The 57,671-nt window shown below is 51.6% G+C and carries 53 protein-coding genes (1 of these 53 running past the window's edge); 16 read left to right on the top strand and 37 right to left on the bottom strand.

Going from position 1 to position 57,671, the window contains the following annotated elements:
• The 3 genes from JW499_RS09690 to JW499_RS09680 all read right to left on the bottom strand — a co-directional run.
• A protein-coding gene (locus tag JW499_RS09690) for a bifunctional alpha/beta hydrolase/OsmC family protein (RefSeq protein ID WP_205210408.1) crosses the window boundary here: on the bottom strand, positions 1-1,012 show its 5' portion. Its footprint begins 218 nt before the window's first position; 1,012 of the gene's 1,230 nt are visible here — the first part of the coding sequence; the start codon lies at positions 1,010-1,012; its stop codon lies beyond the left edge, outside the window.
• Between the two features lie 289 nt (positions 1,013-1,301).
• Entirely contained in the window at positions 1,302-1,784 is a 483-nt protein-coding gene (locus JW499_RS09685; protein WP_205210407.1) for an FKBP-type peptidyl-prolyl cis-trans isomerase, read from the bottom strand.
• A 67-nt stretch (positions 1,785-1,851) separates the two neighbouring features.
• Positions 1,852-2,322: a GreA/GreB family elongation factor gene (locus JW499_RS09680; protein WP_205210406.1), complete on the bottom strand. Its 471-nt coding sequence runs from the start codon at positions 2,320-2,322 to the stop codon at positions 1,852-1,854.
• Between the two features lie 142 nt (positions 2,323-2,464).
• Between JW499_RS09680 and JW499_RS09675 the strand changes: the two genes are divergently transcribed.
• From JW499_RS09675 to JW499_RS09665, 3 genes are all read left to right on the top strand, one after another.
• Positions 2,465-4,060: an ABC-F family ATPase gene (locus JW499_RS09675; RefSeq protein WP_205210405.1), complete on the top strand. Its 1,596-nt coding sequence runs from the start codon at positions 2,465-2,467 to the stop codon at positions 4,058-4,060.
• Positions 4,061-4,323: 263 nt separating this feature from the next.
• Positions 4,324-4,731 (top strand): PA2779 family protein, encoded by a 408-nt coding sequence (locus JW499_RS09670; RefSeq protein WP_205210404.1) that lies wholly within the window; start codon positions 4,324-4,326, stop codon positions 4,729-4,731.
• 34 nt (positions 4,732-4,765) lie between these two features.
• Entirely contained in the window at positions 4,766-5,761 is a 996-nt protein-coding gene (locus JW499_RS09665) for a PA2778 family cysteine peptidase (protein WP_205210403.1), read from the top strand.
• Positions 5,762-5,991: 230 nt separating this feature from the next.
• Here the strand turns inward: JW499_RS09665 and JW499_RS09660 are convergent, their stop codons facing one another.
• The 4 genes from JW499_RS09660 to rapA form a co-directional block, all read right to left on the bottom strand.
• The gene (locus JW499_RS09660; RefSeq protein ID WP_205210402.1) at positions 5,992-9,024 is read right to left on the bottom strand and encodes an EAL domain-containing protein; all 3,033 of its coding nucleotides are present in this window, start codon (positions 9,022-9,024) and stop codon (positions 5,992-5,994) included.
• 309 nt (positions 9,025-9,333) lie between these two features.
• Positions 9,334-9,639, bottom strand: coding sequence for a c-type cytochrome (locus JW499_RS09655; RefSeq protein ID WP_205210401.1), 306 nt, complete (start codon positions 9,637-9,639; stop codon positions 9,334-9,336).
• A 239-nt stretch (positions 9,640-9,878) separates the two neighbouring features.
• On the bottom strand, positions 9,879-11,210 hold the full coding sequence (locus JW499_RS09650) for a DEAD/DEAH box helicase (protein WP_205210400.1): 1,332 nt from the start codon (positions 11,208-11,210) through the stop codon (positions 9,879-9,881).
• A 56-nt stretch (positions 11,211-11,266) separates the two neighbouring features.
• Positions 11,267-14,140: an RNA polymerase-associated protein RapA gene (gene rapA, locus JW499_RS09645; protein ID WP_205210399.1), complete on the bottom strand. Its 2,874-nt coding sequence runs from the start codon at positions 14,138-14,140 to the stop codon at positions 11,267-11,269.
• A 264-nt stretch (positions 14,141-14,404) separates the two neighbouring features.
• Between rapA and JW499_RS09640 the strand changes: the two genes are divergently transcribed.
• A complete protein-coding gene (locus JW499_RS09640) occupies positions 14,405-15,721 on the top strand; it encodes a DEAD/DEAH box helicase (protein ID WP_205210398.1) in 1,317 nt (438 codons plus the stop codon).
• A gap of 91 nt (positions 15,722-15,812) precedes the next feature.
• On the opposite strand, the gene JW499_RS09635 is transcribed toward JW499_RS09640, so the two are convergent.
• Positions 15,813-17,429, bottom strand: coding sequence for an MFS transporter (locus tag JW499_RS09635; RefSeq protein ID WP_205210397.1), 1,617 nt, complete (start codon positions 17,427-17,429; stop codon positions 15,813-15,815).
• Positions 17,430-17,809: 380 nt separating this feature from the next.
• Here JW499_RS09635 and JW499_RS09630 point away from each other — a divergent pair, with 380 nt between their 5' ends.
• A complete protein-coding gene (locus tag JW499_RS09630) occupies positions 17,810-18,757 on the top strand; it encodes a carbon-nitrogen hydrolase family protein (RefSeq protein WP_205210396.1) in 948 nt (315 codons plus the stop codon).
• Positions 18,758-18,823: 66 nt separating this feature from the next.
• Here the strand turns inward: JW499_RS09630 and leuA are convergent, their stop codons facing one another.
• Complete coding sequence (gene leuA, locus JW499_RS09625; RefSeq protein WP_205210395.1) at positions 18,824-20,482, bottom strand: 2-isopropylmalate synthase; 1,659 nt, start codon at positions 20,480-20,482, stop codon at positions 18,824-18,826.
• Between the two features lie 371 nt (positions 20,483-20,853).
• Between leuA and JW499_RS09620 the strand changes: the two genes are divergently transcribed.
• The 3 genes from JW499_RS09620 to JW499_RS09610 all read left to right on the top strand — a co-directional run bounded on the left by JW499_RS09620 (position 20,854) and on the right by JW499_RS09610 (position 22,590).
• Positions 20,854-21,342: an Lrp/AsnC family transcriptional regulator gene (locus JW499_RS09620; protein WP_205210394.1), complete on the top strand. Its 489-nt coding sequence runs from the start codon at positions 20,854-20,856 to the stop codon at positions 21,340-21,342.
• A gap of 142 nt (positions 21,343-21,484) precedes the next feature.
• Positions 21,485-21,955: a hypothetical protein gene (locus JW499_RS09615; protein WP_205210393.1), complete on the top strand. Its 471-nt coding sequence runs from the start codon at positions 21,485-21,487 to the stop codon at positions 21,953-21,955.
• 170 nt (positions 21,956-22,125) lie between these two features.
• Positions 22,126-22,590 (top strand): hypothetical protein, encoded by a 465-nt coding sequence (locus tag JW499_RS09610; RefSeq protein WP_205210392.1) that lies wholly within the window; start codon positions 22,126-22,128, stop codon positions 22,588-22,590.
• A gap of 109 nt (positions 22,591-22,699) precedes the next feature.
• On the opposite strand, the gene JW499_RS09605 is transcribed toward JW499_RS09610, so the two are convergent.
• The 9 genes from JW499_RS09605 to trmH all read right to left on the bottom strand — a co-directional run bounded on the left by JW499_RS09605 (position 22,700) and on the right by trmH (position 36,493).
• Positions 22,700-23,791, bottom strand: a complete 1,092-nt coding sequence (locus JW499_RS09605) for a tRNA-queuosine alpha-mannosyltransferase domain-containing protein (RefSeq protein ID WP_205210391.1) — start codon at positions 23,789-23,791, stop codon at positions 22,700-22,702.
• A gap of 6 nt (positions 23,792-23,797) precedes the next feature.
• A complete protein-coding gene (locus JW499_RS09600) occupies positions 23,798-25,054 on the bottom strand; it encodes a tetratricopeptide repeat protein (protein ID WP_205210390.1) in 1,257 nt (418 codons plus the stop codon).
• 81 nt (positions 25,055-25,135) lie between these two features.
• Complete coding sequence (locus tag JW499_RS09595) at positions 25,136-26,734, bottom strand: SEL1-like repeat protein (RefSeq protein WP_205210389.1); 1,599 nt, start codon at positions 26,732-26,734, stop codon at positions 25,136-25,138.
• Positions 26,735-26,823: 89 nt separating this feature from the next.
• Positions 26,824-28,332 carry an SPOR domain-containing protein gene (locus JW499_RS09590; protein WP_205210388.1) on the bottom strand — a complete coding sequence of 503 codons (1,509 nt, stop codon included), beginning with the start codon at positions 28,330-28,332 and terminating at the stop codon, positions 26,824-26,826.
• 381 nt (positions 28,333-28,713) lie between these two features.
• Complete coding sequence (locus tag JW499_RS09585; protein ID WP_205210387.1) at positions 28,714-30,855, bottom strand: TRAP transporter permease; 2,142 nt, start codon at positions 30,853-30,855, stop codon at positions 28,714-28,716.
• A 91-nt stretch (positions 30,856-30,946) separates the two neighbouring features.
• Positions 30,947-31,975 carry a TAXI family TRAP transporter solute-binding subunit gene (locus JW499_RS09580; RefSeq protein WP_205210386.1) on the bottom strand — a complete coding sequence of 343 codons (1,029 nt, stop codon included), beginning with the start codon at positions 31,973-31,975 and terminating at the stop codon, positions 30,947-30,949.
• Positions 31,976-32,274: 299 nt separating this feature from the next.
• Complete coding sequence (locus tag JW499_RS09575; protein WP_205210385.1) at positions 32,275-33,651, bottom strand: sigma-54-dependent transcriptional regulator; 1,377 nt, start codon at positions 33,649-33,651, stop codon at positions 32,275-32,277.
• A 2-nt stretch (positions 33,652-33,653) separates the two neighbouring features.
• Positions 33,654-35,726 (bottom strand): sensor histidine kinase, encoded by a 2,073-nt coding sequence (locus tag JW499_RS22430; RefSeq protein WP_205210384.1) that lies wholly within the window; start codon positions 35,724-35,726, stop codon positions 33,654-33,656.
• Between the two features lie 68 nt (positions 35,727-35,794).
• A complete protein-coding gene (trmH, locus tag JW499_RS09565; protein WP_205210383.1) occupies positions 35,795-36,493 on the bottom strand; it encodes a tRNA (guanosine(18)-2'-O)-methyltransferase TrmH in 699 nt (232 codons plus the stop codon).
• Positions 36,494-36,620: 127 nt separating this feature from the next.
• Here trmH and JW499_RS09560 point away from each other — a divergent pair, with 127 nt between their 5' ends.
• A complete protein-coding gene (locus JW499_RS09560) occupies positions 36,621-37,487 on the top strand; it encodes a prephenate dehydratase (protein WP_205210382.1) in 867 nt (288 codons plus the stop codon).
• 52 nt (positions 37,488-37,539) lie between these two features.
• Here the strand turns inward: JW499_RS09560 and JW499_RS09555 are convergent, their stop codons facing one another.
• The 3 genes from JW499_RS09555 to putP all read right to left on the bottom strand — a co-directional run bounded on the left by JW499_RS09555 (position 37,540) and on the right by putP (position 40,692).
• Positions 37,540-38,457 (bottom strand): PDC sensor domain-containing protein, encoded by a 918-nt coding sequence (locus tag JW499_RS09555; protein WP_205210381.1) that lies wholly within the window; start codon positions 38,455-38,457, stop codon positions 37,540-37,542.
• A 122-nt stretch (positions 38,458-38,579) separates the two neighbouring features.
• Complete coding sequence (locus JW499_RS09550; RefSeq protein WP_205210380.1) at positions 38,580-38,756, bottom strand: hypothetical protein; 177 nt, start codon at positions 38,754-38,756, stop codon at positions 38,580-38,582.
• Between the two features lie 445 nt (positions 38,757-39,201).
• Entirely contained in the window at positions 39,202-40,692 is a 1,491-nt protein-coding gene (gene putP / locus JW499_RS09545; protein ID WP_205210379.1) for a sodium/proline symporter PutP, read from the bottom strand.
• 112 nt (positions 40,693-40,804) lie between these two features.
• Between putP and JW499_RS09540 the strand changes: the two genes are divergently transcribed.
• Positions 40,805-41,140: a hypothetical protein gene (locus JW499_RS09540; RefSeq protein ID WP_205210378.1), complete on the top strand. Its 336-nt coding sequence runs from the start codon at positions 40,805-40,807 to the stop codon at positions 41,138-41,140.
• A 118-nt stretch (positions 41,141-41,258) separates the two neighbouring features.
• Here the strand turns inward: JW499_RS09540 and JW499_RS09535 are convergent, their stop codons facing one another.
• Both JW499_RS09535 and JW499_RS09530 read right to left on the bottom strand, forming a co-directional pair.
• On the bottom strand, positions 41,259-41,885 hold the full coding sequence (locus tag JW499_RS09535; protein WP_205210377.1) for a DsbA family protein: 627 nt from the start codon (positions 41,883-41,885) through the stop codon (positions 41,259-41,261).
• Entirely contained in the window at positions 41,879-42,745 is an 867-nt protein-coding gene (locus tag JW499_RS09530) for an MBL fold metallo-hydrolase (protein WP_205210376.1), read from the bottom strand. Before JW499_RS09530 ends, JW499_RS09535 begins: the two co-directional genes overlap by 7 nt.
• 121 nt (positions 42,746-42,866) lie before the next feature.
• Between JW499_RS09530 and JW499_RS09525 the strand changes: the two genes are divergently transcribed.
• On the top strand, positions 42,867-43,766 hold the full coding sequence (locus JW499_RS09525; protein WP_205210375.1) for a LysR family transcriptional regulator: 900 nt from the start codon (positions 42,867-42,869) through the stop codon (positions 43,764-43,766).
• Positions 43,767-43,903: 137 nt separating this feature from the next.
• Here the strand turns inward: JW499_RS09525 and JW499_RS09520 are convergent, their stop codons facing one another.
• Positions 43,904-44,371 carry a nuclear transport factor 2 family protein gene (locus JW499_RS09520; RefSeq protein ID WP_205210374.1) on the bottom strand — a complete coding sequence of 156 codons (468 nt, stop codon included), beginning with the start codon at positions 44,369-44,371 and terminating at the stop codon, positions 43,904-43,906.
• 109 nt (positions 44,372-44,480) lie between these two features.
• Here JW499_RS09520 and JW499_RS09515 point away from each other — a divergent pair, with 109 nt between their 5' ends.
• A complete protein-coding gene (locus JW499_RS09515) occupies positions 44,481-45,029 on the top strand; it encodes a TetR/AcrR family transcriptional regulator (RefSeq protein ID WP_232846320.1) in 549 nt (182 codons plus the stop codon).
• A gap of 8 nt (positions 45,030-45,037) precedes the next feature.
• On the opposite strand, the gene JW499_RS09510 is transcribed toward JW499_RS09515, so the two are convergent.
• The 10 genes from JW499_RS09510 to JW499_RS09470 all read right to left on the bottom strand — a co-directional run bounded on the left by JW499_RS09510 (position 45,038) and on the right by JW499_RS09470 (position 52,171).
• The gene (locus JW499_RS09510; RefSeq protein ID WP_232846319.1) at positions 45,038-46,096 is read right to left on the bottom strand and encodes a GNAT family N-acetyltransferase; all 1,059 of its coding nucleotides are present in this window, start codon (positions 46,094-46,096) and stop codon (positions 45,038-45,040) included.
• 170 nt (positions 46,097-46,266) lie between these two features.
• Positions 46,267-47,406 (bottom strand): metallophosphoesterase, encoded by a 1,140-nt coding sequence (locus JW499_RS09505; RefSeq protein WP_205210372.1) that lies wholly within the window; start codon positions 47,404-47,406, stop codon positions 46,267-46,269.
• Between the two features lie 337 nt (positions 47,407-47,743).
• Positions 47,744-47,884 carry a DUF3224 domain-containing protein gene (locus tag JW499_RS23035; RefSeq protein WP_416135405.1) on the bottom strand — a complete coding sequence of 47 codons (141 nt, stop codon included), beginning with the start codon at positions 47,882-47,884 and terminating at the stop codon, positions 47,744-47,746.
• 76 nt (positions 47,885-47,960) lie between these two features.
• The gene (locus JW499_RS09500; protein ID WP_205210371.1) at positions 47,961-48,296 is read right to left on the bottom strand and encodes a hypothetical protein; all 336 of its coding nucleotides are present in this window, start codon (positions 48,294-48,296) and stop codon (positions 47,961-47,963) included.
• Between the two features lie 99 nt (positions 48,297-48,395).
• Positions 48,396-48,746 (bottom strand): DUF2007 domain-containing protein, encoded by a 351-nt coding sequence (locus tag JW499_RS09495; protein ID WP_205210370.1) that lies wholly within the window; start codon positions 48,744-48,746, stop codon positions 48,396-48,398.
• Between the two features lie 136 nt (positions 48,747-48,882).
• The gene (locus JW499_RS09490) at positions 48,883-49,284 is read right to left on the bottom strand and encodes a GFA family protein (protein WP_205210369.1); all 402 of its coding nucleotides are present in this window, start codon (positions 49,282-49,284) and stop codon (positions 48,883-48,885) included.
• A 595-nt stretch (positions 49,285-49,879) separates the two neighbouring features.
• Positions 49,880-50,368 carry an exonuclease domain-containing protein gene (locus tag JW499_RS09485; RefSeq protein ID WP_205210367.1) on the bottom strand — a complete coding sequence of 163 codons (489 nt, stop codon included), beginning with the start codon at positions 50,366-50,368 and terminating at the stop codon, positions 49,880-49,882.
• Complete coding sequence (locus JW499_RS09480; RefSeq protein ID WP_205210366.1) at positions 50,361-51,008, bottom strand: pyridoxamine 5'-phosphate oxidase family protein; 648 nt, start codon at positions 51,006-51,008, stop codon at positions 50,361-50,363. The genes JW499_RS09485 and JW499_RS09480 overlap by 8 nt, the downstream gene beginning before the upstream one ends.
• Positions 51,009-51,104: 96 nt before the next feature.
• Positions 51,105-51,569: a nuclear transport factor 2 family protein gene (locus JW499_RS09475; protein ID WP_205210365.1), complete on the bottom strand. Its 465-nt coding sequence runs from the start codon at positions 51,567-51,569 to the stop codon at positions 51,105-51,107.
• Positions 51,570-51,622: 53 nt separating this feature from the next.
• Positions 51,623-52,171: a carboxymuconolactone decarboxylase family protein gene (locus JW499_RS09470; RefSeq protein WP_205210364.1), complete on the bottom strand. Its 549-nt coding sequence runs from the start codon at positions 52,169-52,171 to the stop codon at positions 51,623-51,625.
• A gap of 132 nt (positions 52,172-52,303) precedes the next feature.
• On the opposite strand from JW499_RS09470, the gene JW499_RS09465 reads away from it, so the two are divergent.
• Positions 52,304-53,206, top strand: coding sequence for a LysR family transcriptional regulator (locus JW499_RS09465; protein ID WP_205210363.1), 903 nt, complete (start codon positions 52,304-52,306; stop codon positions 53,204-53,206).
• A gap of 213 nt (positions 53,207-53,419) precedes the next feature.
• On the opposite strand, the gene JW499_RS09460 is transcribed toward JW499_RS09465, so the two are convergent.
• From JW499_RS09460 to JW499_RS09450, 3 genes are all read right to left on the bottom strand, one after another.
• Positions 53,420-53,836: a hypothetical protein gene (locus JW499_RS09460; protein ID WP_205210362.1), complete on the bottom strand. Its 417-nt coding sequence runs from the start codon at positions 53,834-53,836 to the stop codon at positions 53,420-53,422.
• A gap of 15 nt (positions 53,837-53,851) precedes the next feature.
• Positions 53,852-54,367 carry a hypothetical protein gene (locus JW499_RS09455; RefSeq protein ID WP_205210361.1) on the bottom strand — a complete coding sequence of 172 codons (516 nt, stop codon included), beginning with the start codon at positions 54,365-54,367 and terminating at the stop codon, positions 53,852-53,854.
• 406 nt (positions 54,368-54,773) lie between these two features.
• Positions 54,774-55,661, bottom strand: a complete 888-nt coding sequence (locus JW499_RS09450) for an NmrA family NAD(P)-binding protein (protein WP_232846318.1) — start codon at positions 55,659-55,661, stop codon at positions 54,774-54,776.
• A 95-nt stretch (positions 55,662-55,756) separates the two neighbouring features.
• On the opposite strand from JW499_RS09450, the gene JW499_RS09445 reads away from it, so the two are divergent.
• The 3 genes from JW499_RS09445 (at position 55,757) to JW499_RS09435 (ending at position 57,555) form a co-directional block, all read left to right on the top strand.
• The gene (locus tag JW499_RS09445; RefSeq protein ID WP_205210360.1) at positions 55,757-56,665 is read left to right on the top strand and encodes a LysR family transcriptional regulator; all 909 of its coding nucleotides are present in this window, start codon (positions 55,757-55,759) and stop codon (positions 56,663-56,665) included.
• Between the two features lie 305 nt (positions 56,666-56,970).
• Complete coding sequence (locus JW499_RS09440; RefSeq protein WP_205210359.1) at positions 56,971-57,189, top strand: hypothetical protein; 219 nt, start codon at positions 56,971-56,973, stop codon at positions 57,187-57,189.
• Positions 57,190-57,555, top strand: coding sequence for a hypothetical protein (locus JW499_RS09435; RefSeq protein ID WP_205210358.1), 366 nt, complete (start codon positions 57,190-57,192; stop codon positions 57,553-57,555).
• The last annotated feature ends 116 nt before the right edge of the window (positions 57,556-57,671 follow it).

Genomic DNA, 57,671 nt, shown 5'->3' with positions numbered 1-57,671 from the left:
CCACCTGAACGTGTTGCAGCGGAATCTTTTTTTGCCGGGCGTACATTCTGATCGTCATAGAGGTACAGGCACCCAGACCGGCAGCCACCAGTTGATAGGGACTCGGGCCCAGATAGTTGCCGCCATAGCTGACCGGTTCATCCGCAACCAGATGATGACCGGCTACGCTGATATCCTGAGTAAAACCATCAGAATCAGCCTCGCTTACCCGGATAATGCCTTCCGGTGCATTAATATACTTAGGTAAGATCTGAATATCGATATAGCGCTGCGCCCAGGTGGATATCAGCTCAGCCGCATAATCAGCATCTTTCTGCTCGCTCAACAGATGATCAGCAGAATCCAGTGTAACAAAGCTTTTCGGATGCTTAGCCATCTGGAAGATCCGTGCAGCATTATCCAATCCGACCACCGTATCCAGCGGCGCATGCATCACCAGCAACGCCTTACGTAAACCTTTAACAGCCTGTTCCAGAGAAACCGAGGCGATATCATCTACAAACCGCCGTTTGATAGTAAACTCCCGTCCAGCCAGATTAACCAGGGCCTCCCCTTCAGTGCAGATCTCACCCAGTTGATCCCCCAGGTTGTGCAGCACATGCTGCGGATCGGCAGGTGTACCGATAGTGACGACCGCTTTAGCCTCAGGAACCTCAGCAGCAATAGCGAGAATGGCCGCCCCTCCCAGAGAGTGACCTATCAGTAACTGGGGCGCAGTATAGTGCTCCCGGAGAAAATCAACCGCCAACAACAGATCCTGCATATTTGAGCTAAAGCCAGTATTGGCAAACTCCCCCTGAGAGTGGCCCAATCCGGTAAAATCAAATCGCAACACCGCAATCCCTAACGACGCCAGCCGCTGAGCAATACGCCGCGAAGCCTGCAAATCTTTGGAACAGGTAAAACAGTGGGCAAACAGCGCGTAAGCACTGGGCTTACCCACCGGCAGATCAAGACTTGCCGCCAGTATTGAGCCATCATGGCCGGTAAATTCCAAACGTTCAGTTTTCATAGTTCCCCCTGATCTGATTTACCAACGAGTATTAATCAGATTTCAGAAGGGAGCCATTAGAATTTCTCTATCGGGAAGATTGTGCGGCTAAATCAAAAAACAGACGCGACCTCGTCGCTTTCCAGAACGGGGCCTGCGGCCCCTGCTAGATGGAAAACTGCGTTTTCCTTGTTAGAAAAAGATCAAAACAGATAAAAATCTTGAAATAAATTTGCTTTTTCCAGCTACGAGCAAGTCGCGAAGCGACGTCTAGCTAGCGGCGAAGCCGCGATCTGCTCTTAACGGCGTTTTAGTGATGATGGCCGCCATCCCCATGGGCGTGACCATGAGCGATCTCCTCGGCTGAAGCATCACGGACATCAACAATTTCGATATCGAAAGTCAGGATTTTACCCGCCAGTGGGTGGTTATTATCCACAGTCACCATAAATTTGCCGACCTTAACCACTTTAACCTGCCGCAGTCCCTCCTCAGTATGCACAGTACCCACCATCCCCGGACGCCACTTTTTTGCGCCCTGCAGATGTTTTACCGGAATACGCTGTTCACAGTCTGGCAGAAACTCACCATAGGCTTCCTGAGGTGTAAGAGTGACGGAAAAAGTATCCCCTACCGCTTTACCCTCCATCACCTTCTCGAGACCACTGATCATATTGTTATGACCATGCAGGTAAGCCATGGGGGAGCCTCCCCGTGTGGTTTCTTCAACACTGTTGTCTGCGTCAGTCAGGTGGTAATGAAACTGCACAACTTTATCTTTGGTAACACTCATGAGGATTCCTTAATCTGCTGCCGGGCTGACAATCACCCAGCGAAACGGTTGCCGGGATTATACGTCATCAACTGATCGCAGTAATCTCAAATTCACCCTGCGGAAGAGTAACAATATCCCCCCGATAGCGACCGGTTAACGCCTGACCTATAGGTGATTGCGGCGTAATAACCGTGACGGTTTCGGCCATCTCAGTCACCTGAACACCCCCGCCTGCGGGGCCTAAAAACAAGCGTTTCACCGCTCCCGCCTCATTTTCAAGGGTCACTAATGTCCCCAGCGCGATGGCTGAATTTTCAGTCACTTCCCGCTGCGGCATAGCCCGGCAGGCGGTCAGATCGATCTCCAGCGCCTGCACCCGTTTAGACTGCCCGTGGGCAAGATAGGACGCCTCCAGCCCCAGAGTATCATACTGATTTTCTGCCACACTCTCTTCATGGGTGGCCGCCTCCCGGGCTTCATGTGCAGCGGCAATATTCATATCCAGATCAGCCTGAAGCTGGCTGATGATCTGTGCTATAAGCTGTTTTTTATCCATATATCCAACCCGCTATACAATCACTGCAGTATCCACATTAAATTATGAAAAAGAAACTCGCTATTCACACACTTTAAAGCGGATCTGTGGGACAATACCGCGCATATTTTTACCTCAACGTTTAAACTGATGGACTCCTGTTTTGCTGACTACCGCTAATATCACTATGCAGTTTGGCGCTAAGCCTCTGTTCGAAAATATCTCTGTTAAATTTGGCGAGGGCAACCGTTACGGCCTGATTGGCGCCAACGGTTGCGGAAAATCGACCCTGATGAAGATTCTCGGTGGTGATCTGGAGCCCTCTTCCGGCAATGTCAGCAAAGACCCGAATGAACGTATCGGTAAACTGCGTCAGGACCAGTTTGCTTTCGAAGAGTTCACAGTTATCGATACGGTGATCATGGGGCATGCGGAGTTATGGGAGATTAAACAGGAGCGGGATCGTATCTACGCCCTGCCCGATATGACCGAAGAGGAAGGCATCAAAGTCGCCGAGCTGGAAGTAGAGTTCGCCGAACTGGACGGCTATACCGCAGAATCCCGCGCCGGAGAGCTGCTGCTGGGGCTGGATATTCCTACAGAACAGCATTTCGGTCCGATGAGTGAAGTGGCACCCGGCTGGAAACTGCGGGTATTACTGGCTCAGGCACTGTTTGCCGACCCGGATATCATGCTGCTGGACGAACCAACCAACAACCTGGATATCAACACTATTCGCTGGCTGGAAGGGGTGCTCAACGAACGAAACAGCACCATGATCATCATCTCCCACGACCGTCACTTCCTCAACTCGGTCTGCACCCATATGGCGGACCTGGATTACGGTGAACTGCGGGTTTATCCGGGCAATTATGACGACTATATGATCGCGTCTACAGCCCTGCAGGAGCGTCTGCAGTCAGACAATGCCAAGAAAAAAGCCCAGATTGCCGAGCTGCGCAGCTTCGTCAGCCGCTTCTCAGCTAACGCATCCAAAGCGAAACAGGCCACCTCCCGGGCTCGACAGATTGAGAAAATCGAGCTCAACGATATTAAACCATCCAGCCGTCAAAGCCCCTATATCCGCTTTGATCAGGAGAAAAAACTGCACCGCCTGGCACTGGAAGTTGAAGGACTGGCCAAAGGCTATGGTGAAGCACCGCTGTTTAAAGATCTCAGCATGATGGTGGAAGTGGGTGAGCGGATAGCCATTATCGGCCCCAACGGCATCGGTAAAACAACCCTGCTGAAAACGCTGCATGGCGACCTCGACCCGGATAGTGGTCTGGTAAAATGGTCCGAAAACAGCAATATCGGCTATTACGCGCAGGATCACGCCCACGAGTTTGCTGAAGAGATCAACCTGTTTGACTGGATGTCCCAGTGGACCAAGTCCGGCTCTGATGAGCAGGTAATCCGCGCCTCTCTGGGACGGATGCTGTTCTCACAGAATGAAATTAAGAAATCGGTGAAAGTCTTATCCGGGGGCGAAAAAGGTCGTATGCTGCTGGGTAAACTGATTCTGCAGCAACCCAATATTCTGCTGATGGACGAACCGACCAACCATATGGATATGGAATCGATTGAAGCCCTGAACCTGGCACTGGAAAACTTTGACGGCACACTGATCTTTGTCAGCCACGACCGGGAGTTTGTCTCCTCTCTGGCCACCCGGATCATCGATATGCGTGAAGATGGACTGGCAGACTTCCGCGGTGGCTACGAAGAGTATCTGAAAAAGCAGGGGATTGCAGGCTAAGCACGCCCCAGCCATCAATAAAGCCAGCAGCCGCTCTGCTGGCTTTTTTATGCCTGCGCCCGGGGTTACCAGCCGCATTACCACTGCGGGTTGTTGTCTTAACCTGGGGTGTATTACACTCACCGCGTTACTTGTTACAAACTGAGCTACACTGGTAGGGTCAACTGTTTGTAAATTCAGGTGATTTAGCTAAACGGCTGGATCAGTTTAATTATAAAGCCGCTGTGCCGGGGGGAATAGCTGCCCATAAAAGGATATAGATCATGATGCTACACAACACTCTCAGACGTACCTGGATCGGCCGGATGGTTATCGCATTCATGCTGGTGATGAGTTTTCAAAGCGTAACCGCGAATGCCGCAATGGTTTCAACCGAGACCATTATCCAGTCAGAACACCAGCAGTACACTAAAAGTGATCTGATACAGAAGCTGGAATCGGCCGAACTGCAACAACAGCTTATCGATATGGGAGTTGATCCACAGGAACTTCAGCAACGGGTCGCCAGCCTGACACCGGATGAGATCAGTCAGTTAAACGCAAACCTGGCCTCGCAACCTGCCGGTGAAGGTATTCTGGGGTTAGTCGGTCTGGTGTTTGTCGTTTTTGTCATCACCGATATGCTCTGTGCCACCGACCTGTTCAGCTTTGTTCACTGCATCAATCGCTAACAGGGCTGACACACTGCTTTACCGGTTATCCACTGTGCTGTTTGCAGCACTGTTGCTGACCGCAACAGTGCTGATAACCGGCTGTAGCAGCAATCAGAGACTAATCGACTCATTAACAGCTGACCCTGCTATCCAGGGAGTCGCAGAGATCGATGGTCTTGCCTATTTCCCACAGCAGGATGACCAGTGCGGCCCCGCTTCACTGGCAACCATGCTGGCCTATAACCAGATCACAACCACTCCGGAACAACTGCGCCCTTCCCTTTATATTCCCAAAAAAGGGGGGACTCTGGCGGTTGAGATGGAAGCCAGGGCACGGCAGTTTAACCTGATCGTCTATCCTCTGAAGCCCGATGTCAGCGATATATTACGGGAGCTGGATGCCGGACACCCGGTGCTGGTGATGCAAAACCTGGGGTTCAGCTGGCTACCCCAGTGGCATTTCGCGGTGGCTATCGGTTATGACCTGAATGCGCAACAGATCCTGCTGCGCTCAGGCCCCGACAAACGCTATCCGACCGACCTCTCACTGTTTGAAAAAACCTGGTCACGGGCAGACCACTGGGCCAGAGTGATACTGTCCCCCGACCAACTACCCGCAACCGCCACCCCGCTACGTTATACCGCCGCCGTCAATAAACTTGAGCAACTGGGTTCGCACACCCCGGCGCTGCAGCAAGCGGCAGAACAGGCCTACCGGACCGCCTTAAAGCAGTGGCCCGACAACGCTACCGCACTGATGGGGCTGGGCAATATCCACTATGCCCGGCAGCATTACCGTTCAGCCGCCGATTATTTCGTCCGCTATATTAACCACAGCAATACGCCCGCGGCGGGCTGGAATAATCTGGCTTACACGCTGATGCAAACAGGTTGCACAGCGGCCGCGATCGAATCGATCCGCTGTGCCGTCGCCATCGCACCGGAGCAGCCTGCCTACCGCGACAGCCTGAATGAACTCAGCAATGTCAGCGCTACAAAAAATAGTAAGGCCAACTGCTCACTCCCCGCCTGTATCGTTTTGAAGTAAAAATTCGCACATACCCCCTGCCGCCAAAATTAGTAACAATAGTTAACAGTGAATCACTTGATAGTTATCCATCGGGAAAATAAAGTGAAGAATATGAACAAAATCACCTGTAGCACGCAGGATATAAAGCCTGAATGAGAGGGCAGGACGACGGGATTAAAGCAGGCGATACTTGAATGAACTAACGGAATAACACGCCGGAGCGGCAACGTTGGTAAACTTCTTCCCCCTCACTCAACCTCATTGATCACCTGAGATTCTAGCCATCGGGCTGAAAACTCACTGGCAGGCACGGGTCGGCCAAACAGATATCCCTGGCCAAAATCACAGCCAATATCCAGTAACATCTGTTTCTGTTCTGGCGTTTCCACACCTTCAGCAATAACTTTAATACCCAGGGTATGCGCCATAACGATAATCGCTTCACACAGCACCAGATCCTGAGACCCTGGGGTCAGATGAGAGACAAAACTCTGATCAATTTTCAGATAGTCGATATGAAACTGCTTCAGGTAGGAGAGTGAGGAATACCCGGTACCGAAATCATCAAGCGCCACTTCGATCCCCTGATCACGAAACTGCAGCAGCTTATCTGCCACACCACTGCCCGCCTCCATCAGCAAACTTTCGGTAATCTCGACACACAGATTGGCCGCACCATTGTGCGTGAGGATATGACCAAACCAGTTGGGTTTGCTGCAATTGTCATCCTGATATTGCACCGGTGAAGTATTCACACTCACCTGCAGCTCGGTATTGAACCGCGCCTGCCAGATCGTCAGTTGACGCACCACTTCAGCAAACACCCAGTTGCCAATATCCACAATCAGACCGGTCTCTTCCGCTAACGGAATAAAGTCCAGCGGTGAAACCTGTCCCCTGGGATGATTCCATCTCAGCAACGCTTCCGCCTTGACGACACGGCCATTTTGCAGATCGATGACCGGCTGGTAATAGACCGCGAACTGCTGCCGGTCGATCGCTTCACGCAACTCATTCAACAAACGCCGGCGCCGCTGGGCCGCCGCCTCCATTTCGGGGGTGAAATAGTGGAATCGATTGCGCCCCTCCTCCTTGGCAGCATACATCGCCTGGTCAGCATTTTTCATCAGTGCTTCCAGGGTCATCGCATCACTGGGGTAAAGCGCAATACCGATACTCGCCGACACAAAAGAGCGACTATCCTTAAGAATAAAAGGCTCACCCAACTGCCGTAATATATTTCCGGCTACCCGCTCAATCACAGACAGATCATCAATATTGCCCAGAATCACCAGAAACTCATCGCCCCCTAAACGGGCAACCGTATCGGTTTCCCGCACACAGGAGAGCAGCCGTTTGGCAGCCCCCTGCAATAAAAGGTCACCATAGTCGTGTCCGAGGGTGTCATTCACCTCTTTGAAGCGGTCCAGATCGATCATCATCACGGCGACCTGCTCGCCGTCACGGTCAGCTTTTTTCATCATCTGTAACAGGCGATCTGTAAACGTACGCCGGTTGGGAAGATGGGTCAGAGAATCGTAATGCGCCATACGGGTCAGTTCTGCCCGGGCACGTTTCTGTTCGATCAGATTGACATCGATACAGTACATCTCCTGCCTGTCATTTTCAGAGCGTAGCATGACATGGCTGGAGAACACCGGTACCAGACTGCCATCTTTATGTTGCAACTCCAATTCAGAAGCGGGGATCTCCTGCCCCTTTTCCAGCCAGTCATGATGTAGCTGAATCACCGTCTCACGCATCGCCTGAGGGATAATTAACGACTCAAGAGGCTGACCCAGCGCCTCTTCCCGGGTATAACCATAAAGCGTTTCACTGGCATCATTCCAGTAGATCACCCTGCGGTTTTCGTCATACCCCTGTACTGCGATGGCCGGGAGGCTCTCAATCAGTTCGCGGAAACGACTTTCACTCTGACGTATCAGCATATCGGCCATCTTCTGATCGGTGATATCCAGCATCAACCCGCGAAGCCAGCGGGGTTTTCCATCTTCAGCCACCACATTGACCATATCCCGTAGCCAGACAATGGCGCCACTTGCGGTCAAAAAACGATACTCCAGCTCATGATCCCGCTGATCAGCGACCGCTTCGTCGCAGAAGCGAATCGCCCACGCCCGATCATCAGGATGGATATGGTCTTTCCAGAAATTGGGTTTAAACCAGGTGTCGATTGGATAACCTAACACCCTGGCAACATTGTCACTGATATAGGTGTAGGTATAGGTATCATAATCCGCTTCCCAGACAATACCGTTGGTCGTATCGACGAGGTTTTTAAACCGTTTTTCACTCTTGCGATGGGCCTCTTCAGAGCGATACAAACGGAAGTTCCAGTAGAGAATAAACAGCAATACCAACAAAACCAGGCCGCTGACTTTGAGTATTTTTTCCACCGCAATGCCATTCTGGGATACTGTCAGACCTGCCCAGTGCTCAAAGATCTGATTGCGTTCGCTCTCAGTAATGCTATTCAGCGCTTTCTCAATAATCCCTGACAGGATTGGATTGCCACGATAGACCCCGATGCGGAAATCACTCTGATAGTCCGTGTGGCCAGAAAAGCTCAGATTAAGTATCCCCTCCTGCTTCATCACAAACCCGGCAGCTGTCGCATCCCCCACAAAAGCAACAGCCTCCCCCTCTGCAACCATTCTGAGCGCACCCTGAATAGTGGCCGGATTGATAATAGTGATCTCTGGGTAATCACGCCGCAGCAACTCATTGGTAAAGTGCCCCTTATGGATCGCAACCCGTTTACCCTTCAGCTTGTCCAGTGTTCCGATATACCCTTTAGATTGCTCACTGATAATCACGGCTGTGCTGGAAAGGTAGGGTTGGCTAAAATCAAGATATACCTCCCGCTCTGCCGTTTTTACCATACAGGACATCAGATCAAACTCCCCGTTGCGGGCGGCGTTTAACACCTCACTCCAGGAGTGTTTATCCGTGACGGGCACAAACGAAACACCAAGACGCTGTTCCAGCAGGGCAAAATAATCGGCTGATATGCCAGTATAGTGGCCGTTATTATCGACCCATTCGTAGGGGGCAAATGTGCGATCGATACCGAGTTTTAGCTGTGGGTGCTGCTGCAGCCAGGCGATCTCTGCGGCACTCAGGTTATCATCTCGCCAGGAAAAGTCCGGTGTAACTGATTGCTGAGAAGATTCAGCCGCGTACGCTGAACCCCATACGCTTTGAACCAGGCTCATAGCCAGACTGATAAATAACACTAGCCAGGGGGCTATTCTGAACATCCATATCTCCAACAGCAAAAGCGTTCCAACCTGTAACCTGACACTCTGTATGAGTCAGGTGAAGACCATCATTTAATACTCAATAGCTTAATACTCAACGGTTAAATTCCCGTTTAGCCACATCGGGATCAGGATAGATTTTATCGACTCTAATTGCTTCCCTTCGCTTTAGCATAGATCTATTTGCCGAATAGTGGGCATTTTCAGGAGGATATATACATTAAAAGCCAGCTTTCTGGCCGGCTTTTACAGGTTTTAAATATAAGCGCAAACACAAACCTTCAATCAGGTTATAAAACACCGCCGCACTTACAGCCCGGAAATATGCTCCGCAACATCCTGAATCGCGGCCGCATCGAGTTTATCAACCTGAACTTTCATCAACGCTTTCAGCGGACCGCCATAGGTCCCCGCTTTATAGCCATTCAGCGCATCAACAATCTGGCTTGAAGACCACCCCTGAATCACCTGAGATTTCCCCATAGCCGATTTTTCAGCGGATGCACCATGACACTCAACACAGGCCTGAAACACCTCGGCCCCGCCTGCATGAACGACAGGCACGGAGAATGCCATTGCACACAAAGCCAATACAATACCACCTGTTTTTTTCATCTGGGTCCCCTCCCACTAAGTTATAACTCTATAGTACTAAGGGTGTTCGACGTATTACAAAGCGCTCTGTCATCACTTTGAGAGGTACAGTTCGGGAACTGTAGTAGCAGAAAAGACGGTGTTCAGGTCAGGACATTCGCTGAAGCAGAAAAGCAGGCGGATTTTCAGGGTATTATTCCGGTTATTCCGGACGGAAAAAAACCAGCACTGAAGGGCTGGTTTTCTAAAGACCGCCTGGCTTAATCTGTTTTTCGTTTTTTCAGCGGCGCCATACCATCGTCGGAGACAATCTGTCGATTAGCAGCGCGGCGGTTTTTACGGTCCTGAGGCGCTTTAACAACCCGTTTGGGTCGTGCCGCAGCCGCTTTCTGTTGCTGCCTGGCAGGTTTTGCTGCAGCGGCCTCTTTTATCCCTTTAAAGCTTGCCGTTAAGCCCTCCAGCTCGCTGAAGTTAACCGACTGTTGCAGGAAACTTTCAACCCGCTTGAAAGCGTCCCAGTCTTTCGGACCGATCAGTGAGACAGCCAGACCTTTGGCTCCGGCCCGACCGGTACGGCCAATACGGTGCACATACTCTTCTGCCTGTTTAGGCATATCAAAGTTCACCACCAGCGACACCTGTAGCAGATCCAGCCCCCGGGACGCGACATCGGTGGTAATCAGCACCTGCTGCTGGCCGCGGCTGAAACTGTCCATGATCTTATTACGATCGCTCTGGCTCATCTCACCACTGAGAGCGGCAGTTTTCAGTCCCCTGCCCGACAGCAACAGAGACAGTCGCTCCGTATCAGCCCGGGTGGCGGTAAAGATAATCACCTGCTGGTAGGTTTCAGTGTCGAGAATTCGCTCCAACACTGCCTGTTTATGATCCAGATGGTCGGTGAGATAAAAGCGCTTTTCAATATCCGCGTGTTCTGCATTGGCCGCGCCGATCGCGATCCGTTTCGGCGCTTTCAGCAAAGTCTTAGCCATGCTGTTTACTTCAGCATGCTCAAGTGTTGCGGAAAACATCAGCGTCTGCCGCAGACGATGACTGGCAGTCTGATTAATCCGGTTCAGCTGATCGGCAAATCCCAGATCCAGCATCCGGTCCGCTTCATCGAGAATCAATAGCTCCAGACCATCAAGAAACAGAGAGCGTTCATCCAGATGGTTGACCAGTCGTCCGGGAGTTGCCACCACCACATGAGGATTTTTCGCCAGCGCTTTAGCCTGATCGTTGAAGTTTTCTCCCCCCAGCACCAGCGCCACCTTGAACGGGGAGCCGCTGATCAGACTACGCAATTGCCCGTAGACCTGCTTGGCCAGCTCCCGGGTCGGGGCCAGAATCAGTGCCCTGGGGTCCTTTTTACTAAGGGCCTTCTGGCGCATCAAACGTTGCATAGTTGGCAACAGATAGGCCAGGGTTTTACCGGAGCCGGTCTTGGATGACGCGATCAGGTCATGTCCGGTGATCGCCGTCGGCACAGCCTGGGCCTGGATCTCAGTCGGCTCGGTGATCCCCTGATGCGCAAGGATAGTGCTAAGCCGGGGGTCAAGCCCCAGATCGGTAAAGTTTTCCGCGTTAGACAAAGTCTGCTCCGGTTATACTGAATTCATCGGAATATAGCTGGCCATAATAACAGAGATCAGGTCGCGACAATGACCCGGATCGCATCCAGTTTCAGCGAAGCGCTCTGCAGGTGGTGTTCCAGTTCTGCCCGGGTATGCGCCAGAAAATCGATCTCTTCCTGACGAATATTCGGATTCACCGCAGCCAGTGCGCTAAGCCGTTCCTGCTCTGCGCCCAGCAACCGGGCAACATTCTCAGTGGCTTGCGTCAGCATTGCCGGTTGTTGAGTGTCAGCAATCGCTTCAACACGCTCCACCATCTGACCGATCTCACTGCGGGTATGCTTGACAATATCCACCGCCTGTCGCCGCCCCACCCGTTCTGCCAGGTTGTTGATATGGGTCTCGGTCAGTATCGCGCTGAGATCTGTGCCATTGGTATCAACAACGATACGGCTCAGGGTCTGGGGCAGATAGCGCTGTACCTGAAGCTGTTTCGGAGCAGCACAGTGCAGCGTAAAGATCGCTTCCAGCAACAGCGTACCGGGTTTCAGCGGCGGTAGCTTAATCGAGCAGACCGCCGTATTGCCAAAGTCACCATTCACAACAATATCCATTGTGCCCATCACCAGCGGGTGTTCCCAGGTAAGGAACTGGATATCCTCCCGCCCCAACGCCAGCGCCCGGCTGTAGGTGGCAGTCATACCATCGGCAGGCAGACCCGGCAGGCTTTCATGATGCATATGATCGCCCGGGCTGAGAATAATACTCTGGCTGCTATGCACCTGCTGTTCAACACCAAACTGATCAAACATCCGCTCCATATAGCTGCTCAGTTCGATACTGTTACCGGTCACCTCCATGCTTTCGGCAATAGCAGCGGCTTTCACCGGGTTACAGGAGTTCAGTTCCAGTAACTGGTCACGCCCCTGTTGCAGCTGTTCCAGCAAACGATCCGCTGCAACACGGGTACTGCTGATCAGTTGCTCGTTGTTAGCTTCGTCATACTCCTCAAACAGCGCCGGAATCAACTGATCCAGGAACTGATCGAACAATACCTGGCCTACCGGGCAGGCCCGTTCAAAGCAGTTCAGGCCGCGGTGGAACCAGTCCAGCAGAATAGCCTGTGCACTGAACTCATAATGGGGCACATGGATCTGAACATCATTGCGCTGACCAATCCGGTCAAGGCGGCCGATGCGCTGCTCCAGCAGATCGGGGTTCAGCGGCAGATCGAACAGAATCAGATGACTGGCAAACTGGAAGTTACGCCCCTCACTGCCAATCTCAGAGCAGATCAGCACCTGAGCGCTCTCATCTTCATCAGCAAAATAGGCGGCGGCACGGTCTCGGTTAACCAGGCTCATCCCCTCATGGAACACCGATGAACGAATCCCTTCATACAGGCGCAGATGTTCTTCCAGTGATTTCGCTGTGTCTGCATAGGCACAGATCACCAGCGCTTTCTGGTCACGATTCTGTTTCAGCCAGTCCACCAGCCACCCGACCCGGGGATCGGCTTCCAGCCAGCGGTCCGCCAGAATCAGCTCGGGATGCAGTCGCTCTTCCAGATCAGCCTGAGCCAGCAGTTGCTGTTCACTTTCAAGATAGAACTCGGGTTCCGGCAACGGATAACTATGCAATACCCGCTGGGGGAAACCACTGACACCATCACGGGTATTGCGGAACAGCACCCGACCGGTGCCGTGATGATCGAGCAGACTGGCCACCGCATCCTGAATTGCCTGATCAAGAGAGTCATTTTCCAGCTCATCCTGCAGCTGCTGAGCGACCTCGTCCCCCAGATAGCTGCCCAGTTGAGTAAACACCTCAGGGGCATCTTTCAGTTGCTCACGGGCATCTTCATCCAGCAACCGGGCCACCAGCTTACTCACCGGCTGATAGCCCTCCTCTTCTGCGCGGAACTGTTGCAGACTGTAATACCGATCCGGGTCCAGCAGACGCAACCGGGCAAAGTGACTATCAACCCCCAACTGTTCCGGCGTAGCGGTTAACAGCAGTAACCCTTTGACTTCACGGGCCAGCGCTTCAATACAGATATATTCCGGACTGGACTCCTCTTCGGACCAGACCAGATGGTGCGCTTCATCCACCACCAGCATATCCCAGCCAGCATCCAGCGCCTGTACCAGACGGTCCGGGCTGGACTTGAGGAAGGATAAGTTACACAGCACCAGCTGTGCGGTTTCGAACGGGTTAACGCCCTCGTCCGAAAGCTCCAATGCTTCACAGCGCAGCTCATCAAGAATAGTAAAACGCAGATTAAAGCGGCGCAGCATCTCCACCAGCCACTGATGTACCAGACTGTCGGGCACCACAATCAGCGCCCGGGACGCCTTACCGCTGATCAGCTGCTGATGCAGGATAAGCCCTGCTTCGATGGTTTTACCCAGACCCACCTCATCTGCCAGTAATACCCGCGGAGCAAACCGGCGGGACACCTGATGGGCAATATAGAGTTGGTGAGGCAACAGCTGCACCCGTGGCCCCAGCAGACCATAACTTTCAGATTGCAGGTGGGCAAACTGATTTTTGAGCGTTTCTACCCGCAACTTAAACTGACTGATCTTATCCACCTGACCGGCAAACAGTCGGTCGTGAGGCTTACTGAAATGCACCGCACTGTCGAGATCTCGCTCCTCCAGCACCAGCACCTCACCTTCGGCATTCTCCACCTGATAGACCATATAGCCATTCAGTTCCTGCTGGGCGGTAATGGTGACCTTAAGACCTGCGGCATTGCGCACCTGTTCACCCACCGGATAGACCACACGGCTCAGCGGCGCGTTATCGATAGCGTAAGTACGCTCCTCTTCAACGGCAGGAAACAGAATTTCAACGCGGCGGTTAGATACGCTGGTTACCAACCCCAGCCCCAGATTTGATTCGGTATTACTGATCCAGCGTTGGCCGGGAATAAATTCAGACAAAAGACAGCTCTCAAACAGGAAACGATATAAACAACACCGTGAAACACTATAGACGATAATCAAATTAATCGCCGGAAGTAACCGGTCAGCGCGGAATGATAGGCGTTGTGGCGGAGTACCTCAAGGCGCAATCACTCTCAGCGGCTAATATAGGAAAATATTAACGCAATCATCGCTATAAACAGACCAAACCAGGCGTGCTGAAATATCCGCACTGGCAAAAATAATGTATGCTTGCGCCTTTAAACCTGTGAGTAATCTTCGATGTTCTTTATCGACCTAAATCTGGATCTGGAAATTCTGGGCCCACTGGCTGACAACAACTTTCTCAGCCCCCGCCCGATCCAGCAACAGGCTATCCCTGTGGCCATGGAGGGCTTCGATCTGCTGGCATCCGCCCCCACCGGAACAGGCAAAACCCTGGCCTTTGTGCTGCCAGCTCTGCAGAAAGTATTCGACAAAGATCCTGACCACAGCAGCGCGCCACAGATATTGATTCTGGCTCCGACCCGGGAACTGGCAAAACAGATCTATCAGGTGATCGAACTTCAGACTCAGCATAATCGCATTAAAAGCTGCCTGATCGTCGGCGGTGTCCCTTTTGGTATGCAAAAGAGCATGCTGGCTGAACCGATCGATATTATGATCGCCACACCGGGACGACTGCTGGAGCTGAACGCACAGGAGTGGCTCGACCTGTCCCTGGTAGAGATGCTGATTATCGATGAAGCCGACCGGATGCTGGACCTGGGCTTTATCAATGAGATTAAGCAGATCGCCGATGTACTGCCCCTGCAGCGTCAGACATTGATGTTTTCCGCCACCCTTGAGGGTGAAAAAATCCAGCAGTTTGCGGCGGACCTGTTGAATGAAGATTCCCAGGTGATCGCAGTCGATCAGCCCCGCCATATACCTGAGAATATCGAACAGTTTGTCTATCGGGCTGACAACGAACAACACAAAGAGTACCTCCTGAAAGCGTTAATCCATCAACCGCAGCTGAAACAGGGGATTATCTTCGTTAACAGCCGCAAGCAGGTGGAGCACTGGGTTAGCATCATCCGCAATGCTGGTATGCTCTGTTATGGACTGCACGGTGATATGCGTCAGAGTGAGCGGACCCAGCGGATCAAAGAGATGCGCCGCGGCCGGATCAAGATCATTATCGCCACCGATGTTGTCGGGCGGGGGCTGGACCTGCCGGATCTGACCCACGTTATCAACCTCTACCTGCCACTGAAAGCCGACAGTTATGTCCACCGCTGTGGACGCTCGGGTCGTGATGGCGCAAAAGGTACCGTCTGGTCGATTGTTGAGCCCTTAGACTGGGCAAACCTGGGCCGGATCGAGCGCTTTATCGGCGAAAAACTGCCCCGCACCACCTTCCCGGGCCTGGCACCGAAAAAACCAGAGCCAGGCAAAGGCAGCGGCAAAGCGAAACCGAAGAAGCCTAAAGTTAAAAACAAAAAAACGGTTGCAAAAGCCAACGCCAAAAAAGCCTCTTCGCAGAAAAAATCACCGAAGAAACGGGTAGGTCGTGGACCCAAAGCGGGCCCTTCGCCCAGAAAAATGACTGAATAGCAGGCTAAGCTGACCCGTCGGGCCGCCGCTATCCACAAGCCACCGAGTGGTGGCTTTTCCTGTGCACCACCTCTTTTGCACACAGGCATGATTAAGCAACCACTGTTTCCTCCTCCACCTCCCGGGCGATATGCTCCAGCATAGAGTCTATCTCGGTACGCTCAGCGTCATCAGCCCCCTCGGTCAGAGCTACCTGCAGCATCGCATTGATCCGTTCCTTACGCAGAATAAACAGGTCTCGCAGTGAATAGGTGATCGCCAGACGCGCTTCGGGAAACTGTTTAACCAACACCCTGATCAGTTCGCCAGAGCGTTTCGGTAAGGCCAGCACCATATGGATCGCCACATCCTGAGGCTTCAGGGATGACCCTTCCAGCGCAGTACGGATAAGAATTGCGGGGTCTTTAGGTTGCTGTCCCAGCGCCACCAGCAGCAGTTTAAGCTCGGGATCACCAATCTCGGCAAGGTTATAGTTGAGCAGCGGTTCCAACACGGCTGAACCCACTGAGGATCCCTGCATGCTGACCTGATATTTTGAGCTACTCTCCAGGGTTTCGGTGCGTACAAACAGCTTCCTGATCATCAGAAACACCACCACGAACAGATGCACCGCCACCAGGTAGTAATATAGCCAGATACTTGCAAACTGAGTCATCAGAGATCCGGCAATGATCGGTCCTAAAACGCCCCCGCAGCCCAACAGGATCTGCATCATACTGGTGGCTGACATCGCCTCTTTCAGATCAATATGATCAAACACCTGAGTCACCGCCAGCGGAAATAACGCGACCCCTGATCCTCCCGAGATCAGAAACAGCACCACCAGCATCTCAATCGGCATCGGCATAAAGCTCTCAGCGATAATCAACAGATTGCTGATCACCCCCATCGCCATCAGACCGGCTGCCACCAGGCGTTTATCATAACGATCAGCCAGCCAGCCAACCGGGTACTGTGTCAGCAAACCACCCAACTGATAGGAGCCCAGCACCAGTGAAAGCCAGATTCCGGTAATGCCGTGATCATAGGCGTACAGCGATATCAGTGAAACGCTGGCAGCACTGATGAGGCCAGCACAGAGACAGGACAGAGTACCCGAGGGTGAATATTGCCACAGTCGTTTTAGCGACATCGGCCGGGGTCGGCTGGGCAGCTCGGGCAGGGGTAAACGACTCATCGACATAATAATCAGCGAGATACAGAGAAACACCCCGATCAGTCCAAACAACCGGGGATCATGCTCACTGGAGAGACTAAACAGAAACGGAGCCGAACCGAAACCGATTGCAAAACAGATCTGGTAAGTACCAAATACCTGCCCCCGGTTACGCTTATCACTGAGCACATTTAACCAGCTTTCCAGTGTAATAAAACTGGTGACAAAGCAAAAACCGGCGACCATTCTGAGTCCGGCGGTAACCCAGATATCAATAAAATAGCTGTGACACACCGCGACAATCGCCAGTGTTGCCGCCATTGAGGAAAAAGCCCGGATATGCCCGGCCCGCAGCACCGCCCGGGAGCCGAACAGTCCAGCCATAATGGCACCAACAGCGAACATACTCATCGCCATACCAATATTGGCAGACTCAAAGCCCCCCTCTCTGAGACGAATCGGTAACATCACAAAAAACAGGTTATGACTCACCGCCACGGCAAAAATAGAGAAAAGAATCGGCTGAATCCGAATCAGGATATTGGGTTGCATTGCGCTGTGGTCCCGAAGATGTATATTAAAGTCAACCGATCACGCCCATCAAAAGGGAATTGATCCGCACCTTTACAACGATAACGTCTTACATTTTTTACCGCAAAGTATCTCCGACGAACAGCGATGATATTCCCGTCAGCTGTTGCTAATCCGCTATATCCTGATCATCTATCCCACTTTGAACTACACTTTTACAGACTGGCCGACACCGTTTCCAACAAGGCTGTCAGGCATTTTCTTAACGTTGGCAGATCAGGATCAGGGAGGTAAGCAAAATTATCTGTCCACAAATATCACTGCGCTGAGGGTTTTCAGCCTGTTATCAGACGTCAGAGGCTCCGGCACAATCATCAAATTACAATAATGGAGCAATCGTTATGGATATCAATGTGGCAATTTCACAGAAACCGCCTGTGCTCTTAGATCTGAAAGCCTCGCTGGAACTGGCGGTTAGTACGATCGAAGAGGTCGCTAAGCAGGGCTCGCAGTTATTGGTGTTTCCCGAAGCATTTCTACCGGGCTATCCCACCTGGATATGGCGCCTGAGGCCCGGCGGAGATATCGCACTGGGTAATCAGATCCATTTCCAGCTTCGCAACCATTCGGTCAATATCGCCAAAGGGGATCTTAACCCGGTCTGTGAAGCCGCTGCTAAACATAACATGGTTGTGGTGATGGGCATGAACGAGATCGACTCAGAGTTCAGCGGCTCTACCCTGTTCAATACTGTTGTGGTCATAGGCAGTGATGGCTCCCTGCTTAACCGGCATCGTAAAATCATGCCGACCAACCCGGAAAGGATGGTGTGGGGATTTGGTGATGCCAGCGGATTGCGGGTGGTTGATACACAGGTGGGACGCATCGGCTGTCTGATCTGTTGGGAAAACTATATGCCACTGGCACGCTACGCACTGTATGCCCAGGATATCGACATCTATATTGCGCCCACCTGGGACAGCGGTGACACCTGGATCGCCTCCATGAATCATATTGCCCGTGAAGGTGGCTGCTGGGTACTGAGTACCGCAACGGCGATACAGGGCAGCGATATCCCCGCCTCATTTCCCGAACGTGATCGACTGTTTACGGATGACGAGTGGATCAACCCTGGGGATGCGGTGGTGGTTAAACCCTTTGGCGGGGTGGTAGCAGGCCCTCTGCACCAGGAAAAAGGGGTGTTATACGCCACTATCGATACCGATGCAGCACGGGATTCCCGTAAGGCTCTGGATGTTGCCGGCCATTATCACCGGCCGGATATCTTCCATCTGGAGATCAATCGCACCGCAATGCCACCGGTAACCTTCAGTGACAAAAAAAGCTGAACGCTATGCCTGGCGCACACAAAGAAACCCGGCAACCAGTGCCGGGTTTTATTATCTGAATCTGAATCAGGCCGCCTGAACCGTTTCAATACCGGTTCGGCTGAAAGCGGTCAGCATCGCCTGCAATGCAGCGGCAGAAGTATCTTCTGCCACGGCGACCGCGCAATATTCCTCACCATTGATCTGAACCGCAATCGACGCCTGCGCATTGGCATCGGTTCCGCCACTGAGGGCATGCTGATCGAAGTGAATCACCTCGATACTGCAACCATATCGGGTTGTCAGGGCAGCGCACAGAGCCTCCAGTGCACCGGCCCCCTCTCCTGACATCTGCTGCTCACCGATTTTGAAGCTGGCACTGACACGGTGCCCCTCGGTATGCAGATCATAGTCATGCAACTGCCACGCTTCAGACACCGAGATAAAGTGCTCATCAAACAGGCGCTTGATATTAGCCGGTGAAACCTCAACCCCGCTCTGCTCTGCCGCCCCCTGCACCACCCGGCTCAATGGAAAGTGCATCCATTTTGGCAGGCTGATGTCATAATCGCGTTCCAGTACCAGCGCCACTCCACCTTTACCGCTCTGAGAGTTAATGCGCACTACCGCCTCATATTCCCGACCTATATCCCGCGGATCGATCGGCAGATAGGCCACATCCCAGTGCTGTTTTTTATGTTCGGTATGGTAGTTAACCGATTTGCGGATCGCATCCTGATGGCTGCCAGAGAACGCGGTATACACCAGCTCTCCCGCCCAGGGATGCCGCACCCCCACAAGAATACCTGTACAGCTTTCAACCACCTCGTTGATCTCCATAATGTCAGAGAAGTCCAGCTTTGGATCAACGCCCTGGGAATACAGGTTCATCCCCATGGTGATCACATCCATATTACCGGTACGCTCACCGTTCCCCATCAAAGTGCCTTCAACCCGGTCAGCACCTGCCAAAACGCCTAATTCTGCGGCGGCAACCGCGCAACCACGGTCATTATGGGTATGCAGGCTCACCCGGACATACTGACGATTCTTCAGATGGCGGCAGAAATACTCGACCTGATCGGCAAAGCGGTTCGGGGTAGACATCTCAACAGTGGCTGGCAGGTTGATAATAATGTCGCGACCACTTTCGGGTTGCCACTGCTCAATCACCGCATCACAGACCTCAATGGCGTAATCCATCTCTGTGCCACTAAAACTTTCAGGAGAGTACTGGAACGACCACTCCGTATCAGGATGCTGCTGGGCATACTGCTGCACCCATTTTGCCCCCTGCACCGCAATCGCCTTAATCCCCTCGCGGGACTGACCAAATACCTGTTCCCGCTGCACGGTAGAGGTGGAGTTATACACATGAATGACCGCTTTTTTCACCCCTGACATCGCTTCATAAGTGCGTTTAATCAACTCTTCACGCGCCTGGGTCAACACCTGAATGGTGACATCATCGGGAATCCGCTGCTCATCCACCAGCTTACGTACAAAATCGAAATCGGGTTTAGAGGCTGAAGGAAAACCCACTTCAATCTCTTTAAAGCCCAGTTTAACCAGCAGCTCGAATAGTCGCGTTTTCTGCTCGACACTCATCGGATTCACCAGCGCCTGGTTGCCGTCCCGCAGGTCTACACTGCACCAGTCGGGCGCCTGTGTCAGGGTCTTGTCTGGCCAGGTACGGTCGGTCAAACGGATCGGTTCAAATGCACTGTATTTTCGATAGTCGAACATAGCGTGTTCCTGCTGGGTATCTGCCGGTGGCAGTTCTCTGATTTATAAACAGTTATTGGATTGAAATCCCGCGCGGTAAAGCGCGGGACCAAATTTGTCAGTCATATACTTGTGGTACACATAGATCAGCCCGGTAGACTGGCGCTTAAACCTGGTTCGACACTTTTGGTGCTCTCCCCCACATCCGCTGATAACGGCATGCTTTGGTGGCTCTCGGCAAATATTTATCGCTGCAGCAATCAATAGAGCAAAGTTTAAAGTGTTTGTTACGCAATAACCGTTCTAATTACGGAGCTTTTCATTCATTTGCGCAATTAATATCAACAATTTACACTAAGCATACCAATATAATTGCGCAGAGTATTAAAACTATGAAATCAAACCATCCTCTCGACCGCTTTGACTTGAAAATCTTGCGCGAGCTACAGCGTGACGGCGGGCTTTCAAATCAGGATCTTGCGGAAAAAGTCGGCCTGACCGCTGCGCCCTGCTCCCGACGGGTAAAGGCATTGGAAGAGGCCGGTATTATCAGGGACAGGGTGGTACGAATCGATGAGCGAGCGGTGGATCTGAACCTGATCGCAATTCTGCATATCAGCATGGATAAACATATCCCCGAGCGGTTCGAGACCTTCGAAACCACAATCAGCAGCTTTCCTGAAGTAATGGAATGCTATCTGATTACCGGCCATGATGCAGATTATCAGCTAAAGGTTGCAGTACCGGATATGGACCGCTATCACGATATACTGTTAGGAAAAATCACCCGGATTCAGGGGGTCACCGGCGTTAAATCCGCCTTTATTATGCGAAAAATCGTTGATACCACCGCCGTTCCTCTCAACTATATCAACGGCTAGTTAAGACAGAAAATCAGCCCTCCCAGGGATAGCTCCCCCGGCCCGCAAGCCAAACAGATGTTTGAAAAAGAATTGCAATAGGGGGTTATCGCCGTATAATCGGGCCTGATTTAAAAGTATACGCACTCAGGGATGAGCACCAATGACACGTTATGCACTCGCATTTGTTCTGCTATTACTCACCGGATGCAGCGGCGCTAACCGCCCCATGCAGCTTTCCGATACACCCACCCCCTCCCGCTGTTTTGGCAATGATATCTGTACCGCATCGACAGCCATAGAGAGAGATGCACAGCACCTTAAAATTGTTGTCAGTGGTATCTATCACCCCATAAAAGCAGCCAATATCTGGATCGATGGCACCACTTATCCACTTCAGCCCAGCCAGTCGCGAACAGTGTATAATGAGACCCCGACAGGCCTGCGCACCTCGGTTCACCGCTTCAGCACACCTCCGGGCATCAGACAGAAACTGCAGCAGGGTGTGCGGGTTAAACTGTACACCGATATGCAGAGTTACTCACTAATCCACACGCTGAAACGGCCTGGCTATACTGACACTCAGTGGCAATCCCTGCTGGCAGCCGTTGAACCTGAACGCAGCCCGAACTGAGGTCATAATACTAACTGTGCGCCTGACCCGAACCATTCTGAAGCGCACAATTCGTTCAGCGCCCCCTCTCACACCTGAAAAGCAATGAGCTGCAATCGTTGCAGCCTGATGTTTCCCCGTTATAATCAACAGTCAACAACTCCACATCTATTTCAGGAAGAGATACCCCCATGAAGTACCTGCTTACATTCTGCCTGGTTTTACTCAGTGGCTGCACTAGTCTGGCCCAGCAATATAATCTACCAGATCATCTCTATGATGAGGTGATTCATCCACTCAGCTGTAACCAAAATGAAGTGTGCAGCGCACTCTATATTGACTACAACCGCCCCAAAACACTGAAAATAGCTATCAGTGGTGAATATCATCCGATCAGCGGCGCGACTTTGTGGATTGATAATACAGCCTATAAGCTGACACCCACCGAAAGCTATACCCGCCATGGTGTGACAGTGTCTGGCAAGCGGATTGCGATGCGTCCTTTCATCTCAGAAACACCGCTAAAAGCACTGCTGAAGCAGGCAACCAAAGTCACTCTGGAAAGCAATCAGCAGAGCTTCTCTATTACGACAGTGATGAAAGAAAAGGGGTATATTCACCCTGAGTGGCGTGCCCTGCTGGCAGGACTGGATTGAGTACTGACCGTTTAACCATATCTTGACGTCAGGATGGGCAGTTCAGCAGCTGTTGAACCGCCCCTCTGTGAAATCTGAGCAAGCTGATAAAACCGTTGAACTTATGGGTCTACACACCCTCTACCGCAACACGGTGCAGCAGTCCCTCGTACAGCGGTGCCATATTATCCCAGCTCAGAGCCGATATATCCGGTGCAGAGAGCGCCTGTCCGGCACGCTTCAATCCGGCTAAGTGGATAACGCTGTCCACCAGGCTTTGAGTCTCACCTTCACCGCTGCAATAACAGCCGCTTGCCGGTAACAGTTGCGGATAAGCCAGCCGTCCGGGCACCAACGGCATGGCGCCTGCAGCAACCCCTTCCAGCACCGCGATCCCCTGAAAGTCATGTAACGCCGTTGAGAGAACAACATCAGCCTGCTGCAACAGACGGCGATACTCTGCAACCGACTCAACATATCCCCAATGCCCCAGCCGATCGCCCAGCAAAGCCCTGAGTTCCTGAAACGCTTCAGGCACGCGGCGAAACTGCTGACCGACAAGATCGAGCCTGAAATCCACTCCGGTTTCGCACAGTTGCCGGGCAGCCCTGAGCAGTAACTCTGGCCCTTTATCGAACTCCCAGCGATGATTCCAGATCAGCCGGAGCGGCCCGGGTTGTGGGGCATGGGGCAGAAAAACAGATTGCGGCAACGGCACCGGCAACACAGAAGAGCGTCTCTCCAACTGCTCAATCACACCCGCCGGAATCTGATCGGGAAGTTTTTTTAGCAATCGACGACAGCCGTCGATAAAGGTATCGCGATTATAGTCGGTATTGAAACAGATATGGTCCGCCGCTAAAGCGGTATAAAGGTTAAGTATCTTCGGTTCGACAGTGCCATACTCCCGGCCGGATTCGGGATAGGCAAACTGATTTTCATGAAAATAGACCAGCGTTGGTATACCCGCCAGATGAGGCACAAAGCCGCGTAACGCTGAAAGATCAGTCATTGAGGTGGCAATCAGCAGGTCATAGTCCTGCTCAAGACACTCACGCTCACTATATGCCCAACTGAGACTATTACCCCGTATGCGCCAGGAAAAATAACGCGGCGGCAGGGTCAGCACGGTCCATTGGTGTTGCCCGAGATTAGCGACCAGCCCGCGATGCCAGTAGGCATGACTGGCAGCATCATAGGCGGACAGCAGGAGTATCTTCATAATGCTCTATTGTGCATACAGAGAGCGATAACTTCGAATCCAGGCTTCACTTGCCAGGGCCTCAGGAAGCCGCTGTTTCAATGTCCTCAGGGCGTCAGCTTTGCTGACAAAACTTTCTTTCAACAACACCACATAATCGTGCTTAGCAAGGTTAACGGTTTGGGCAATCCGCGGGATGTGGTAATCGCTGATAAAACGAATACTGCTCTCCAGACTGGTCAGCCGTGCAAGCTGCACCACAAACAGGCCCGCCGGTTGCGCTTTCAGCCAGTTAAGATCCCGTAGCGATGGTTCAGCATCCGCCTGAACCGCTGATGCCAGCCCGGAGGTATCAGACCGCGCAGCCTCTGCCTGCCCGGTGGACTGATCTGAGTGATTCAGTGAAATACTGTTGTTGCGCGGGCGGGGCACAGCTGCCCCAGCCTGCTGTACCGCAGCTAAAATCTTGTCATACAGCACCTGGGTTTTCGGATTACCCAGCTCGATACTGGCGTCAGCATAGGCCAGCGCCTGCATCAGATCCTGCGGCACCACTCGCCCTTGGGAATAGATCAGTGCCAGATTATGAGCCGCATAAGCGTTACCCGAATACACCGCCTGCCGATACCACCCGATGGCACTGCCGGGGTCAAAGTCAATCAACAAAACCCCCAGTGCCAGCTGCGCCTTATCATTTCCCGCAGCGGCTGACTGTTCTATCCAGGGGCGGGCCGCAGCCGGGTCTTTTGTCACTCCCTCGCCCTGCAATAGCATCAAACCGGTTTTTAACTGACTGTCCGACAGGCCCGCTTCTGCTGAACGCTGGTAGAGAGTAAAGGCCTGATGGATATCCTGGGGTACCCCTTCACCCTTTTCATACAACAGCGCCAGATTACGCATCGCTTTGGCATTGCCCAGTTCTGCCGACTGCGTGTAATAGTTGATACTCTGTTGCAGATCGATCTCAGTGCCTTTGCCTTTCTGATAGGCTATCGCCAGGTTATAAGCCGCTTCAGCATGATCACCTGCAGCTGAGATCCTCAGCCACTCGACCACCTTTTGCCAGTCAGGTGTACCACTCTCAACACCAAGCGCATAGAGACGGGCAAGGATAAAAGCGGCCTGAGGGTCTCCCACCTGAGCCAGGGGCAGACAGCTATGGTAGGCCTGCATCACTTTCCCTTCGCTATACGCCTGCTGGCACTGCTGCATCTGCGATGCGTACACCCCACTACCCAACAGTGTTATAACGGCCGCAATGGCCAGCCTTAATCCCTTGAGCATTGTTGATCCTTTAACACCATATTTCTGCTTGTTCATCCAATCCGATTGACACACCGTCAGATCACCCAGAACGCGACGGGATTAATCCACCGGTTTATAAGCGGAGAGAATCGCCCGATAGGTGCGATACCAGACCCTATCAGACAGCTTTTCAGGCAACTTCCCAGCTGCAATTGCCCGGGCACCGCTCAGGGATGCACTCGATTCGGCATAGAGCACCACATACATATTCCCGGCAGCGGTCACAGCCCTGAAGTAGTTAGCTTTGCCATCCAGTTGATTTTTTTTCAGAAACACTCTGACCGAATCTTCACTGCTCAGTTGTACCAGTTGCAACACATAATGCCCTTCAGGCTGCGACTTCAGCCAGGAGAAATCGTGCCGACCAATAGCCGCCTGATGATCTGTTTCAACGTCAGCCAGATCAGCCGTACTAACATCAGCATTGACGCTGGTATTCTGATCATCCTCAGCAACCGGCACCTGCTCTGATGTCGTCGCCGGTGCAGCAGTGGTTAACTGATTATTTCCGGCATCAGAATCTTTCTGTGTCTGTTCCGCAATGCGCCGGGATTCCATTTCAGTGTCTGTCTGATCAACCATGCTACTATTATCGACACTGATATCAGCACTGACGACAGTATTCTGATCATCCTCAGCAACCGGCACCTGCTCAGATGTCGTCGCTGGTGCAGCAGTGGTTAACTGAGTATTCCCTGCCTCTGACTCTGCCTGCGTCTGTTCCGCGATGCGCCGGGATTCCATTTCAGTGTCTGTCTGATCAACCATGCTACTATTATCGGCACTGATATCAGCACTGACGACAGCATTCTGATCATCCTCAGCAACCGGCACCTGCTCAGATGTCGTCGCTGGTGCAGCAGTGGTTAACTGAGTATTCCCTGCCTCTGACTCTGCCTGCGTCTGTTCCGCGATGCGCCGGGACTCCTCGAGCGCCATCTGCTGGCGCAGGCTTTCGACCAGATCAACAGCCGCTTCATAGTTCAGCCGTTCACTCTCTTTTGCATGGTGCAGAGCCTTATCAAGATCCATCTCTTCAGCATCTGCTGGCTCCCGGTAGAGCAACGCCAACTGGTAATGGGCAAAACCACTGCCCTGCTCTGCAGCACGCTGATACAACGTCATCGCTTGCTGCGGATCCGTCTGTTTTAGCAGCGTCGCCAGTGTAATCTGCGCACTCAGATCACCCTTTTCGACCGCTAGCTCCAGCCAGTGGCGCGCCTGAGAGAAATCCTGAGGCGTCCCGCTCCCTTTAAGATAACTGATACCAGTCTTTACCTGGCTGGCCAGGTGCCCCTGCTTTGCCCCTTTAAGATACCAACTGAAGGCAGTTTCCAGACTCTTGGGGACGACATCCCCCCGCTCGTAAAGCTTCGCCAGGTTATAACAGCCGGGCCCATACCCCCACTCAGCAGAACGGGTCAGCCACTGCAATGCCAGATGCAGATCTGGAGGACTTCCTTCGAAACCCTGGCTGTATAGGTTAGAGAGAATGAAGCTGGCTTCACCATCCCCTTTTGCAGCCTGCGGCAGGCAACGCTGTAGCGCTGCGCGGGTTTGTTTATTTTCATAGAGTGTTCGACAGCTCAGATCTTCAGCCTGCGCTAAAGAACTCCAGATGAGTGAAACACTCAGGAGATAGAAAACAGTTCGGGCCATAGTTTGTCCGTAACAGCAGTAACAAGGTCATTTATATAACAGAGGGGCCTTACGAGCCCTGCGCTGGCTATAGCAGAATCCCGTATTTATCAGGACTCTGGGGGCACGTATAACTCCTGCAAGCGCCTGAATTTCCGAATCCAGTGGCTCTTTCGGGCAGACGCCGGAATCTCCGCCACGGCCTGTTCGGCCTCTGGTATGGTTTTATAGTCACCATAGATCAGCACATAAAACAGCCCTGCTTCACGCTGAGTACGAAAATACCTGACACTGTCAGGCAGGTTATGCTGCTTAATATACTTGAGCATCCCTGCTTCATCGGTGCCATACCGTAGCTGAAGGGTAAAATTGGGTGGAAACTGATCCATCACCCAGCCATCCGCCAGCGCATAGGGGTTATCCGGATGCCATTCAATCGGTTGCGGCAACGACTGGCCCTCAGTGTCAGGCAGTGCTTCAGCTACGTTAACGTCCTGAGAAAGCTCAGTAGCAGACGGGGCCGGCTGCGTAGCGGCCAACTCCGTTGGTGCCGATTCAGTCGTAGTTTCGCTTCCCGTTGAGGACTCACCGGTCTCAGGTAGCTGCGCCACTGCTTTAGGTTCGGCTTCAACTTCTGGTTCTGCATCGGGTAACACACCATCGACAGAGAGCGTTGCCAGTAACAGCTGCTGTTCACCTGAGCCATTTTCGGGAACCGACTCACGTATCAGCCGCGTTAACTGCTGTTTTTCTGCCTGAAGTTCAACCACTTTTTGCTGTTCTGTTTCAAGACGAATCAGATTTAACAGGGACTCGGCTTCACTGTTTCCGGCATCAACGGCCTGCTGCGCTAACTCGGCGGCTTTCTTATGATCTGCCTTAACCCCCTGGCCGGCATAGTACACCAGAGCCAGGTTTTGCAGCGCCAGGCTGTTACCCTGCTTAGCCGAGCGTTGATACCAGATCAGACTTTCGGCCGGATCGATCTCAGCGAGAATCACCCCCATCGCCACCTGGGCATTGCCATTACCCGCTTCGGCTGCCTTTCTGATCCAGTGTTGCGCCGATGCCCGGTTAGCCGTTACGCCACGCCCTTCCAGCAACATAGTGCCTGCCTTAAGCTGAGCACTGACCAGTCCCTGCTGAGCGGCTTTCAGATACCACTGATAAGCCCGCGACTGATCTTTCTCCCCGGCAGCACCGGTTTCAAACATCGCTGCCAGCAACTTCTGCGCCTTGGCATGTTGCGCCAGAGCCGCCTGCTGATACCAGTGTCGCGCCTGACTATTGCTCTGGGCAACCCCCTGCCCCAGTTGATAAGCCAGACCCAGACGATAAGCCGATTCGGGATGGCCCTTTTCTGCGGCAACCTTATCCCAGAAGAGTCCGCGCTGATCATCCTCATCCGTACCCAGCGCCTGATAATACATCGTCGCTAACAGAAAGGCGGCTTTGGCGTCTCCCAGTTCAGCGAACTCCTGGCACTGCCCCCGGGCACTCTGATAATCGGCAGTGGAAAAAAGCTGATAACATGCATTGGTGTCCTGCCCACCGGCAAACGAAACAGAGGAAAGTAGCAGAGCAGAACCCGCGCCAAGCAGTACGGGTAAATGAGCCATTCGGTTCAATGATATTGACTTCGATCTTATTAACATAGTCCCTACCGCAATTCTGAAGTGCTTTATAGAAGCCGCTTCATAGCATTTGTACTGCTTAACTCCCCCCCGGAGCTAAGCAGAAAACTGGCGACCATAACAATCCTCTGTTGGGAGCCATTTCCAGCCAGTCTTTATCATATACTGACGGTACCAAACAGGCGGGCACATAAAGGAACTATACCGGCCTGCAAGCAAAGTACGGGGAGCCACCGCTCCCAACGACAATTTAACAAATTGTCGGCTGATGAATAAGTGATATTACTCACTATTTAGCTTAAAAACGAAAAAACCGGCATCAAAAGCCGGTTTTATTATTATAGTTGGGATATCTCGCTGCGGGCGCTATGCCAAAGCCCCCGACGGAATCTCCCTGCGGGAGCGGCTGTAGATGAACAGCGCCAGAAACACCAGCAACCCCAGGCTACTCATCCACCATTCACTATGGGGCCATAGCATCACCCCACCGGCAACACCCGAGATCAGTCTTAACAGAGGGTTAAGCGGACTCTCAAGATACCCCTCCATAAAGCCAACCAACGCGTAGATACCGAAAATTGCGAAGAAGAAAATACTCAACACCTCAGCGGTAGTACCACCAATAAAATTGGTATAGGCAAACAGCAACGGCACAATATAAAGTCCCTTAGCGATCTTCCAGGCAGTAAAACCAGTTGCCATCGGCGGCGTTTTTGCAATCGCAGCAGCGGCAAAAGCGGTCAGGCAGACCGGTGGAGTGACATTGGAGTCCTGAGATAACCAGAAGATAATCATATGGGCAGACAACAAGATCATGGTCAGATGCGCCGGATCGATCGCCTGCTCCAGCAACTGGCCTTTAAAATCTCCGGGCACCAGTGCAAGTAACTGTTGAGCATCCACCTTGCTCATCGGTTCAGCCAATAGCGCCGCTTTATCTGCATCGACCAGCAGGAAGATGGTTCGGGCAACTTCCGGCAGCGTCCCGTTGACCATCATATCCACTAGTTGCATCTCCGCAATCAGGTTATACAGTGCTGGCGCTGACAGGGTAGCCAGAACAATATAGGCCGCCGTTACCGGCAATCCCATCCCAAGAATCAGAGACGCCAGGGCCACCAGCAGCAGGGTAATCAGCAGACTGCCACCGGCCCACTCGGCGACCATCAGAGAGAAGGTGTTACCGATACCGGTCATCGCCACGACGTTGACCACCAGCCCCACAGCGATCAGCAGCATCGCCGTGGTAGCCATATTTTTAGAGCCCTGAGCAAGGGCATCAAAAACATCTTTGAGACCCATTGGATGTTTCGATAACCAGGAGGCAACCACCACCGAAATAATGGAGATACCCGCAGCGTAGGTAGGCGTAAAACCATAGATCAGCAGACTCACCAGCACCACCAGTGGCAACAGATAGTGCCAGCCATCCCGGAACACCTCGCCAATGGGGCGGGTATCCAGTTCAACCGCCTGCGCCTGACTGCGCATCGCCTCAACCCGGACAAAAAAGCCCACTGAGAGGAAGTACAACAGTGCCGGCAGTGCCGCCACGGCGATCACATCCACATAGGGAATCTGCGTATAGGAGGCCATAATAAAAGCCCCGGCCCCCATCACCGGCGGCATCAGTTGCCCCCCGGTAGAGGCTGCCGCTTCGACACCAGCTGCAAAGCGGGCGGGAAAACCTGCCTTCTGCATCAGAGGGATAGTAATCACCCCGGTGGATACTGTATTCGCCACCGAGGAGCCGGACACCGAGCCCATCAGGCCTGAACCCAGCACCGCAACGAATCCGGGACCGCCCACCATCCGGCCGGCCGCACAACGGGACAGCTCGATAATGAAATCACCGGCACCGGACTTCACCAGAAAGGCACCAAAGAGAATAAACATGAACACATAGGTCCAGGATATCCGGGCGATCTGACCAAACATCCCCTCTGAAGAGAAGTAACTGCGATACAACAGTGTTTCCAGACTCAGGCCCGGGAAACCGAAGATCCCGTCAATATATTGCCCCCACCAGAAAACATAGGTCAGAGCGACCAGAATCATGCAGGGAATGAACCAGCCAGTGGTCCGGCGCGCCATCTCCAGCGCAATAAAGATGGCACACAGCGAGAAGACCCAGTCGAGATCATCAAATTTAACGCCCCGGGCGTACAGGGCATCTTCGAAACCGATCAGATAGAGGGTACAGGCGATCGCAGCACACCCCAGCAGGATATCGAGTATCAGCGTAATACGACGCCCGGCACTGGTGTTACAGCGCATCATCGGCACCATCAGCGCACATAACAGAGCAAAACCACCAAAATGGATGGCAGACACCCGCAACTCTGACACCGTGCTGAGCGTGTTAAAGTAGATGTGCACCAGGGCAAAGGCAACGCCCGCCCAGTAAATAAAGCGTCCTGTAAGCGAGTGTTCCGGACGCTGCAACAGCTCCAGACTCTTCAGCTTTGCAGCGGTTTCCTGATCGGTATTGGCATCAATAGAACTCATAGCGGTATTCCGTTGACAATAAAGGTAGAACGTAAGAGATCGGGGGCGTTGGCCGCCCCCGGGGGATCACTGAACTGATCAGCAACAGGGATCACTCAGCAATCAGGTGCTCAGGAATAGTCAGACCCGCTTCCCGGTAATAACGGGCGGCACCAGGGTGCAAAGGAAGTGGTAAACCAGCAATGGCTTTTTCCAGTGCCATCGCTTTAGTCGCTTTGTGAATACCGTTCAGGAATGGCAGGTTTTCATAGATAGTTTTCGTCAGCAGATAAACATCTTCCTCTGACAGATCATCGCGGACCGCCAGGAAGTTAGGCTGAGCCATAGTGTTGATATCTTTTACCTGACCCGGATAGGTATTCGCCGGAATCACATAACGGGTCCATAGCTTATAGTTACCGTTGGCTTTTTCAATCTGCTCATCGGTAAAGTCCAGCACGGTCATATCACTACCCAGGGACGCATATGCCCGGGTAATCGCAGAGGTAGGCACACCGGATGGGATATTCATCCCTTCAATGGTGCCGTTCTGCAGCGCATCGGCACTGGGGCCGTAGCCCATATGAGCCATATCCATGCTACCTGCATCGATGCCCAGGCCTTTCAGAATCTGCAGACCGGAGCCCTCTGTGCCGGAATTTTTCTTACCTATGGAGAATTTTTTCCCCTTCAGACCGTTAAGATCATCAACGGTGCCGGTTTTCGCCAGATCTGACTTAACCACAAACTGCTCAACGTTCTGCCACAACATAGAAACCGAACGCAGGTTTTTCTTCGGACCGGTTGAGGCAAATGCGCCCTCACCACTCCAGGCCCAGGCGCCATAGAGTCCCTGCAGAATCGCAAACTGAGCCTCATTTTCGCTGAGCAACTTAATATTTTCACCTGACCCGGCAGAGTTGATAGCAGAGAGTGACACCTTATATTTAGGTTCAAGCTTTACTTTTGTCAGCGTTGCCAGAGCCACACCGACCGGGTAGTAGGTTCCACCGGTCGAAGCGGTCGCAAGAATATAGGAGCGATTCTCTTCTGCCTGCGCGATCGATGCGCCACCCAGAGCAGCACTCAGCGTGACAGCCAGACCCAGGCCTTTGATCAGAGTTCGTTTACTACTTTGCATGTTTAATTCCTTCTCTCGGGATTTATTGTTAGTGTGCATTGTATTAAGCAATGCCAATGCCAAGCCAAACAAAAACTCACAAGCTATTGATAATAAAAAAGTTTTTATTATTTTCCTCTTCGATTTTCAGAGCTGATAAGCAAAAAGCTGCCGATTACCCCCGCAGCAGATAAGCAAGATTTTGCCTATAAATGCGTTCACTCCCCCTCTTCAGACAGACAACGTCATACACAGGGAGGGGTAAAATTAAAGTAAAGCAGAGTTTTTCAGAAATGCGGGGAGAATAAGCAAATTTTTGCCTATTCTCCCGCTGAGTCGATGAACTGCGAACGGTCGATCTGATATTTAACCATTTTCTGGTTCAGTGTGCGGCGTGGCAGGTCCAGCATCTCCATCACCGCTTTGATATTGCCCTTGTGCTGCTGCAATGCATCGCAGATCACTTTATATTCAAAATTTGCCACCTGCGCGGCCAGCGGCAGAGCGCTCTCCAGCCGCTGATTACTCAGCGGTTCAATAGCCGTTTCCGGGTAGATCAGATCGGCCACCGGCAGCATATCATCCAGGGCATAACGCACCGCGATATTCTTCAGTTCCCGGACATTCCCCGGCCAGGCATACTGTTGCAGATTGGACAGATCCTGACGGGTTATTCTGCGCAGATCCCGGCCGTGCTGGGTAGCGGCCTGGCGGGCATAATATTCAAACAGCAGCGGGATATCTTCGATACGTTCACGTAACGGTGAAAGGTAGAGGCAGGACACATTAAGCCGGTAGTAGAGATCCTGGCGAAAGTTTTCCTCGACTGACAGATCCGCTTTGGAAGCGGCAACAATGCGCAGATCCACCGGCACCTGTTTATTCGACCCCAGCGGCTCAATTACCCCCTCCTGTAAGCTGCGCAATATCTTCACCTGCAGGCTGGCAGACATGCTTTCGATCTCATCCAGCAACAGCGTACCACCATCAGCATGCTGAAACTTACCGGTGCGTTTTTTTGCTGCACCGGTAAACGCACCCGCCTCATGGCCAAACAGCTCCGTTTCAATCAGATTCTCCGGAATCGCACCGCAGTTGATGGGCACGAAATTGCGCTCACTGCGGGGGCTGAACTCGTGCAGACACTGGGCCACCAGCTCTTTACCGCTGCCCGTTTCACCGTAAATAATCACGTTGGTATTCAATGCGGCGTATTTAAGAATATCCCGCCGCAGCTTCTGAATAGCCGGAGAGATACCGATGATTTTAGCGTCAATCCCGCTACGAGAGGCCAGATCCTGTTGCAGACGCAGATTTTCCAGCACCAGCAGTCGCTTCTCACAGGCCCGGTTGATCGTCTCTACCAGGCGTTCCGGAACAAAGGGTTTCTCAATAAAATCATAGGCGCCATCGCGCATGGCACCGATCGCCATGTCCACATCACCATGGCCGGTAATCAGAATCACCGGCAACTCTGGGATGATAGCGCGGGCTTCCTGCATAAACTGTAAGCCATCCATCTCCGGCATACGGACATCGCTGACCACCACACCGGGAAAATGTTCATTGAGATGGGTCAGCGCCTCGCGTGCCCGGTCACAGGCAATCACCCCAAAACCTGCCATCTGCAGCCACAGGGTGGTGGATTGGCGAATCACCGGATCGTCATCCACCAGCAAAACCTGACCTCTGTTCATCTTCACTCCTCTGGTTGCCTGATTAATGGCAGGGTAACACTAAAGCAGGTATGCCCTGGCCGACTGTTAACCCGGATCGCCCCACCCAGATCCTGCACGATTGAGCGCACAATCGGCAACCCTAACCCCAGGCCCTCACCGATCGGCTTGGTGGTGAAGAAAGGCTCAAACAACTGTGCCTGACTCTGCTGATCAATCCCCTTACCGTTATCACGGATCTCAATAGTAACGGTTTCTGTTGTCTGCTGTATCTGAATTTCAAGGCGCGGCGCAGCAACATCGGCCAGGGCATCACAGCCGTTACTGATCAGATTAACAAATATCTGCTCCAACCGGGCACTGTCACCGCTGACCTGCAATTCTGCATCGGGACGGGGATAGTACAGCTCAATCTGTTGCTGCTGCAGCCGGCCGCGAAACAGATCAACCACCTGATCCAGCGCCAGCAGCGGATCAACCGGGGAAAGATGCCGGGGCTTCTGGTAAGCAAAGGTTTTCAGCTGCCGGGTTAGCACCGCCATCCGGTTGATCAGGTCATTAATCTGTTCGAGACTGCTGTCCAGTTGCTCCGTTTGCTGTTGCTCTATTAACTGGCGACAGATCGCAATATAGGTTCTCAGGGCGGTCAGGGGCTGGTTTAACTCATGCACTACCGCCGATGACATGCGCCCCAGAGCCGCCATTTTCTCCGCCTGCACCAGCTCGTCCTGCGCCTCCCTCAACGCCAGAGTACGCTGCTGCACCTGATCTTCAAGCTGATCATTCGCCTGTTGCAACGCTCGCTCCAGTCGCTTACGCGGAGTAATATCAATAACCGTGACCAGATAGTTAACACTTGCATCCCGCTCGATCTGCTTGATTGAAAACAACATGGGAAAAGTGTTGCCATCGGAACGTTTACCCACCGTCTCCATCGCTGTCACCGGCGCAAACCCACGACTACCAAGACGATCCAACACCCGTTTCATCACCCCCTGATAAACGTCTGGCTCGATGAGATCTGCGATACTGGTGCCCTTAATCCGCGCCATTGATACCCCAAACTGTTGCATCGCCATCGGATTGATAAACAGGATACACCCCTGATTATCCAGGGTGATCATACCGACATGGGCGTTATTGATAATATCCCGCTGCCGCGCTTCACTGCGTTCCAGTGCCTGCTGCGTCTCCCGGCGGGAGATATGCTTCAGCTGCCGCTCCCGCAACAGGAAAACCAGCAGTGAGATAACGATACAGAATGCCAGACTGAACAACGTTGCATTGCGCTGTATCCGGCCCACCTCCCGCAGGTCATTGAGCACCGACACCTGCCAGCCCAGGTCATCCAGAGTGACGCTCTGCAATACTGCCCGGGTACCATTATGCAGTGTTACCAGCCTGATCTCAGAGCCATCGTATAACTGATCAGTGCGCTGTTTTAGCACCACATCCTGAAACTGTTTCGCGGTCTGAAACGGTTTACTGGCGATCAGAAGCTGTCCCGCTTTGCTGAACAGGTAATGGCTGGTCTGATCCAGCCCCGCCTGCAACAGCGTCAGATCCAGCCGAACCGTTGCCACCCCCAGCAGCTGGCTCTTCATATATACCGGAGCAGACAGATAAACAGCACCATCACTCTCAGCAGCGGGTAAAACCAGTTGAAACCCCTGCTGGCCCTCCAGCGCCTGAAGAAAATAGGGTTGCTGACGATGACTGACCGCATAAAAATCCTGCTGTTCCCGCCAATGACTAAACGCCTGAGCACGGCCCTGAGCATCCAGGATAAACAGCGCTGTGGAGCCCGCCACCAGATTAGTCTGTTCCAGATAACGGCTGACCCTGGCAATTTTATCCGGTGAGGGGTTACGTAACAGTTCAGCCACATCATTACTTTGTGAGATCAGAAACGGCAGGTATTTATAATCTGCCAACTCGGTACGGGTCTGACTGATAATGTTCAGCAACTGGTTTTCTCCGCTCTCCTTCAGGTCGGACAGCGCCCAGTTACGGACAAACTGATTCACCAGTACCGTACCGATGAGTGACAGCACCAGCATCAGCAGGGCAAGCGGAACAAAACGCGGAAACTGCACTCACTCTCTCCTGTTGTATGTTAGCCCAGTGTTGATCACACCATAATGGGCAAACAGATAATCAGGAATCACCACTGGCGCTTCGGCGCTGACCCGTCGCGCACCGCCTGATACCAGGCCGGGGCATCCGTCAGTGCCAGCAGCTCATCGATCGGTGGATATTCCAATCCTTTCTTATGACAGAAATCAGCAAGGTCAGGAAAGCTCCACTCAAACAGCGTATCTTTATACTCCTGAGGATCAAGTCTGGATTGCTCATACATCCCCGCCTTCAGACGCTGGTTCTGTGCCTCCACCAGAATAATACCTGCCGCAGTAGAGACGTTAAGTGATCCCACCATCCCCATCATCGGTATCAGAATATGCTCATCGGCGAGCACGGCCCCCTCATCACTGACGCCATGCTTTTCGGCCCCCATCAGCAGTGCACAGGGCTGGGTGAAATCGACCTCACGATAATCGATCGCCCGGTCAGAAAAATGCGCTGCATAGATCTTCATTCCCTCCGCCTTAACGGCGGCAACCGCCTCAGTAACACTGTTATGATTTTGCGTTGTCACCCAGCGGTCGCTGCCCCGGGTGGTCCCCTTAAACGCATAACCCTCTTTTGGCGTCACCGTATGGATGCGCGGAATGCCCACGGCATCACAGGTGCGTATCAGGGCAGCAATGTTGCGCGGCTTATGCACCTGATCGGTAATCAGGGTTAGATCCGGCTGGCGACGATTGAGGGTTTGAGTCAGTTTTGCGGTACGTTCCGGGGTCATCGGGGTCCCAAATTAAGCTGGTAACAAAGTTGCCGTCATATTACTGAAAAATGTTGCGCTACTCACTGCAAAAATAGAAATCTGTGACATAATTACCGCCTTATTATTTTCATTAACCGGAATCAACATGTCAGCTGCACCAAACATCATCGCGTTTCAGGGCGTCGAAGGCGCCTATTCACATCTATCCTGTCGACGGGTTTTCCCTGAGATGGAGGCGTTTGCCTGTGAAACCTTTGTTGAAGCGATGTTTATGGTGGACCAGGGCAAAGCCAAACTGGCGATGATTCCACTGGAAAACTCAACTGCAGGCCGGGTGGAAGAGATCTACCGGCTGATGCCTAAAAGTGAGTTACATATTATCGGCGAGCATTTTGAACCGGTTAATCACTGCCTGCTGGGCATCAGGGGAACCACAATTGAACAGCTGAAAACGGTTTCATCACACCCACAGGCGCTGGCCCAGTGTGACGGCCATATCAAACAGCTGGGCTTAGAACCTATTGCCGCATTTGATACAGCGGGTTCTGCCTATGAACTGGCACAAACCCCGGATAACACCCATGGCGCTATCGCCTCAAGTCTGGCAGCCGAGCTATATGATCTGGAGATCCTGCAGGACAACTTTCAGGATGTCACCGGCAACACCACCCGCTTCCTGATTCTCTCCAGTGAACAGGGGATTCCGGAACACAAGCCCGATACCCCCTACATCACTTCTCTGATGTTTACCGTACGCAATATCCCCGCAGCACTCTATAAAGCTCTGGGAGGTTTTGCTACCAACGGCATCAATATGGTGAAGCTGGAAAGTTATATCGGCAACGGCCTGACAAAAGGTGCCAGCTTTCACCTGGATGTCGAAGGCCATCCCGATGACCGGATGATGCAGTATGCCCTGCAGGAGCTGGAGTTCTTTACTAAAGAGATGCGCAACCTGGGCACTTACGAGGCCCATGAGTTCCGCGCTCAGAACCGGCCACTGCCGGAGTAAGCAGCTCAGCAGATATTCAGCGAGCGCTGAATATCTGCGTGGTATATCCCGTTTACTCCTTACTCAGCTTCAGATAAACCCCCAGAGACATCAGCAGTGCCACGGCGGCCATCAGCATCCAGACCGCATTCAGTACATGTCCGCCACTGTCCACCAACAGCGATTTAAACATCAGCAACAGAGACTCTATCGACACCGCGATCACAATGGCTGACATAAAGCGGGTGATGGTGCGCCTGGAGGTATCGTGATGATGAATATCTTTATGGGCCAGCACCTCCTCTTCCAGAATGGTTTTGCCCAGATCAAAGATCGCCAGCCCCAGCGTAATCAGAATCACAATTCCAAACGAGCGGGTGGTGACATCTCCCCCCAGCTGAAACGCTTTCCACAGTGATACCCCTGCGGCATAAATCAACAGCATAGAGACCAGCACCAACATGCCACCGATAGCGGCGTAGATACTCTGAAAAATGGGATGGATACCGGCCCTGATCTGATCGCCTTTCAGATATGAGATCAGCCGCTGCAGATTAAAATTCATCACCAGATAACCGGCAACATTCCCCTCAGAATCATGTACCGCCTGAATACTGGAGATCGCCAGTTGGTGGGTGGCACAGGAAAGATAGGGATCGGTGACGCAGACCTGATTATCGGTATTACGGGCGATCAGCATATAGGGACGATGACTGCGGTCGCGACCTTTACCCGGCTCCCGTTGCTGTCGATAGCTGACCCCGGGGCTGCACACGGTATCCATTAGCTGCACCCCATTAATATCCACGCTATACATCAGCTCAGCAAAGGGATAATAGCGGGATAGACGGTTCATCACTCCGGCCTGAGCCTCTCGGTCGGAGAGCAGAGTGGTGCCCGAAAAGCTGGTCATCATCGATGCCAGCAGCCGGTGAATCGCCTGCTCATATTGCTGATAATTTTCAATCAGTCGTAAATGGTTTTGCCTCATCTCGCCTTCACTTAACATTTATAAATATAGGGTGTGCCGCCTGCGCCTCCCTTTTTAGAAGTCCACAGGCAACACGGGTGCAAGGAGAAAAAGCACGCCGCTAACCCGCGCGCTTCATAATGTCAGTTTGAAGAGAGTACGAAACAGTTTTCGTCGGGGTCGTCCGCCAGGCTGCGCAGATACTCGGTGGCGCGACTGAGGGTTTTAGTCATTGAGCTGGCGGCTGATGAATCCTCGATGATAACCGGGGACTGACGAGAAAATTCAGAGTCTTCCTGAATTGAGTGATTAGTGTCCATGAATCCTGTCTGCATAGTTTTATTATTGTTTGTCTGAGTCGCGGCCATACCCTCCGGCATCTGCACAAGGCGCTATAACCGCGTTACGAAGATATAACAGTACAGCATTTCACAAAGCCATTTAGCCTATTTTTCAAAAAAGCATGAAACCTATTACCTTAAAATGAAAAAACTCAAAGACTATAAAACAACAATAAAAAGCAGTTTAAAGTCATATCGACCTTTTTTGACCAGTTATTACAAAACCGTACCTGAGCGATCACAGACCATCCCATCGAACACAAGCGCAAAGACCCGTTCAGATCATCCACCCCAAAGATAACAAAGGATATTCACGGCTCCATATAACCGGCTCCACCCTGCTAATTGACGATTACCAGGCTATCGCATCAACAACGGGCTGTGCAGCTGGCAGCTAAAAGACCAACCCACAGCCCCCGGAATACTAAGTATTGATCGCGCGGAACTCCCCTGTCGACTGCGTCGCAAGACTGACCAGATAGATCGCTAACCAGGAAGCGACAAAGCCTGGCAGGATCTCATACACCCCCGGACCGCCCATGAAGCTGCTATTCCAGCCCAACTGAATCCAGACGATGACGGTGACCGCACCAACCACCAGCCCGGCCACGGCCCCCGTACCGGACATCCGCGCCCAGGTCAGCGACAAAATAATCAGCGGACCAAACGCCGCACCAAATCCGGCCCAGGCATGACTCACCAGCCCCAGCACCTTAGAATCGGGGTTACCCGCAATAATCGCTGCAGCGATCCCCACCAACAGCACACTGATACGCCCGATAAGCACACTTTCCTGTTCACTCGCTTCCTTATGCAGAAACAAACGATAGAAATCCTCTGTCAGCGATGATGAAGACACCAGTAACTGACTGGAAATCGTACTCATGATAGCCGCCAGCAACGCTGCATAGAGAAAGCCGGTGATCAATGGGTGAAACAGCAGATCGGCCAGAACAATAAAAATAGTTTCGGCGTCCTTGATATCCAGACCATTGCGCACCGCATAGGCACGACCGAACACGCCAAGACAGATCGCACCAATTAACGAAATCGCCATCCATGACATACCGATATTCCGCGCAGTGGACACCTCATTAACCGAACGAACCGCCATAAACCGCACAATGATATGCGGCTGACCGAAATACCCCAGCCCCCAGGTCACCGCAGACAGAAACCCGACCACCGTCAACCCATGGGTCCAGGATAGAAAGTTCGGGTCCACTGTTGATAACGTTTCTGAGGCCTGGCTCAGCCCTCCGCCGCCGCTGCCAAACAGCACCACAACAGGCATCAGCACCAGTGCGATCATCATGATACAGCCCTGTACAAAGTCAGTCAGACTCACCGCTAAAAAGCCGCCAATCACCGTATAGGTCAGCACAATGCCAAGCGTCAGCCAGATGCCTACGGAGTAGTCACTGACTCCGCCTACACTGATCAGACCGCTAAAAGCGCTGGAAAACAGCTTACCCCCCGCCACCAGACCGGAAGCGGTATACACGGCAAAAAACACCACAACAATAATTGCGGACACCGTTCGCAGAGCAAAGGCCCGGGAAGGAAAACGACACGCCAGAAATTGCGGAATAGTCAGACTGTTGTCATAGCGTTCGGTCTGTTCACGCAAACGCGGCGCAACCACAATCCAGTTGACCAGCGCTCCCACCAGCAACCCTATACCGATCCACGCCTGCACCAGACCTGACGCAAACAGGGCTCCCGGCAGTCCCAGCAACAGCCAGCCGCTCATATCCGATGCCCCGGCCGATAGCGCCGCAACTGATGGCGGCAAGTTGCGTCCGCCCAGCATGTATTCTTCAGATGAAGCCGTTGACTTACGCCAGGCATAAAAGCCGATCGCAATCATCAGTACAAAATAAAGAGCCAGGCTAATCCATACACCGATAGCCATAGAAATGCCTCCATAAACTGGCCAGCACGACAACCTTCTGCACTACCAGAATTCTTATTTGATTACCTTAAGTAGTAGTCGCTAACAGGCTACTCCTCAAGGTGAAATTAAAATGACAGCAAAGACTTTCAGCCAGAAACCGGCACCCAACAGTGCTTTTTCAACACCTAAAAACGCGTTAATCACAGCGCTTCCGCAGCAGTCCGGACAGTCGAATCTCCGGATTTTTTTATATAAAAGCTCAACAGCCTTTGTGCGCCCGCACGGCATCCAACCCTTGCTGAGCCAATTCAGCAAAAGTGATTTTGACATTCCAGCATGTAAAGCTGATGCCATTTACTTACGCGCCAAACCGGAGTCATCACATATGTTGAGAGGTGAAAAGCAGTTTTATCTTGAAGAGTATGGATCATTTCGTGAATACGAAAGTAGAGGACTAAACCGTTAGAACAGCGCCAGATTGATGACAGGGTCTGATATGGCTAATCCATCAGTCCCCTGTCAGCTTTATTCTTATTACATTGTCAGTCAATACCACTATGCGTAATTAAACTGACGTCACATTTTCAGCCCCCCAGACATCCAGCCAGATAAGCTTCCCAGTCTGAGATCTTGCCATAAAACCGGGTGTGTTCCAGCCTTTCCAGTTTCCCCTCTTTTTCAATAATCAGCGTTGGATAACCGCTGACCTGCATTTGCCCCATTAAGCGATGACTCTCCTTAATGATATCCATCATCTCAGGCTCAAACTTCACCATGTGTTGATTCCATTCGGTTTCGTCTAAGCCGATGGATACAGCTAGCTCTGCCAGCACATTCAGTTCATCTAAGTGTTTACCATCCTGGTAATGCGCCTGCTGCAGGGTTTCCAGCATTATATCTGCAGCGATCCCCATTTCCTGCCCGACCAGGAAGGCGCACGTAGGGGCATATGAATCCACAACAAATTCACCTTCCCCCGCCACTCTCGCCTGATAAGCCTCTCCGAAGTGCACCCCCGTCATGGCCGCAATTTTTCTATCGGCGTGCAGGATATGTTGTCTGAAAGCAGGATCAATGGCTTGTTTCATGATCATGCCGCCTGGGTGGTAAATGATCTTAAATCCGGGCGTCGCTGCAAGCACACCTATTAATGGCGACGCACCATAACACCAGCCACACATTGGATCGAAGAAGTAATGTACATTTACCATTGCATTTCTCCCTTATGCACTTTTGCGGCGATGTTCAGATTCAAAGCACCTTTAGCATTCGGGTATTTCGCAGTCATCACCTGAATAAGCTCAGCGCTGCTCTGGCTTTCTTGCTTCGCATGCTGGAAGTCAGTGATGTAGTTCATCGTGTAAGTAATAGCACTTGAATCAGCCGTCGTATCGGCTGTCATATGGCCTGGAATCACAACTGCTGGCCTGAGCGCCAACATCTCTTTTAATTGCGTTACCCAGGCAGCCTGGGATTGGTCAGATTGCGCATCAGCCATCCACAGGTGAATATTGCCAAATATGGCGACGTTACCCAGAATCGCTTTATTTTCAGGGATCCATAAGTATGGACGGTGAGCCAATACACCTTCGGTACCACGGATTTCAATGACATGGCCATCGACAGTCAGTGTGGATTGATTGTACACAGCGGGCACGATTGGCTTCAAAGGTGCGTTATTGCCCATTTTAGGGCCCCAGAAAGCCACTTTTCCAGCCAGCTTCTTCTCTATTACTTTTTTGACCGCAGGTGTCGTAATGATCTCGGCATCAGGGAAGATTTTGTGCAGAGTCTCTGCACCAAAGTAATAATCAGGGTCTGCCTGGCTGATAAAAATGGTTTTAAGTGCTTTGCCCGAATCTAATACTTTTGCGGCAATGCGCAGAGCATCCGCTTTGGTAAAACCGGAATCGATAACCATCGCTTCCGTATCACCATACACCACGGTAGACGTCACGCTAAAACTACTGGCTTCGGCGTTATATACATCCAGGGTTAATGGTGCCTTGTCTGCAGCAAAAGCTGAGAATGTGATCAGGGTCGAGGCGACCAGCGTGATAAGTTTTTTCATCTGTTTCTCCGGTAAAGGCTCGATGGTGAGCGTAGACTCATAATAGAGAATTGATCTGACCGAAAAAATAGATAAAAATGAACATTATTATTTCATATATCGTTCAAATAAGGAGAAGATAATGGATCGGGTGATCGCCGCTCAGGTATTTATCGACGTCGCGGAATCACGCAGTTTTACCCGTACGTCTGAGCGTTTAGCTATGTCGCGCCCCATGGTGACACGTTATATAGAAGCGATGGAAGACTGGCTGAAAGTCCGTTTGTTACATCGGACAACCCGTAAAATATCGCTGACCAGTGCCGGAGAAGCGTGCTTAAAAGATGTCGAACGATGGATAGAACAGGCGGACAACATTACCACTCTTGCCAATACGGGCGAAGAATTATCAGGCTTGCTTCGCATCACCGCCAGTGTGTCGTTCGGTTATTCTCAACTGATGCCCGCGATTCAGAGTTTTATGGCGCAGCACCCTAAAATCAGTATTGATATTGATTTAGAGGACAGTACCGCAGACTTAACAGAGAAACGTATTGATCTGGCCCTGCGAATCGCCTCAAACCCAGACCCTCAATTAATCGGTAAACCGATAGCGGTGTGTGAATCAGTATTGGTGGCATCACCGGCGTATCTTGAGAAAGCGTGTAAAACACCAAGCGAGATTCAACACCCACAAGACTTAATCAACTACGAGTGTTTAGGTTATAAAAACTTCGAGCGTCACATCTGGCATCTGTCTCAGAATGAACAGTTCGAATCGGTATCGGTACACTGCCGTGTAACGATTAACGAAGCAACAGCGTTAATGCACGCCACCTTAAATGGCATGGGCATTAGCCTGCAACCGACTTATTTAGCGAATCGATATATAAAAGAAGGCCGACTGCACCACCTTCTGCCCGAATGGAAACCGAAAGACCTGTCTGTTTATGCTTTGTATTCGTCCAGAAAACACCTGTCACCGAATGTCCGGGCATTAATAGACTACTTAGAAGATTACCTCTCAGCCCACCCCTGGTAACAAATCCCTGATAACCCCAGGCAGGGGGCGACCGGCTTGCCCTCTGTCATCAATTTATGCTCACACTTCACATCAGCCAACGCGAAAATCGCGCCGCGGCTTTTGAGTCAACCGGGGATGATGATAATTCCCGTGCGTTACAAGCCGAGCTCACTCAATCCGGGGTGGTCATCCGGCCTGCGACCCAATGGCCAGTGAAACTTCCGCTCAGTCTCTTTGATCGGTAAATCGTTAATGCTCGCAAAACGTCGCTGCATATAGCCTGACTCATTAAACTCCCAGTTTTCGTTACCATACGAACGAAACCACTGACCGGAGTCATCATGCCATTCATATGCAAACCGAACTGCGATTCGATTTTCCGTGAAACTCCATAGTTCTTTGATTAAACGATATTCTGATTCACGGGCCCATTTACGCTGCAAAAACTGATGGACCTGCTCACGCCCCTCAGGAAATTCTGCCCGATTTCTCCAGACGGTATCTTCTGTATAGACCTGTACAACCCGATCCGGATCGCGGGAATTCCAGGCATCTTCGGCCATCCGGACTTTTTTAGCAGCCGTTTCGGGATTAAATGGGGGTAAAGGTAATTTCTTTTCCATAATGATCTCCTGCACTCTTTATGCACTTTTCCTGTACTCAGGTAGACAGATCTGTCTACCCGCAAACAGAAGACTACACAAGGTAGACAGGTCTGTCTATAATGTGCCAATGCAACCCATTAAAAAAATACCCGCCCGCGACCGCATCCTGACCTCTGCCCACGACCTTTTCTATCTCTATGGCATCAGGGCTACAGGAATAGATCGGATTATCGCGGAATCAGGCGTAGCCAAGGTCACCTTCTATCGCCACTTTCCAAGCAAAAATGATCTGATCCGGGCCTTTCTGGAATACCGGCATCAACGCTGGATCTCATGGTTTAAGGGCGCACTGGAACGACATGGTCAGGACATTCATGCGATTGTCCCCGCCCTGGCTGAGTGGTTTCACAGTGAGCAATTCAGAGGCTGTGCGTTTATCAATTCCGTCGGCGAACTGGCGAATGAGTTACCGGAGGTCTGCGAAATTACCCGCCATCATAAGCAGCACATGATTCAGGTCATTTCTGAGTTAGTGCCGCAATCGACTCATCGTGACGAGCTGATAAATGCACTGGCCGTTGCCATAGACGGCGCGATTATCCATGCACAATACGACACCACACCCGAGAACGCACTGAAGGCCGTCGATCACATCATCGCCGTATTGATTCCATAATGCCTCTCTCACCCGATCTCAAAAGATGTCACACCAAAAAGACGCCATATCGGCGTTTCAGGAAAATCGCCCGTATACATTCTGGCCGTTTCAAATGAGGCGCTCATATTATTTTTCTCAGCCAAAGCAACAGCCGCAGGATTGCTATCGGGTGTATCAAGGAAAACCGGTTCCGATGAACGTGTTCTGGATTTTAAGGCCAGAAAAAGAGATTCGGCCAATTCGGGGTTGTCCGCATACAAAGGGCCAATTTTATAACCGTTGCGGCATTTGCGTATAACACCATAGCCCGCCAGTTGGCCATTCTGCATGATGCCCAACGCATGACTCTCAGGCTGGGTGATCCATGCCTGGGTAAACTGCGACCTGTCTGCGGGGAAAAATGGCTGATCATAGTGATCAATGGTTTCGAAAGGCAGCGTGGAGAGTTCTACAATCTCCGCGTTTTTGGGCTGCTCGCCGCCACCCACCCCTTCGTAGCGGATATTGCGATAGGCTAGCTTAAAACCAGACTTTGTGTAGTTTTCTTGCTGGGTCACCACACCATCGAGACCGATGTTAACGCCTTCAAGGTATTTAAGCCCCGCGTTCCAGATTTGAATCCCATAGCCTTTGCCACGGTATTCCGGTTTGACAATGTAGAACCCAAGAAAGCTAAACGCATCGTTGTACCTGATCACCGAGATTGAAGCGATAGGTTCATCACCAAGAAAGCCCATGAGAAAACCATTCTGATCAGCTGACAGATAACAATCAGCATCATGCAGGCCTGGATTCCAGCCTTCTTTTGCGGCCCACTCAATGGCAATGTCGACTTCGTTCCGGTTCATTGTTCGGATCGTATAGTTATCGTTTTTCATGGGTTTCCTTCTCAGTGCCGGGGGGAAATCTTGTATGCCGGGATATTCTGGGTCTGTACCTGTGGTATCCCCGGCGCTTTTTGAAACGTCAGTAGCTGGAATGGATGGCAAATCACTTGCAAAGATTAACCCAACGACCACTCTCGCAAGTTGCGGTATCCACTCAATATCGGATGTTTCGAGATAACTATCGACAACATATTTCATGCCGATACAAAAAAATATCAGATAGACTGTCCAGCTGAAAAAAACCTGCCCCTGTTCTGATGCTCACGAGATCTCCTTATTCGAACCGAGCCCTCAACAAAGCCAGTGTAAAACTATATTTGTTACACGGCCCCCAATTCCATCGCAACTGAACGACGGAGGTCGTGATCCTAGTCCCCTCCCCCTGCGACGGAAAAGAAGATTTCCGGCGAAGCTTTTGCCGCCGGTTGTGCGCCCGTGGCGTCATACGGAGTCGGCGCCGGTCGGGTATAGGAGACAACCCCAACCGTGTTGTCATCGTAAAGATTAACCCGGGTGAAGCCAAAGTAGGCCCCGCCAGCAGGATTCCAGCTGCTCTCCAGCTGACTGCCGCCATTGCCGGCGATCACCTGAGTTACATTATGCTTCGGCCCGAGTTTGTCGGTGTAGAGCCATTCATGGGCATGGGCGGCGAAATATCCGGCGAATTTCGCTGAGTTGCTGAACAGGGTCAGCAACTTATTGCCCAGCGTATAGGGCGCGGTGTCATAGACCACATCGTGCGGTCCCGGGTTATCCAGCACCAGCGGTTTATGAGCCAGCACCACAATCCTTTTAATCTGCGGATTCTGTTCCGCCCTGGCGAAATCCCTCTCCACCCAGTGCAGCGGAACCCAGCTTGCTACCGTTTTGCCCGGCAGGCTCGGATTGGGAACGGTCGACAGCGAATCGGTGTTCAACAGCAGGTAGTGAACACCGGTGCTTAGATCATCGAAGGAGTAAGTCTGGCTCTGGTTGTTGTCTTCCGCCAGCAGGTCTCTTTTCAGCTCCACCGGTCCTGCGGGGCCATTGTGCGCCTTGGCAAGATCATGGATATTCAGCCAGTTCACCCAAGCGGACAGGTTGGCCGCATCCGGATATTCCACGTAACGACCATCGCTGATCTGCGTTGACGCATCGGCTTCATGGTTACCCACAATTGGCAACAGCTCGATACCACTCGTGGCGAACCCGGTTTCATCCACAAGTGCTTTCCAGGCATCCAGCTCAGTTGCCAGCGTCTTACCGCCATCGGCCTGCATTCCCAACACCATATCGCCGACAAAAAAGAAGTAGTCGGGCTTCAGCGGCAGCGCCCCGATATCAGCAAGGGTCTGCTTCAACTGCGCCACATTGGCCGTACTCGGTGCCGGATCGGTCGCTCCGAAACCGACCCGGTTGCAGCCGACATAGACGAAACTGGCGATCAGCTCCCGCGCACTGGCGGTAATAGGGGTGATCCATAGTGCGATCAGGATGGAGAGGATAAAAGCCGAACGGATTATATGCATGTTATTTCCTTATTCATGCGGCGGAATAATTTCGTATACACCTGACTTGGTTTTTTAAGTCAGGATAGCTAACTCAGGCTTAATTTGCATTTCCTTAAATGGGCTAACATTGTCCCCCAGTCGTGCCGTGCGGTACCGGCCCTGGTACTGTTTGAGACGCAGCACCAAAAATCCGGAAAATCTGATCCGACAGATCTCAGACTACGCGATCACGCGTAGCCCATACCCGCATTACAGCAATAACGTTCACATACGTTGATTCCTGCTCTGGCACCTGCCCAGTTCCAAATAGATAAACTCTTTGTATATCACCCACGGGTATTGCCAGGGCCTGATGTTATATCAGCTCACACTCAAATTCGCAGAGATGCTGACCTGCTTTAATATTGATGGTCATTTTCCCGCTTAAACCCGACAGCTCACCAGACGCCCAATCAGGGGTAACGTCTAGGATAAGACGACCATCCCCTTTCTTCATTAAGGCATACAGCCAAAGCAGAGACCGCTTTGCTGCCAGAGTCTATTGACCCCGGGGCGGTTCATACGTGGTTTTGCTATGAGATACATGGCTGGAGTGAAAAAATAAAAAGCCCGAACCAGATATTAGCGACCAGAATTAACAGTTTTAGAGCATTCCGGGCAAATGCGGGGATATCCCGATACCAATACAAATAGCCAATGACGACCCACTGAACAGCCAGCCACAACACCGAAAAGAGGAGAAAGCCTTCGTGGCACGCCGTCTCCGGAAGCGTGTAATAGGCGTACCACCAGGACAATACAGCGCCCGTAGACAGAGCGATCAGAACCACGCAAGAAAGCAGATTACGCCATTGAGGATAATCTGTGCTCAGAAGCTTCGCTCGAATTTCATTAAGTTTTTCTTTCATTCTCATTCCCGGATGAACTCCCAAGAGTCATAGTAACGGTTCGGCTCAGGCGCCCGCAATAAGCAGCCGCGCCCTATTTGCAGGGTTTGAAGCCGATAGTTATGTTCGACTGAAGTGGCCACATGATTTGCACCTTGTTCCATGCCGGTAAAGGAAAAGAGGAAACCCGGGCAATAGCAAGACAACAAATGCGGGTCTTTTCCCTCTGGTAAATGGCCCGATGTCCGTGCTGGCGCATTTGGGGCAAACGACCTGCTCCTTGCCAAACTCATCTTTCAGAAGTGCGGAATAGTCTTGCGCCAAAATGGTTTTAGCCTGTTTCGCAAAGCGTAACAGCACCTGAATTTTTACCCCGCCGAGCGCATTCGAATAGCGCCACTGCATATTCACCCTATATTCCTCTGCGACAAATACCGGTATGCCTTCAGCATCCAGCCCGGCCTTCGCCAAGTGCGCCTCATGTGGAAACGAATATGAGGCGATCGTTACGAGTGAGCGTCACGCACAGCTTCAACGCTTGGCTTTGCGGCGTGCCGGAGCGCAGTGAGCGGCGTCCGCCAACAGTCAGCTGTTATGTGATAGTAGCTCACTCTGGCAGTCCCTCGTATTTTGGCAAGTCCCCTGACACATCATCCCAAGCAGCTTTGCTGGATGAGAAGATGTGTGCAGTTGGTAACATAGAGATTTCGGTGTCCAAACACCCTGCGGGAACGACGAGTAAACCTGCGATCTGAGTGCTTGGCAATGCCGAACCACACAACTTACAAAAGCTTTTGTTGTGACGAGTGCCCGGAAGCATAAAGGAAGTCACAGCATCTGCACCCGACTGCCAGATCAATTTAGCTGACTGTGAGATAAGATTTGCCGCATGAGCAGAGCCCGTATCTTTTTGGCAATGCTGACAATGACACAAGAAAAAGCTGTCGAAGTCCCCTTGCACCTTAAATTTCGCGGTGCCACACAGACAAGATCCAAAGTAATCAGCCATAAAGTGTCCCTCCATTACCTGTAGATTGGGCACACAGTCGTGGTAGCCCCCCTTACCGAGACGACCCCACACAGATCCGGACCTGCGGAATTACCGCATCAGGCTCTTCAATAATATCCTTGCCCGTGTACAACACAGCCCCTCTGTAAACCAGTCCACGGCTAACAATCTTTTACTCACTCGCATGGGCTGGATTCCAAATTATCTTAACATCTCCTTCATCCCTGACCACGGATAACTTTTCCGGCCACTTCGCCGGTTGAACCAGAGATATAAACTGTTGAGTAGATGACCGTAGATGCGCCCCACACTCCGGCTGTTGTCCGGTAACCCTTAGTCGTTCCTGAAGCTGATAATCCTGCGCTTCAGGTGTGGCATCCAGTGATCCAGTCACCGATGGCGATTGTCTTTAATCCACGCATAAAAGGTGTGCAAGGCCGTCTTATGTTGCTTCGGAACGATCTTTCGTCTGAGCCGTGCGCACATGGTAAAAAGGGGCTTGAGTTTTGCACAAGAGCTAAACCCTGTTTCCTTCCCCCTGCAAAATGCAAGACCTGATAATCATCTAGCCGACTCCCCTGCTGTCCTGATCGGGTTATTGAGCGTTATTCAGCGCAAAAACAGCGGCCCGATGAATAATACGTGCATCGTTCAAAGCGCGATGGGCACGATGGCCACTCGCATGTGACAACGCATCAAAGCGGGTAACGAAAGTGTTCATATTGTTACCGACCAGAAGGGTATTGAGATCCGCAACATGAAATTTTTGTTCCACAGACACCGCATCAAACAGGCGACTTATCCAGAAACTGTCCCAGTCCTGATGATCGGAATAGACCGTTTCAGACAGCAGCAGACGGTTAAGCGCCTGTGCAACCCGTTCGGCCCGCTGCCCTTTGTCAAAGAGATGCTGGCGTGAAAGCCCGTGCAATTCATGTGCTTTGGGACTCCAGTGAACCCAGGACTCTTCAGGCCGGATAAGCGTCTGATACTCCTGCTCTGCGTTCACCAGGCCAATCTCAATCGGGTAACTAACGGGACTCAACCCACTGGCTTCAATATCCAGAATCCATAGATCACTCATCTGTCGCCCCTTTAAGTGTTGCCCCTTTAAGTGTCATCCCTTTAAGCTGACGCAGTTGCTCTTCCAGTTCTGCAATCCGCCGGTCACGTTGTTGCAACAACGTTTCAACCTCTTCCCGATCAAACCGCTGCGGGATATGTTGTGGACAGTTCCGATCCCAGGCCTCAACGGTAAACAACAATACCTGTTCTGCGCGCGCCTGGTACAGATCCCGGCTGGGCATCAGTTCAGCTAACAATGCAGGCTGATCCTCTATCACTGCTGCACTGCCCCAAATTTTAATTCGAACGCTGTTGGCATAGTCCATTAAGAAGATAAACGCCCGGGGATTTTCGGTTAAATTCCCCTGAGTAATGAACTGCCTGTTTCCCTGGTAATCGGCAAAAGCGAGGGTCTGCCTGTCGATCACTTTCAGAAAGCCCGGCGGACCGCCCCGATGCTGGATATAAGGCTGACCGTTAGCATTTACGGTGGCCAGAAAAAAGCTCCTCTGCGCCGCGATAAAGCCCGCCAGATCGAGGGTGATCTCCCTTTGCCATCCGCCTTTTTGCTCCATCCGGGCATAGATATCCCTGGAACCCTTTCTGGCCTGAATAGCCTTTACCGTTTCGGTAAAGGCGATATCACTTGTATAGGTCAACGTTACATACCTCTTTTTTAGGACTCCTCGAAAAACCTACTGCGCGGCGTGCGCCTTGCCTTTAAGCACGCTCATGACGGTTTTTTAAGGTGTCCGCTACAGGCCCAGATCGCTCAGGCCGGGGTGATCATCAGGTCGGCGACCCAGAGGCCAGTGAAATTTCCGATCCTCAACACTGATCGCATGCTCATTGATGCTGGCGATTCGTTGACGCATCAGGCCGTTGTCGTCGAACGCCCAGTTTTCATTGCCATAGGCACGAAACCACTGCCCGGAGTCATCATGAAATTCATATGCAAAACGAACGGCAATGCGGTTCTCCCTGTATGCCCATAGCTCTTTGATTAGCCGGTAATCAAGTTCGCGGGTCCACTTACGAGTCAGCAGCTGCACGATCGCTTCGCGCCCTGCCACAAACTCAGCCCGGTTACGCCACTCGCAGTTCTCGCTATAGGCCAGCGCAACTTTCCGGGGATCGCGGCCGTTCCACCCATCTTCGGCGAGTCTGATTTTTTCGATAGCCGCGGCTTCGTTAAAAGGCGGCAGAGGGGGTCTGAACATTTGAGATACTCCTGATAAGGGTTAAGGGTGGCGAACACGCCACCCACGCTGACTCAGGCAGCCAGGGCATCCACTGGCGGAAAGTCGATTTCGGTACCCAGCACTTCATTCATGTAGTTAGTCAGGGTATTCAGTGCAACCTGGCCCACGATCTCCACGATCTCTGCGTCGCTATAACCGGCAGCACGAACCGCCTCGAAGTCACGATCAGACACCTTGCCGCGGTTGTTCACAATATTGACGGCGAAACTTACCGCAGCCGCGGCTTTTTCATCACTGGAGGTGCCACGGCGATTGGCTTCAATTTCAGCGGCGCTCAGCCCGGCCAGATTGGAACCAAGATACTGGTGTGCAGCGAGGCAGTACTGGCAACCATTGATCTCAGCAACAGCCAGGGCAATACGCTCACGCGTCCGGGCATCCAGTGAACCGTTACTCAGCGCGCCATTCAGACCGAGATAGCCCTCCAGTGTCTGCGGGCTGTTGGCGACAATGCGAAACAGGTTGGGCACACTGCCCAGAAGCGAGTTGACCGCTTCGAGTGATCCCCGGGAGGCTTCCGGTGCAGCCATAACAGATGCAGGTGTAGGTATACGAGACATAATTAACTCCTGAATATTATTCGATTGGAGAGCCCAGCATACAATTAACAAAAATAAAGATAATTAGACTGAAATTTAATTATCTATTACTGTTAATGAAATAATCTACATAATGAATCTGTGTGGTATCGGATGGATAAACTGGAAGCGATGCGGGTTTTTATCGAGGTTGCAGAATGTCAGAGTTTCGTTGCCGCCAGCCGCAAGCTCGACCTGTCAGCCCCCGCAGTAACCCGGTCGGTCGCCCAGCTTGAGAAGACCCTGGGAGTGCGGCTGTTCAACAGAACCACCCGGCATGTCCGCCTCACGGATTCGGGGGCCCGCTTTTTCGAAGACGCCAAACGGATCTTAGAAGATGTCGAGCAAGCCCTGGCGACCGCATCCGGGAGCTATGCCGAGCCCAAAGGGGTGTTATCGGTTACCGCCCCGGTATTGTTTGGTCAGATACATATAACACCAATCCTGACGGAATATTTGCAGCACAACCCCTCTGTAACTGTCAGAGCAGTTTTCTATGATCGCATCAGCAATATTCTCGATGAGGGTCTGGACGTAGCGATCCGGATTGGTCACCTAAAAGATTCAACTCTCTATGCCACCCCCGTCGGCAGCGTCCAGCGGCTGGTATGCGCTTCGCCCGGCTATTTGGAAAAACATGGCATCCCCGGTCACCCTTCCGAGCTCAGGGATCATGAAATCATTCAGGCTTCAACGGTTGAACCATCATCGACGTGGCAATTTGAATCCCCTCTGGGCAAAGAGTCCGTAAAACTCTCGCCACGCCTGCACTGCTCTCAGAATGGCGCGGCCATAACCGCAGCCAGACAAGGGTTTGGCATCACCCGTCTGATGTCCTATCAGGTGGGCGAGGAGTTAAAAAACGGCTCACTGACGCGCATACTGCAAGACTACGAAAGTCAGCCACTGCCCGTCAGCATTGTTCATCTCGAAGGGCGACAAGCCAACGCAAAGATCAGAGCCTTTATCGACCTCGCAACCGACCGGTTAAGAGCCAATCCCTATATTGACCACTGATGAGAGGTCGTAAAAGAGATCCGAAAGATACATCTGTTTCCTTTACTTTGTTACATTCGAACAAATATGAGGGATTGATCACACAACGGGGGGCAAGTAGAACCTGACCCCGATTTTTTCCTTGTCCATGTTGCCTATCCTTAGCCATTACTGGCTCTATGATAGGCAGTTACACAATTCTATGTACAGAGTCTGTTATTCAGGCTGTTTCATTCACTGAGGCTCGATGTAGTACTCATCTTCTAACACTGTTATAGCCTCTTCTTCACTAATATTTGCAGAGTCGCACAAAATGACACCATCAGTTATAGGCACACTAATAATCTCACCATACGCTGATCCGATTCCTCCCACAAAAGACATAGCGACGCCGGTAGAGCTCGACTCACCATCCACCAGTAGTAAAGATTTATAACCGCTTCCAACACACAGGTTCTCTGCCCGCTCTTGCCATTTCTGTCTGGTTACACCCTCTTTTCTCCAAAAGATCGCTGAGTCAGCTTCTCTAATGAAATACAGTCCCGGACGAATCGTTTTTACAAAGCTTTTTTGCTGAGCAAACTCATTCTTTGGACTGCTAGCGCAACCAACTAACAGAGCAAACAGAGACGATACCAGCAAATACTTCACAGGTGTTCCTTGATATTACTGAGGATTACAATCGTCATATTCCTCGAAGCTTTCTTTTCGTGTGATATTTGTAACGGTTTGAGTGCTCCATAACTCTGCCGTACAACGCCCAGGACTTTGAGTTATATCGCCCAGTAGTCTGACTTCATAATCTTTACCCGATTCAGGCGTGAATTTTACAAGGGATGAGCAACTACCATTGAATGGTCCCGCCACGGTAACCATAAACAAGTTCACGGGTTCATTTACTGCGACATCAACACCTTCGGCATTAACCTCTGCAATCAAAGGGTTGCCTTTATCGAGCACCATAAAGCGGGTAGCTTTATTCTTCCCTATCTCTTCATGACAGGTTTTGAACGTCTCCAATTTAAATAAAGTTGTAGTGTAGCCTAACAAGGGAGCTGTGATATTACGGGTTACCACTACTTTTGCTGTGTCAGTATTTTGGGGAGGCACATAATCCTGTACTGAGGCGCAGCCAGCCAGCGCAAGAAGGCACGAAACAACTGCAATATTTTTTTTCAACATACCTATCCTTGATATACATAACCGATAGTTATTTCACTTTTAAACAGTAAAGGTTTGATAAAAAATTCTGAGAAATGCTTAGCAGCAGCTACTTCATTCTCATCCACTGAAAATGAGTAAAACCCATTGATCAGTTACTTGGCCCGCTACAAAGATCAGGGCTATCGTGTATTCCATATGCGGGAATACTGACAAAAAAACTGAAGAGATACAAGATTAAAGGGGTCATACCACAGGGTCAAAGCCCGTTGTTTAAATGTTTAAGGGCTTTGACCCCTTTAGTTGCAATCCCTTTAGTTGGGTAGCATAAATACAATCGCTCATTTGTCTCTGGAACGAGTGTGATCGGGCACGGCCCCATGCCCGATTACCTGGCATTATACTGTGTTCCAGTAGGAGAGAGGTCTTACTCTACAGCCAGTGCATCAATCACCGCATTAAGCTTTACGGACCCCGTACGACGTTTAACGTTCAATCTATTATGGAAGGCTATATGGCCAGAGTTAATCCCTTGGGTCATTTCAATAAATCCCGAAATGGCCGCTGATGAGAAACCTTGGCCAGCTATCGATAGCGCCCAGTCTGATTCCGGTAATGAGGCAGGCTGTATCGCTTCTCCGAACTTCAGGGATAAGTACTCCGCGATATCGTTCGGGGAATACCTGGCGGGACCTTCCAGGTCAATAATTCGCACACCTTCCCAATTTTCACAGAGAGTTTCGGCCGCTATGCGGCCGATATCTGCTGTTGCGATCATCGGAAACTTTTCATCCAACGGCGAAAGAAAACTGGGTAATTGACGCTGCTCTACAGCGATTTTAACGAGCGCCCCCCAGTTTTCCATAAAGTAGGCTGCACGCAGTAATGTTACCGGTATTCCTGTACTGCTTAAAGACTCCTCAAGCATACGATTCATGGCGATCCAGCCTGTGCCGTTTGGTTGCTCTGCACCGATTGACGAAAGGGCAACCAGCTTGGGCAACTTCGCGTTTGTAGCCGCGTCTGCAATGGAACGAGCCATGGCTTCAGCCTGTGAAAAAAGCCTCTCTGACGAATATTGCGGAGGACTGACGATATACGCCCCGTCCGCATCAGAAAAGGCTTTGCATAAGCTAAAGTGGTTTGTGAAATCAGCCACAGCGACTTCAGCGCCGAGAGCCGCCCACGTATCCCCCTGTGACTCATCTCTCACGACAACGCGCACACGTTTGCCGGCATTGAGTAACGTGTTCGCTGCAGCAGACCCTGTGCGACCTGTAGCGCCTGTCACAACATACAATTCGGTAGTGCTCATTATTCCTCTCCTGATTAAGAAACTTGATGGATTCATCGAGAGGAAGACTATAGAATCCACTTGCATATTAAAAATGCATGAGGATGATTTCGGGTATGCAAAAAGTGGATTTAAGTGGGGTTGATCTGAATCTTCTCAAGCTGTTTGACGCATTGCTGAAAGAAGGCAGCGTCACTCGTGCTGGCGAACGATTAGGGCTTAGCCAGCCTGCAGCGAGTCGGGGCTTAGGTCGCTTGCGCCGATTACTAAACGACAAGCTTCTGGTGCGAACAGCTAATGGATGGGAGTTAACGCCACGAGCGATAGCATTGTCAGGATCGGTGACCAAACTGCTTGATGATGCACGAGCAATCGTCGCACCTTCCGAGTTTCATCCAAGCACAGCATCAGGACGATTCACAATTGCAACAGCGGACCATTTGGCCCTGTTATTGATACCTTCGCTGGTTTCTAAACTTGCGTCGTTGGCGCCCGGGATTGATCTGGTCATGCCGGCACCAGCGGGTGATAACGTAGGTTTAATTGCTCAGGGAGGCGCCGATCTGGCGATTGGCTCTTTTCAGGGGTTACCTGCAAGGTTTTACTGTCGGCCACTCTATGATGAAGATTTTGTATGTGTCGTTCGCAAAAGTCATCCGATAGTCGCCGAACAACTAACTCTCGAAAACTTCGTATCGCTGTCGCACCTGTCCGTGATTATTACCGGGCAAGGAAGGAGTGCCGTGGATGACGCGTTATCGCAACATGGACTCACGAGAAGAATTGCGGTACGAACCCCTCACTTCCTGGTTGCCCCCATGATTGTGGCCGAAAGTGATTTGATCCTAACCATTCCACGTAGATTGGCCCATCGAATTGCCAGGTCAGTCCCTATTGAAATACTCGAACTACCTATAAAAATACAGGCTTTCACGCCATCTATTATCTGGCATGAAAGGCAGCATTATGATCCTGCTAATGTATGGCTTCGCAACCAGATTGTAGAAGTTGCCCGTGAATTGTAAACAATATTTGATTCTCATCCATTGTTCGTGGGTCACTCGGCTTGGGTGCTTAATCGGGATAGGGAGGCACCTCACAGCGCCCCTCCTCCCACACCACCGGGCATACGGGTCACGTACCACGGAGGTTCATCTCCTTATCTTCTATCACGCGTGCCAAAAGGGTCAGGTTGAATTTTGCACAAGAGCTATACCCTATTTCCTTACCCCTGCAAAATGCAAGACCTGATAATCATCTAGCCGACTCCCCCCTGCAGTCGTATCGTTAAGAAGTAACATCGACAAACAGCCACAAGAGGAGTCGACCAATGAAACTATATGCTGGAATCGATCTGCATTCCAACAACAGCGTCGTATCTGTGATTGATGAGACGGACCACATCCTCTATGAACGACGCCTTGATAACAATCTGGAACGGATCAAACATGAACTGAGTCCCTATCAAGAGCGACTGGAGGGTGTCGTGGTTGAGTCAACATTTAACTGGTACTGGTTGGTGGATGGTTTGATGGATGCTGGCTATTGAGTGCATCTGGCCAACCCTGCTGGCAATAAGCAGTACAGCGGTCTCAAGTATACCGGAGATCAGCAGGATGCCCGCTGGCTGGCCCACATGCACCGTCTTGGGATTTTGAAAGAGGGATATATCTACCCGAAGCAGGAACGGGGCTTTCGGGACCTGCTACGCAAACGCATGCAGCTGGTGCGGCAGCGCACCCCCCATATCCTCAGCATCCAGAATCTGGTTTACCGAAATATTGGCAAGAAAGTTAGCGGCAATGACATCAAGCATCTGAGCATCGCATTAAAGGGGTCAAAGCCCTTTTCAATCAATCGCTCTCTTTGGGCATCCCCGCTTTACCTGTCCAACTCTTCTGCAAAAGGGCTTTGACCCTGTGGTATCCCCACGAATTTAAAACACTATACTCGATGACCTGAGTAGCTGCTCTGCAAATTCCCGAATACCTTCTCGCCATTGTTGAGGGGATATTTTTAGATTATTTGAGA

It is taken from the genome of Amphritea pacifica (assembly GCF_016924145.1).
GTDB classification, from domain to species: Bacteria; Pseudomonadota; Gammaproteobacteria; order Pseudomonadales; family Balneatricaceae; genus Amphritea; species Amphritea pacifica.
This window is presented reverse-complemented; position numbering and strand designations above follow the sequence as displayed.

Bases quoted from the DNA above. Each gene is read 5' to 3' on its own strand.
- JW499_RS09685 (WP_205210407.1), bottom strand. From the start codon at position 1,784: ATGAGTGTTACCAAAGATAAAGTTGTGCAGTTTCATTACCACCTGACT.
- JW499_RS09680 (WP_205210406.1), bottom strand. From the start codon at position 2,322: ATGGATAAAAAACAGCTTATAGCACAGATCATCAGCCAGCTTCAGGCT.
- JW499_RS09670 (WP_205210404.1), top strand. From the start codon at position 4,324: ATGATGCTACACAACACTCTCAGACGTACCTGGATCGGCCGGATGGTT.
- JW499_RS09660 (WP_205210402.1), bottom strand. From the start codon at position 9,024: ATGTTCAGAATAGCCCCCTGGCTAGTGTTATTTATCAGTCTGGCTATG.
- JW499_RS09655 (WP_205210401.1), bottom strand. From the start codon at position 9,639: ATGAAAAAAACAGGTGGTATTGTATTGGCTTTGTGTGCAATGGCATTC.
- JW499_RS09640 (WP_205210398.1), top strand. From the start codon at position 14,405: ATGTTCTTTATCGACCTAAATCTGGATCTGGAAATTCTGGGCCCACTG.
- JW499_RS09635 (WP_205210397.1), bottom strand. From the start codon at position 17,429: ATGCAACCCAATATCCTGATTCGGATTCAGCCGATTCTTTTCTCTATT.
- JW499_RS09630 (WP_205210396.1), top strand. From the start codon at position 17,810: ATGGATATCAATGTGGCAATTTCACAGAAACCGCCTGTGCTCTTAGAT.
- leuA (WP_205210395.1), bottom strand. From the start codon at position 20,482: ATGTTCGACTATCGAAAATACAGTGCATTTGAACCGATCCGTTTGACC.
- JW499_RS09620 (WP_205210394.1), top strand. From the start codon at position 20,854: ATGAAATCAAACCATCCTCTCGACCGCTTTGACTTGAAAATCTTGCGC.
- JW499_RS09615 (WP_205210393.1), top strand. From the start codon at position 21,485: ATGACACGTTATGCACTCGCATTTGTTCTGCTATTACTCACCGGATGC.
- JW499_RS09610 (WP_205210392.1), top strand. From the start codon at position 22,126: ATGAAGTACCTGCTTACATTCTGCCTGGTTTTACTCAGTGGCTGCACT.
- JW499_RS09605 (WP_205210391.1), bottom strand. From the start codon at position 23,791: ATGAAGATACTCCTGCTGTCCGCCTATGATGCTGCCAGTCATGCCTAC.
- JW499_RS09600 (WP_205210390.1), bottom strand. From the start codon at position 25,054: ATGCTCAAGGGATTAAGGCTGGCCATTGCGGCCGTTATAACACTGTTG.
- JW499_RS09595 (WP_205210389.1), bottom strand. From the start codon at position 26,734: ATGGCCCGAACTGTTTTCTATCTCCTGAGTGTTTCACTCATCTGGAGT.
- JW499_RS09590 (WP_205210388.1), bottom strand. From the start codon at position 28,332: ATGGCTCATTTACCCGTACTGCTTGGCGCGGGTTCTGCTCTGCTACTT.
- JW499_RS09585 (WP_205210387.1), bottom strand. From the start codon at position 30,855: ATGAGTTCTATTGATGCCAATACCGATCAGGAAACCGCTGCAAAGCTG.
- JW499_RS09580 (WP_205210386.1), bottom strand. From the start codon at position 31,975: ATGCAAAGTAGTAAACGAACTCTGATCAAAGGCCTGGGTCTGGCTGTC.
- JW499_RS09575 (WP_205210385.1), bottom strand. From the start codon at position 33,651: ATGAACAGAGGTCAGGTTTTGCTGGTGGATGACGATCCGGTGATTCGC.
- trmH (WP_205210383.1), bottom strand. From the start codon at position 36,493: ATGACCCCGGAACGTACCGCAAAACTGACTCAAACCCTCAATCGTCGC.
- JW499_RS09560 (WP_205210382.1), top strand. From the start codon at position 36,621: ATGTCAGCTGCACCAAACATCATCGCGTTTCAGGGCGTCGAAGGCGCC.
- JW499_RS09555 (WP_205210381.1), bottom strand. From the start codon at position 38,457: ATGAGGCAAAACCATTTACGACTGATTGAAAATTATCAGCAATATGAG.
- JW499_RS09550 (WP_205210380.1), bottom strand. From the start codon at position 38,756: ATGGACACTAATCACTCAATTCAGGAAGACTCTGAATTTTCTCGTCAG.
- putP (WP_205210379.1), bottom strand. From the start codon at position 40,692: ATGGCTATCGGTGTATGGATTAGCCTGGCTCTTTATTTTGTACTGATG.
- JW499_RS09540 (WP_205210378.1), top strand. From the start codon at position 40,805: ATGACAGCAAAGACTTTCAGCCAGAAACCGGCACCCAACAGTGCTTTT.
- JW499_RS09535 (WP_205210377.1), bottom strand. From the start codon at position 41,885: ATGGTAAATGTACATTACTTCTTCGATCCAATGTGTGGCTGGTGTTAT.
- JW499_RS09530 (WP_205210376.1), bottom strand. From the start codon at position 42,745: ATGAAAAAACTTATCACGCTGGTCGCCTCGACCCTGATCACATTCTCA.
- JW499_RS09525 (WP_205210375.1), top strand. From the start codon at position 42,867: ATGGATCGGGTGATCGCCGCTCAGGTATTTATCGACGTCGCGGAATCA.
- JW499_RS09520 (WP_205210374.1), bottom strand. From the start codon at position 44,371: ATGGAAAAGAAATTACCTTTACCCCCATTTAATCCCGAAACGGCTGCT.
- JW499_RS09515 (WP_232846320.1), top strand. From the start codon at position 44,481: ATGCAACCCATTAAAAAAATACCCGCCCGCGACCGCATCCTGACCTCT.
- JW499_RS09510 (WP_232846319.1), bottom strand. From the start codon at position 46,096: ATGAAATATGTTGTCGATAGTTATCTCGAAACATCCGATATTGAGTGG.
- JW499_RS09505 (WP_205210372.1), bottom strand. From the start codon at position 47,406: ATGCATATAATCCGTTCGGCTTTTATCCTCTCCATCCTGATCGCACTA.
- JW499_RS23035 (WP_416135405.1), bottom strand. From the start codon at position 47,884: ATGAAGAAAGGGGATGGTCGTCTTATCCTAGACGTTACCCCTGATTGG.
- JW499_RS09500 (WP_205210371.1), bottom strand. From the start codon at position 48,296: ATGAAAGAAAAACTTAATGAAATTCGAGCGAAGCTTCTGAGCACAGAT.
- JW499_RS09490 (WP_205210369.1), bottom strand. From the start codon at position 49,284: ATGGCTGATTACTTTGGATCTTGTCTGTGTGGCACCGCGAAATTTAAG.
- JW499_RS09485 (WP_205210367.1), bottom strand. From the start codon at position 50,368: ATGAGTGATCTATGGATTCTGGATATTGAAGCCAGTGGGTTGAGTCCC.
- JW499_RS09475 (WP_205210365.1), bottom strand. From the start codon at position 51,569: ATGTTCAGACCCCCTCTGCCGCCTTTTAACGAAGCCGCGGCTATCGAA.
- JW499_RS09470 (WP_205210364.1), bottom strand. From the start codon at position 52,171: ATGTCTCGTATACCTACACCTGCATCTGTTATGGCTGCACCGGAAGCC.
- JW499_RS09465 (WP_205210363.1), top strand. From the start codon at position 52,304: ATGGATAAACTGGAAGCGATGCGGGTTTTTATCGAGGTTGCAGAATGT.
- JW499_RS09455 (WP_205210361.1), bottom strand. From the start codon at position 54,367: ATGTTGAAAAAAAATATTGCAGTTGTTTCGTGCCTTCTTGCGCTGGCT.
- JW499_RS09450 (WP_232846318.1), bottom strand. From the start codon at position 55,661: ATGAGCACTACCGAATTGTATGTTGTGACAGGCGCTACAGGTCGCACA.
- JW499_RS09445 (WP_205210360.1), top strand. From the start codon at position 55,757: ATGCAAAAAGTGGATTTAAGTGGGGTTGATCTGAATCTTCTCAAGCTG.
- JW499_RS09440 (WP_205210359.1), top strand. From the start codon at position 56,971: ATGAAACTATATGCTGGAATCGATCTGCATTCCAACAACAGCGTCGTA.